This is a genomic window from Bifidobacterium pongonis, from assembly GCF_019331805.1.
GTDB classification, from domain to species: Bacteria; Actinomycetota; Actinomycetes; order Actinomycetales; family Bifidobacteriaceae; genus Bifidobacterium; species Bifidobacterium pongonis.
In genome coordinates, this window is the sequence record NZ_JAHBBE010000006.1 from 25,935 (window position 1) to 76,126 (window position 50,192).

At 59.5% G+C, this 50,192-nt stretch carries 31 protein-coding genes and 2 pseudogenes; 24 read left to right on the top strand and 9 right to left on the bottom strand.

Translation table 11 applies throughout. The annotated features are described in order from the left end of the window. Positions 1-1,214: 1,214 nt before the first annotated feature. From KIH75_RS10055 to KIH75_RS02740, 4 genes and pseudogenes are all read right to left on the bottom strand, one after another. Positions 1,215-2,252: pseudogene (locus KIH75_RS10055) on the bottom strand (DUF3027 domain-containing protein); the annotation flags it as partial. Between the two features lie 3 nt (positions 2,253-2,255). Further along, positions 2,256-2,645, bottom strand: coding sequence for a cold-shock protein (locus KIH75_RS02730; protein ID WP_033522540.1), 390 nt, complete (start codon positions 2,643-2,645; stop codon positions 2,256-2,258). A gap of 682 nt (positions 2,646-3,327) precedes the next feature. Then, positions 3,328-5,637, bottom strand: coding sequence for a sensor histidine kinase (locus tag KIH75_RS02735; protein ID WP_236027983.1), 2,310 nt, complete (start codon positions 5,635-5,637; stop codon positions 3,328-3,330). After that, a complete protein-coding gene (locus tag KIH75_RS02740; RefSeq protein ID WP_219055286.1) occupies positions 5,634-6,365 on the bottom strand; it encodes a response regulator transcription factor in 732 nt (243 codons plus the stop codon). Before KIH75_RS02740 ends, KIH75_RS02735 begins: the two co-directional genes overlap by 4 nt. Before the next feature lie 882 nt (positions 6,366-7,247). Between KIH75_RS02740 and KIH75_RS02745 the strand changes: the two genes are divergently transcribed. From KIH75_RS02745 to KIH75_RS02755, 3 genes are all read left to right on the top strand, one after another. After that, positions 7,248-9,614 carry a DUF7604 domain-containing protein gene (locus KIH75_RS02745; RefSeq protein ID WP_219055287.1) on the top strand — a complete coding sequence of 789 codons (2,367 nt, stop codon included), beginning with the start codon at positions 7,248-7,250 and terminating at the stop codon, positions 9,612-9,614. Between the two features lie 205 nt (positions 9,615-9,819). Then, positions 9,820-11,355 (top strand): SpaA isopeptide-forming pilin-related protein, encoded by a 1,536-nt coding sequence (locus KIH75_RS02750; protein WP_219055288.1) that lies wholly within the window; start codon positions 9,820-9,822, stop codon positions 11,353-11,355. 216 nt (positions 11,356-11,571) lie between these two features. Continuing rightward, positions 11,572-13,236 carry a SpaA isopeptide-forming pilin-related protein gene (locus tag KIH75_RS02755; protein ID WP_219055289.1) on the top strand — a complete coding sequence of 555 codons (1,665 nt, stop codon included), beginning with the start codon at positions 11,572-11,574 and terminating at the stop codon, positions 13,234-13,236. 676 nt (positions 13,237-13,912) lie between these two features. Here KIH75_RS02755 and KIH75_RS02760 read toward each other — a convergent pair. Then, positions 13,913-15,664 (bottom strand): TPM domain-containing protein, encoded by a 1,752-nt coding sequence (locus KIH75_RS02760; protein ID WP_219055290.1) that lies wholly within the window; start codon positions 15,662-15,664, stop codon positions 13,913-13,915. Between the two features lie 250 nt (positions 15,665-15,914). On the opposite strand from KIH75_RS02760, the gene KIH75_RS02765 reads away from it, so the two are divergent. Then, a complete protein-coding gene (locus tag KIH75_RS02765) occupies positions 15,915-16,205 on the top strand; it encodes a WXG100 family type VII secretion target (RefSeq protein WP_219055291.1) in 291 nt (96 codons plus the stop codon). A gap of 209 nt (positions 16,206-16,414) precedes the next feature. On the opposite strand, the gene groL is transcribed toward KIH75_RS02765, so the two are convergent. Further along, positions 16,415-18,040: a chaperonin GroEL gene (gene groL / locus KIH75_RS02770; protein ID WP_219055292.1), complete on the bottom strand. Its 1,626-nt coding sequence runs from the start codon at positions 18,038-18,040 to the stop codon at positions 16,415-16,417. Positions 18,041-18,363: 323 nt separating this feature from the next. After that, positions 18,364-19,044, bottom strand: a complete 681-nt coding sequence (locus KIH75_RS02775; protein ID WP_219055293.1) for a LytR C-terminal domain-containing protein — start codon at positions 19,042-19,044, stop codon at positions 18,364-18,366. A gap of 230 nt (positions 19,045-19,274) precedes the next feature. Here KIH75_RS02775 and KIH75_RS02780 point away from each other — a divergent pair, with 230 nt between their 5' ends. The 11 genes from KIH75_RS02780 (at position 19,275) to KIH75_RS02830 (ending at position 30,454) form a co-directional block, all read left to right on the top strand. Beyond that, the gene (locus tag KIH75_RS02780) at positions 19,275-19,973 is read left to right on the top strand and encodes a uracil-DNA glycosylase (RefSeq protein WP_219055294.1); all 699 of its coding nucleotides are present in this window, start codon (positions 19,275-19,277) and stop codon (positions 19,971-19,973) included. Between the two features lie 225 nt (positions 19,974-20,198). After that, positions 20,199-21,287 carry an AAA family ATPase gene (locus KIH75_RS02785; protein WP_219055295.1) on the top strand — a complete coding sequence of 363 codons (1,089 nt, stop codon included), beginning with the start codon at positions 20,199-20,201 and terminating at the stop codon, positions 21,285-21,287. Between the two features lie 152 nt (positions 21,288-21,439). Then, positions 21,440-22,330, top strand: a complete 891-nt coding sequence (locus KIH75_RS02790; RefSeq protein WP_219055314.1) for a DUF58 domain-containing protein — start codon at positions 21,440-21,442, stop codon at positions 22,328-22,330. Then, positions 22,327-22,920: a hypothetical protein gene (locus KIH75_RS02795; RefSeq protein WP_236027984.1), complete on the top strand. Its 594-nt coding sequence runs from the start codon at positions 22,327-22,329 to the stop codon at positions 22,918-22,920. The genes KIH75_RS02790 and KIH75_RS02795 overlap by 4 nt, the downstream gene beginning before the upstream one ends. Further along, the gene (locus tag KIH75_RS02800; protein ID WP_219055296.1) at positions 22,920-23,984 is read left to right on the top strand and encodes a vWA domain-containing protein; all 1,065 of its coding nucleotides are present in this window, start codon (positions 22,920-22,922) and stop codon (positions 23,982-23,984) included. The genes KIH75_RS02795 and KIH75_RS02800 overlap by 1 nt, the downstream gene beginning before the upstream one ends. After that, positions 23,981-25,087: a vWA domain-containing protein gene (locus tag KIH75_RS02805; protein ID WP_219055297.1), complete on the top strand. Its 1,107-nt coding sequence runs from the start codon at positions 23,981-23,983 to the stop codon at positions 25,085-25,087. The genes KIH75_RS02800 and KIH75_RS02805 overlap by 4 nt, the downstream gene beginning before the upstream one ends. Beyond that, positions 25,084-25,701 (top strand): DUF6466 family protein, encoded by a 618-nt coding sequence (locus KIH75_RS02810; RefSeq protein ID WP_219055298.1) that lies wholly within the window; start codon positions 25,084-25,086, stop codon positions 25,699-25,701. The genes KIH75_RS02805 and KIH75_RS02810 overlap by 4 nt, the downstream gene beginning before the upstream one ends. 317 nt (positions 25,702-26,018) lie before the next feature. Next, a complete protein-coding gene (locus KIH75_RS02815) occupies positions 26,019-26,354 on the top strand; it encodes a hypothetical protein (RefSeq protein WP_219055299.1) in 336 nt (111 codons plus the stop codon). Next, positions 26,351-27,994, top strand: a complete 1,644-nt coding sequence (locus tag KIH75_RS02820; protein WP_420829165.1) for a PGAP1-like alpha/beta domain-containing protein — start codon at positions 26,351-26,353, stop codon at positions 27,992-27,994. Before KIH75_RS02815 ends, KIH75_RS02820 begins: the two co-directional genes overlap by 4 nt. A 182-nt stretch (positions 27,995-28,176) precedes the next feature. After that, complete coding sequence (locus KIH75_RS02825) at positions 28,177-29,571, top strand: bifunctional phosphopantothenoylcysteine decarboxylase/phosphopantothenate synthase (protein ID WP_219055300.1); 1,395 nt, start codon at positions 28,177-28,179, stop codon at positions 29,569-29,571. Positions 29,572-29,686: 115 nt separating this feature from the next. After that, positions 29,687-30,454 carry a type III pantothenate kinase gene (locus KIH75_RS02830; protein ID WP_219055301.1) on the top strand — a complete coding sequence of 256 codons (768 nt, stop codon included), beginning with the start codon at positions 29,687-29,689 and terminating at the stop codon, positions 30,452-30,454. Positions 30,455-31,058: 604 nt separating this feature from the next. Here KIH75_RS02830 and KIH75_RS02835 read toward each other — a convergent pair. Then, entirely contained in the window at positions 31,059-32,414 is a 1,356-nt protein-coding gene (locus KIH75_RS02835; protein ID WP_219055317.1) for an ABC transporter substrate-binding protein, read from the bottom strand. A 414-nt stretch (positions 32,415-32,828) separates the two neighbouring features. On the opposite strand from KIH75_RS02835, the gene KIH75_RS02840 reads away from it, so the two are divergent. The 4 genes and pseudogenes from KIH75_RS02840 to KIH75_RS02855 all read left to right on the top strand — a co-directional run bounded on the left by KIH75_RS02840 (position 32,829) and on the right by KIH75_RS02855 (position 39,522). Further along, positions 32,829-34,727 carry a DUF4422 domain-containing protein gene (locus KIH75_RS02840; protein WP_219055302.1) on the top strand — a complete coding sequence of 633 codons (1,899 nt, stop codon included), beginning with the start codon at positions 32,829-32,831 and terminating at the stop codon, positions 34,725-34,727. A gap of 76 nt (positions 34,728-34,803) precedes the next feature. Then, positions 34,804-35,826 (top strand): dTDP-glucose 4,6-dehydratase, encoded by a 1,023-nt coding sequence (gene rfbB, locus KIH75_RS02845; protein WP_219055303.1) that lies wholly within the window; start codon positions 34,804-34,806, stop codon positions 35,824-35,826. 52 nt (positions 35,827-35,878) lie between these two features. Then, positions 35,879-36,836 (top strand): annotated as a pseudogene (locus KIH75_RS02850) (dTDP-4-dehydrorhamnose 3,5-epimerase family protein). Between the two features lie 217 nt (positions 36,837-37,053). Beyond that, positions 37,054-39,522, top strand: a complete 2,469-nt coding sequence (locus tag KIH75_RS02855) for an LTA synthase family protein (protein WP_219055304.1) — start codon at positions 37,054-37,056, stop codon at positions 39,520-39,522. 86 nt (positions 39,523-39,608) lie between these two features. Here KIH75_RS02855 and KIH75_RS02860 read toward each other — a convergent pair whose 3' ends face one another. After that, entirely contained in the window at positions 39,609-40,121 is a 513-nt protein-coding gene (locus KIH75_RS02860; protein WP_219055305.1) for a glycosyltransferase, read from the bottom strand. 174 nt (positions 40,122-40,295) lie between these two features. Between KIH75_RS02860 and KIH75_RS02865 the strand changes: the two genes are divergently transcribed. From KIH75_RS02865 to KIH75_RS10350, 5 genes are all read left to right on the top strand, one after another. Beyond that, the gene (locus KIH75_RS02865; RefSeq protein ID WP_219055306.1) at positions 40,296-41,129 is read left to right on the top strand and encodes an ABC transporter permease; all 834 of its coding nucleotides are present in this window, start codon (positions 40,296-40,298) and stop codon (positions 41,127-41,129) included. Between the two features lie 3 nt (positions 41,130-41,132). Further along, on the top strand, positions 41,133-42,422 hold the full coding sequence (locus tag KIH75_RS02870; protein ID WP_219055307.1) for an ABC transporter ATP-binding protein: 1,290 nt from the start codon (positions 41,133-41,135) through the stop codon (positions 42,420-42,422). A 216-nt stretch (positions 42,423-42,638) separates the two neighbouring features. Further along, positions 42,639-49,214, top strand: a complete 6,576-nt coding sequence (locus tag KIH75_RS02875; protein WP_219055308.1) for an InlB B-repeat-containing protein — start codon at positions 42,639-42,641, stop codon at positions 49,212-49,214. 51 nt (positions 49,215-49,265) lie between these two features. Beyond that, entirely contained in the window at positions 49,266-49,901 is a 636-nt protein-coding gene (locus tag KIH75_RS02880; protein ID WP_219055309.1) for a cell wall-binding repeat-containing protein, read from the top strand. A 44-nt stretch (positions 49,902-49,945) separates the two neighbouring features. Further along, positions 49,946-50,119: a cell wall-binding repeat-containing protein gene (locus KIH75_RS10350; RefSeq protein WP_420829166.1), complete on the top strand. Its 174-nt coding sequence runs from the start codon at positions 49,946-49,948 to the stop codon at positions 50,117-50,119. Positions 50,120-50,192: the final 73 nt, after the last annotated feature.

Genomic DNA, 50,192 nt, shown 5'->3' on the forward strand with positions numbered 1-50,192 from the left:
GTCCGATTCCGGTACGAGGATTCCGGGATGAGACAGCCCGGGTAATACCGGAAACAGACAAAATAAACCCATTTCTGTCCGATTCCGGTACGAGACATACGAAGCCTCCCCATCCCCCTCAACCGAAATCAGACAAATCCGGCCCGTTTTTGTCCGATTCCGGTACGAGGATTCCGGGATGAGACAGCCCGGGTAATACCGGAAACAGACAAAATAAACCCATTTCTGTCCGATTCCGGTACGAGACATACGAAGCCTCCCCATCCCCCTCAACCGAAACCAGACAAATCCGGCCCGTTTTTGTCCGATTCCGGTATGAGAGTTCCGGGGTGAGACAGCCCGGGTAATACCGGAAACAGACAAAACCGCGCTGGCAACAACGCATATGTTGTCACCAGCGCGGTTTGCGCGTCTCTCTAGCGTTACGCAGCTACGGCGTTACGCAATAGCGAACATCACACCTCGGCAGAGCCCTCCTGATCAGGCTCGGGATCAGCGGACGGTTCAGGCTCCGACTCCTCGGCGGGTTCGTCGGCAGGCTCCTCGGCAGGCTCTTCAGCGGCTTCCTCGGCGGGTTCCTCAACGGCTACTTCCACAATCGTCTCAGTGGCTTCCTCGATGAGTTCCAGCTGCTCGGCGCTCGGCACCGGGTCTAGGCTCGCCTCCGGCTCCGGCTCTAGATCGGCTTCCGGTTCGGCGGCTTCGCCAACAGGCTCGTCAACGGATTCGTCAACGGTCACCTCAGCCGACTCGTCAACAGACCCATCAGCGTTCTCGTCAACAGACACCTCAACCGTTTCGTCAACAGACACCTCATCAGTGCTGTCAACAGCCACGGCATCGGTTTCGCCCTCAGACGCACTATCTACAGGCTCGCCCTCAGTCTCACCGTCAACAGGCTCGTCAACACTGTTGTCGTCAACAGTGCCATCGGCCCTGTCATCAACTGCCTCATCAGTGCTGTCATCAGCACCGTCAACGAGGCTGTCATCAGACTCGTCATCGGCTTCGTCATCACCGGCAGCGGCAATGTCAACCACCGCTTCAAGCTCGGCAGTGGCGTCCACGCCGGAAGGCTGGGTCTCGTTCGCCTCATCGTCGCCATCATCCGGCTCGGTGTTGGCCAGAATGTCCTCTTCGGTGGCCTCATCGTTCTGCTCGTCATCGTCAAGCTGTTCGATGGCCTCGACCACGCCACGCTCGTCGCGCGGCTTCTGGGCGATCACGTCGATATGGAAATCGTCGTACGCGGGCTTCGACTGCACCCACAGATGGCTCGGCTCCGGCGGTTCGATCTCGGAATGCTCGCCGCAACCGTGATCGACCGACACCACACGGCCATCATCCGGGCTCCACTTGTTCGCGCACACGCCGAACATGAGATTCAGCTCGCCCTTCAGCGGCACGAAGAAACCACAAGTGGAGCACAGGTTACCGTCCGCGGTCTTGGTGGACAGCGCCTTCGGACCACGCGGCCCCTCATACCAACGCTTCGCCACCTGGGCACGCCCCTGCGGGGACAGCACATGGCGGCGGGACAGCGCGAATTCCTCGACGATTTCGTCGGTTTCGGCTGTTGCATCGGCCTCATTGCTGGCCTCACTGCTGGCCTCGGCAGTTGCGGCTTCCTCAGTGGCCTTGTCAACATTCGTTGACTCGTCGGTGCCCGCAGGCACGTCAACATTTGTTGCGTTCTCGGTGTTCTCGACGTTCTCGGCACTCTCGGCGTTCTCGGCGTTCGCCTCCGCATCGCCATCCGCCGATTCCCCGGCCTGTTCCGGCTTGTCAACGTTCGTTGACACGGCAGCATCGGCGGAACCCGCCTCCGCATCACCGGAAGCCTGCACGGGCTCGGTCCTACGGAACCCATCCTCAAGTCTGGGATCATCCGGATCAGTACCAATGGAATCGGTCGGAGCCAGATCGGTCGGCTCCAGACGATCCTTCCACGGAATCCACGCGGGCGGCATCAACGCATCATCAGTAGGCACCAGCGACGACTCATTCACCGTCCACGTACCCACCTCGGTGTCGTGATACAACGTCACCGACCACTGCCAGCCCTCATATCCGCGCACAGCCGCGGCAAGACGGAAATCCGTCACATTGTCGCCAAGCTCGATGGCGTCGACCACCTCACCCACCTGCTCGGGGGCGTCGGCCGCATCCATAGCCACGGCACGGGCGATATCACGCGGATCCGGCTGCTCGGACGGCGTCTGCGGATCAAGAACTTCATCGGTTCCGGTCATAAATCAGTCCTGTACGTCGAAATTGTCGGCCACCGCACGCAGCAACGTCGCCAGCTTCCGACTCTCGGAAGGAGAGGGGTAGTGGTGACGACGCAGCGTATTGCCTGCGGAATCCAACATCTTAATAAGGTCCTCGCAGATGGCGGCCATGTCATCGGGCTTCGGGCGGGTGGCCTTAACCAGAGACGGACCGGCTGCGATAAGTTTCACATCCATGGCTTGCGGCCCCCTACGGCCAGCAACCACGGCATACTCCACCTTGGCGTTCTTACGCAACGTGGTGGTTCCAGCGGGCAAAGCGGCCGCAGGGAGGAACACGTCCTCGCCTTTCTCACTGGCGATGAAGCCGTATCCCTTAGCGGCATCAAACCAACGAACTCGACCGGTGGGCATTGCGCACTCTCGCTTTCCTAATCCTAAAAAACATTAACCGACTTATTTTAGCGCAAGCTCCGTATGCCCGCCAGAGGCGCAGGTGCACGGTTAGTGAGGGAGTCTGGCGGAGCAAGCTGGAGTGGGCTTGGTGCGAGCCTGGCGCGAAGAGAGAAGCAGAAGTTGCGTGTGAAGCATATGAAGCCTCCCCTCCCACTCATACCCCTCATACCGAAATCAGACAAAATCGCCCCATTTCTGTCCGATTCCGGTATGAAGCAACCCCACATCCCTCATCCCCTCATACCGAAATCAGACAAAATCGGCCCATTTCTGTCCGATTCCGGTACGAGGATTCCGGGGTGAGATAACCCGGGTAATACCGAAATCAGACAAAATTAGCCTGTTTTTGTCCGATTCCGGTACGAGGATTCCGGGATGAGACAGCCCGGGTAATACCGAAATCAGACAAATTTGGCCCATATTTGTCCGATTCCGGTACGAGACATACGAAGCCTCCCCTCCCCCTCAACCGAAATCAGACAAAATCGCCCCATTTTTGTCCGATTCCGGTACGAAGGTCCCCACATCCCTCATCCCCTCATACCGAAATCAGACAAATTTAGCCTGATTCTGTCCGATTCCGGTATGAGGGTTCCGGGATGAGACAGCCCGGGTAATACCGGAATCAGACAAAATTGGCCTATTTTTGTCCGATTTCGGTATGAGACGCCCCGCTGGTGCCGCCCGCACCGGCATCGGCACCGGCACCGGCAGCACCGGCACCAGCCGCGCCAGCCGCCGCACCGGCCGCACCAGCCACGCCAGCCGCCGCACCAGCCGCACCAGCTGCCACCGGGTCTACCAGATGCGTCAACGGCAGCACGATGGTGAAGGTCAGGCCGCCTCCAGGCGTATCGGTGGCGCAGATGAAGCCCTGATGCGCCCGCACCACGGACTGCGCGATGGCAAGCCCCAGGCCGGTTCCGCCCTTGGCCCTCGCACGCGAAGGGTCCGCGGTGAAGAACCGTTCGAACAGCTGCGAGCGTGTCTCCGTGGGCACGCCCGGCCCGTGGTCTTCGAAGCGCAGCACCGCATACGCGGTTCCGGTGGACATGCTCTGCCCCACTTCCGCCGCGTCCAGGAACTGCCGCAGCGAGTCGTCGTTCGAAGGCAGCGTGGCCAAGTCGCGCTGGTTGATCGAGGCGAGCATGGTGCCCATCGACACGCGCACCGGCGAATCAGCCGGCGTATAACGATGCACGTTGCCCACGATGTTCGTCACCACCTGGCGCAGCCTTGAAGCGTCGCCGATCAGCGTGATCGGCTGCATTTGGCCTTCCACAACCTCCAGCGTGCACGGGTGTTCCCCATCCGCCGGTTTGAGCGTGACCGTGCCGCGTATCACTTCGCGTTCCGGGTCGAGCGCGTGCAGATCGTCGGTCGCGTCGGTTACGAGCGATGTGAGCGACACCTCCTGCGTCATGTCGATGCCACGCCCCTCGTCCAGTCGGGCGAGCGACAGCAGATCCTCCACCAGCACGGTCATGCGCTGGCTGGAACGTTCGATGTGCGCGATCGATTCGTCCGCGCGTTCCAACGCGCCCGGCATGTCACGCTGCATGGTGTACAGCTCCGCATAGCCGTGGATTGCGGCGAGCGGCGTGCGCAGTTCGTGGCTGGCGTCGGAGACGAAACGTTTCATCTTCTCGGTGGTCTGTTCCTGCTCGTGGAAGCTGCGTTCGATGCGTGCAAGCATGATGTTCAGCGACGAGGAAAGCGAACCGACTTCCGTGTTTTCGGGCGCGGGCGGCACACGTTGGCTCAGATCGCCGGCCGCGATCTGGGCGGCGGTTTTCTCGATGCGTTTCAGCGGGCGCAGCGTGCGGCGGATGATGAGTGCGGAAAGCGACCCGCCGAGCAGCACGATGGCGATGCCCACGGTAATGCAGTATTGGGTCAGCGTGTTGATGATGTCGATCTGGTCGGACAGTGACAGGCCGATGAACACCACGCCTTTCACGGTTTCGTTGCCTTTGCTGTCCGGCTCGACCCATTTGAATGCGGCCACGCGCCACGGCGCCCGTGCGGCTTGCAGCACGCCGCTGCCTACCGCAACATGCTTCCCGTTCGTTGTGGCATCCGTGCCGTCGCTTCCGCCTTCCAGGTCACCGTTCGGGTCGGTTCCCGTGCCGCCGTCCACGGAATTGTTCGCGACCGCGCGCAGTACGGCGTTCGTGGTGAACGGCTTGCCGTACATGTCGTCGGTCAGCTGGTCGTTGGTCGGCAGTTTCGGCATGGAAACGATTGACGCGCCGGTCATTCCGGCGATGGACGGCACCAGCGGAGTGCACACTTTGCCGGTGAATTCGCCGTTTTCGACGTAGCGCACTTGCAGGAAGTAGTTGTTGCCCATGCCGCCGGACTGGTTGTTCGCCCCGCGCAGCATGGTGGTGTTGCTCAGGATCAGCGAGCGCTGCGAGATGAGCTGGTTGTCGGTTTTCTGCAGCAGGTAACTGCTGACGAGTTGGCGGATCGCAGTGGAGATGCCGACCGTGCCGACGATGAGCACGACGAGCGTGCAGGCGACGAGTTTGGTGCTCAGCGAGAACCGGTCGAACCGGTTGAAGAAGATCTTGCTGATGGTTTGATGCTTGGCTTTGAACGCTGCGGTTTTCGCTGCGGTGCGCGCGGCGGCTTCGGCTTTCGCCTTGGCTTTGTTCGCGGCTTTTGCGGCCTTTGCGGCTTTTGCGGCGGCCTTGGCTGCGGCTTTTGCGGCTTTGTCGGTGGGCTTGCCGGGTTTGCCGGGTTGCGTGACGGGCTGCGTGACGGGCTGCGCAGACTGGGCATCTTGAGGCCGAGCACCCTGCGCATGGGCCTCAGATGCCGCATTGGCGGCGGTACCGGTCAGGGCACCACCGCCAATGGAAGTATCCGAAGTCACCGTCTCGCTTGGAGAGTCCGGAGCGTTCGGCACGCCCGGCATGTTCGGTTCCTGCTGAGGTGCTGTCATGAGCGTGGCTCTCGAATCATGTAGCCGATGCCACGCTTCGTTTCGATCAGCGGGGCGACCTTATGCTTTTCGCCGTTCTCGTCAGTCACCTCGATTCCGTCGACCTTCTTACGCAGGTACGAAATGTAGCTTTCCACGATCGCCGCGTCGCCGCCCCAGTCGTACTGCCACACGTGATCGAGGATCTGCGCCTTGCTCAGCACGCGGCCGGAATTATCCATCAGGTAGCGCAGCAGCTTGTATTCCGTGGGGCTCAGGTCGATGGTCTGACCGGCACGGGTGACGTCGTGCGAATCCTCGTTGATTTCAAGATCGCCTACGCGAATGATCGGATCCTCTTCGGTCTGTTCGCGCGTGCGGCGCAGAATGGCGCGGATGCGGGCTACGACCTCTTCGAGGCTGAAAGGCTTGGTGACGTAATCGTCGCCGCCGACCGTCAGGCCCATCACCTTGTCCTGCGTATCGTCGCGGGCGGTGAGGAACAGGACCGGGGCGTTGATGCCTTCCTGGCGGATACGGCGGGTCACGGTGAATCCGTCGATATCAGGGAGCATGACGTCGAGCACGATGAGATCGGGCTGGACCTTTTCGATAACTTCGATGGCTTCCGAACCGGAGGCTGCGGTAGAGACTTCGAAGTTCGCGAAATGCAAGGATGCCACCAGCAGTTCGCGGATGGACGGCTCGTCGTCAACAACAACAATCGATGCTTCAGTAGGCTTGCTCATAGCCTCCAGCATGACCCGCAACCCTGTAGGTTTCCTGAATGTCATCTGAATTTTCATGCATCCTTCGGAAAAACCAGAAGCTATCTCATACCGAAATCAGACAAAAACAGGCAAATTTTGTCCGATTCCGGATGAGAGGGATGAGGAAGATGAGAGGGATGAGGCTATCTCATACCGGAATCAGACAAAAACAGGCCAATTCTGTCCGATTCCGGTATGGGGTGGGTTGCGTTGCCGTGCGGTACGCGTTACTGCCGGGTGAGCCCGAGGCCGGACCTCATACCGGAATCGGACAAAAACAGGCCGATTTTGTCTGATTTCGGTATGAGGGGGGGGCGGGAGCGGTGGAGAAGCGGACGCAAGTTCTGGGGATTCCTTTACCGGAATCAGACAAAAATGGGGCGATTCTGTCTGATTTCGGTAATGGGGAGAGTTGATGACGGGGAGTGGTGGAGAAGCGGGCGCAGGTTCTGGGGATTCCTTTACCGGAATCAGACAAAAGCAGGCAAATTTTGTCTGATTTCGGATGAGGAGAACGGGAAAGCCCTATACACCTCATACCGAAATCAGACAGAAATGGGGCGATTTTGTCCGATTCCGGGAAACCGGGGGTTGTTTCGTACCGGAATCGGACAGAAATGGGGCGATTTTGTCTGATTTTGCGTTTCGCTGCCTTAACGGCACGGCTCACGCGCCCCACAACCCATCCACCCTATTTTCGGGGGATTGCCCCGTTATGCCACTACCCCTACATTAAAGGGCTTCGACGCAAACGCGATTTCATGACAAGCAGGAAGGAAAAGCATGAACGACATGCGCGAACGTCTTTCCGCGACTCGAACAATCTTTGCCAAACGACATTTGGCCGCATGTCTCGCTGTAATGGTCTTCCTTTCGGCGGGGAGCTTGGGCGCGGCCGCCGCCGCGGCATCCGAGTCTTCCAAGGAGACGAAGGATTACCGGCGAACCGACGCCTCCCTCTCGCTGGAACTCGCGCGGCATCACCGCATCCGCAGCAACGCCGACGGCACCTCCACGTTGAACCTCGACGTCATGGCACCCGCATACGGCAAGCAGGTGATGGATCTCACCATGGTGCTCGACGTATCCAGCGGCATGGCGGAGAACGGCAAACTCGACTATGTGAAGAAGGCGGCCAAGCTCGCCCTTGAACGCATGGATCGATACAACAAGCAGGTCGACTATGATCAACGACATCGTGCTGCGCTGGTCAAATACTCTGGCAACTACACCAAAGCCATAGGCAATACCACCTACAAGGAAGGCGGCCTTACCACCAATCACACGCAGCTCATCAGCAAACTAACCGACAAAGTCGGCCAACTGAAGCGGCTTGTCGATACGGTTCGGGCAGACGAATCTCGCCCGAACGACGGCCCCCGACAATCCCATGCAGGCATAGATTTCACTCGTCTGACGGCGCTCGATAGTCGCCGTCATGCAGTCCGCGGCCTGATTTTCGTTTCCAACGGCAACCCAGTGGATGCAAACGCAAATGGCGTTGATTTCAATGTGCATCACGCGAACAGGGCCAGCGAAATCGCACGACGGATCAAGGACTACCGGTTCCCCATCTATACCATCGGCTTGTTCCCCGGCGCCAGCGAAGACGGCGACGACAATACAAACATGTTCATGCAGTCGCTATCCAGCAATTACCCTATGGCTATGGAACCTTTCGAGGGATCATGGGAAACCGTTGACGGCAAGCGCGTCTGGAAGGTTACCCTGATTCCCGAAGCCCTGGGCGCCGGCGGCAACAGGCACGGCGGCTACTATCGCGCCGTTTCGGACAGCTCCCAGCTGCCGCAGATCTTCTCGGAGATCTGTTCGGAACTCTCCCGACCCATATACAAGGGTGCAACAATCGTTGACGAGCTTTCCGAATATGTGCGCCCGACCGGCATCACCTACGACAAGAACGTGGAATCCGACGGCTACTACAAAGTGACGTCGGGCGTGACGCTCAGCTACAGCGGCGATTCCGCCGAAGCACCCGTGCAAGGGCGCGACTACGACCTGTGGTTCAACCCGAACGGCCACGGCACGGTACGCGCGAAATTCGCGGGCGACTACAACCTCAAGGCACTGCAGACCTACACGATCTCCTTCAACATCGAACCGACGCAGCACGGGTACGACACGTATGCGGCGAACGCCCGCAAGAGGATGACCGGCCGCGACCTGTACGACGGCACCGTCGGCAGCGATGATTCCGACATGCCCGGCAACACCACCTCCGCAGGCAAGCCCGGCTTCCGCTGCAGCGACCAGGCCTACATGGATTACCGCGGGTACAGCGCCAACGAACGCGCAACGTTTGACAGCCGACCCGTCGTGCAGGTGGCGGCGTCCACGCTGACCATCGTGCAGAAGTGGAAAGACGGTCTCGTCCGCCCGGAATACCTGAAACTGGAAATCGTGCACGGCGACACGGTCATACCGGTGACGATGACCGAAGACGAACAAGGCGAATGGAAAACCAGCGTGGTCGTTGCGGCGGGCGAACAGCGCAGCTACCAGGTCCGCGCAGCGCAGGCAAGCCACGATTGGGACACCATCTACCGCCACCAGCTGGGTACGCAGTCCGAAGAGGACGGCGACACCGTGACCTTCCCCGCGTCAACAACGCATCAGGAAGCCACAGTGACCGCAACGAACCAGCCCATGGCCGTGTTGCCGAAAAGCGCCATTCCCGTCACCAGCGCGGTGCGCGGCAAGCACACCCCGCACGACTTCAGCTACACGATGACCGCCATCGGCCCCAACGCCGACAAGGTGTATTGGCCCGGCGGCAAGCGGTCAAGCAAGCTGACCCTCAGGAACGTCTCCGAGAACAATCCAGTGACTGAATCGTTCTGCGATGACATCAAGCTTCCCACCCCGAACAGCATCACCGAGCGCGAGACGTACACCTTCGCCATCAGCGAGGACGGGGCGGATCGCGCACCGCACGGCTGGATCTACGACGACACGACCCACAAGGTGACCGTGACGGTCGCATACGACAAGGAACAGGGGAAGTGGACCGCGACGCCCGACACCCAAGGCGTCAGATTCGACAACCACTACTTCGCGGTGGCCGCACTGCCGCTGACCGGCGGCAACGCCTACACCAAAATGCACCTCATCGGCATGACCGCGCTGGCGATCACAACGGTGGCCATGACCACGGTCTGCCTCATCTACAGATCGCGTATGCGCGCGTCGCGTGCACGTCATGCGTAGGCGCCGCACGCAGCACGGCTGCACGCTGCGCAACGCATAGGTGGCATCACGTAGATGCAACGCCGCGTGACGCGGCACCGCATATTCCGGCGCGTACACGCACCGCGCCGAACAACACAAGATTTGCCGGGCGTACCGGAACCGCTCATACCAACGCCCGGCGGAACAATAACCAACCAACCGACCAACAGGAAGAGAGATTCCTTTGAAGACGAAGAAACTGTTCGCCGGCTTCTCCGCCGCAGCGGCGTTGATGGGAAGCCTGGCCCTGGGTGCCGCAAGCGCCCAGGCGGACGAAACCGTCGTGACCGACAAGGCCACGTTCACGTTCACCGCCGACGACCCGAGCCAGCTGCGCAACCGCAAGCTCTCGGTCTACAAGATCGGCGACTACATCAAGTATGGCAAGGGCGACGGCGCCAGGTACGGCGTGCGTTCCACACCCGCGAACAAGCAGGCCGTGGACGCCGCGCTGGGCGAAACGCTCGGCTCCGAATACGGCAAGGACGGCGTCGACAACCTTGCGAACGCGCTGGTGGACGGCAGGCTCGACCAGACCACGGACCGCCCGTGGGCGGTCGGCACCACCCGTAAGCTCGCCAACGCGTTGAAGGGCCAGGCAGCGCAGATGACCGCGGCGGAAGCCCCCGACATGCAGCTTTCGGGCACCAGCGCCACCGGCACAATCGAACTGCCGGCCGGCATCTACCTGATCGTGGACAACACCGAAGCCACCGCAGCCGTCACCCAGTCCCTTGCGATGATCGCAGCCTCCGGCAAGATCTCCAACGGTGTGCTGACCGAACCTGAAGCAGGCCCGACGGTGAACTTCAAGAACACCAAGAACCTCCCCCACACCAAGACCGTCGACCAGAAGACCGCCTCCCTAGGCGACGTGCTCGACTACCACCTGATCGGCAAGGTCAGCAACCCGAAGCCGGAATCCTTCATGTTCACCGACCAGCCCGGGCGCGGCCTGACCGTCAAAACCGACAGCCTCACCGCCACCGTCGACGACAAGAAGGTCGACTTCGCCGACTACTTCACCGCGAACTTCAGCTCGCTGAAGAACGGCAACCTCGGCAACGACAAGGCGACCTTCACCGTCACCGCCAACCCGGACAAGCTGGACGAGCTCGCCGGCAAGAACGTCGTCGTCTCCTACAAGGCTCTGGTGAACCAGTACGCCAAGGGCAAGAGCAAGGTCGTCAACCGCGTGCTCAAGAACGACGGCGACACCAACGATCCGTTCTACGAGGTGACCACCCGTCTGCTCGGCTTCGAATTCAGGAAGGTCGACGCCGATGGACGTGGCATCGAAGGTGCGGAGTTCGAGATCTCCGTGGAAGGCGGCTACACCGGCCACCTGCCCACGCAGGAAGGCCCGAACACCACCGTCACCTCCGTCAAGGACGGCGTGGTGTCGTTCTCCGGCTTGGCGGCCGGCACCTACAAGGTCACCGAAACCAAGGTCGCCAGCAAGCAGTACTTGGACATCAAGCCCTCCTTCGTGGTCCACGTTGCGGAAGACGGCACCACGTTCACGACCGATGGCATGGATCCGTTCAACCTGGTGAACGAGAACAAGCGCACCGTGCTGAACGTGAAAAGCGTCGTCTCGCTGCCGTTGACCGGTGCCGCGGGAACCGCCCTGTTCACCGCGATCGCGCTGCTGCTGGGCGCCGCGGGCCTCGTGCTGGTGCTCAAGTCCCGTTCCGTCAAGAACACGATGACGGACTGACGGACTGACGCCGCCATGCGTCACTCGGCAAGTCCCCATACCGGATGCGGTACCGCGCATTCCCCGGTGTGGGGACTTGCCCATACTTTTGGGGCGCTGCGCTCGACTTTGACTTCGGCGCGATGCCGCCCTTGTCTTTCAGCGCATTCCCCGTTTCCAATACATCACCCATCACCGTTCCCGCAGGACGACCGGTTCGAAAGGAGTCACCTTATCTTGCGACGGATCATTATCCCCAGCCATCAGGCACCCTCACGGCAGGCGACCTCGCGGCACGCGACCTCGCAGCACGGCAAGCGGCTCCCGCAACCCGGCGGTCGGCTTCCGCAGCTGAGAGCGTCGTTCCGTAGCCCCAAGCTCGTCGGCATTCTTATCGCCCTGCTCATCGTCCCGCTTACCGGGCTCGTGATGGGTACTCCGGAAGCGCAGGCGACCGAGCTTATGGTCAAGAAAATCACCCGGCTCGCATTCCAGCTCGACCACGTCAGGCAGGGCCATGGCCGCTCGTTCAGGGTGTACAAAATCGGCGATTACATGATGAACAACGAAACCGGAAAACTGAAATACCGCATCCGCAGCACGCCGAAGAACAGGAAGCCCCTGGCCGAGGCGTTCGGCAAGGCCCTCGGCGACAAGTACAACCAGTACGGCGTCGACAATATGACCCAGGTTCTGGCCGACGGCGTGCTCGACCAATCCACGGACCGCCCTTGGGAGAACGGCACCTCCCGCAAGCTCGCCAACGAGCTGGACAAGGTCGCCGACCGGATGACGCCGTCTTTTTTCGTGATGCAGCCGGCGTCAGGCCGGTCGGACAAACAGTCGGACAAACAAACCTTCATTGAGCGTCGGCAAATCCAAGCTGGTCTGTATTTCATCCGCGATATCAGCGAATCCACCCCCGGAGCCACCCGAGCCATCTCGATGATCGTCGGAACCGGCACCGTCAAGAACGGCGAACTGGTCGACCCGCTCACCGAAGCGACGGTGTGCCTCAAAAACACCAAGAACGTTGTGAACACCGTGGAGGCCAAGCAGAAAAGCGCGGCGGTCGGCGACGACATCGATTACACGATGAAGGGCGCCATCGCCAATCCGAAACCCGATTTCTTCGATTTCACCGTCCAGCCCGGCAAGGGTCTGACGCTCAAACCCGACAGTTTCGACGCCAAAGTGGGCGGTAACGATGTCACGTTCGAGGATTATTTCACCGCCGATCTGAGCGCACTGAAGCATGGTACCGATGGCAACGATTCCGCCCGGTTCACCATTTCCGCACGCCCCGAAAAGCTGGACGAGATCAAAGGCAAGACCGTTGAGGTCGACTACCAGGCCACGGTGAACGAGGACGCCGACGGCCGGAACAAGGTGGTCAACAGGCTGCTGAAGAACGACGACACCGAAACCGAAGAGTTCCAGGACGTGGTGACCAAGCTGCTGGATATCAGCTTCTGGAAGGTCAACGCGCTGGGCGAGGGCATTCCGGGAGCGGTGTTCAAGCTCACCGGGAACGGTGAGGAGCAAGAGGCGACTGCCAAGGCGAACGGCAAGGTCACCTTCACCGGACTGAAGGCCGGAACCTACGAATGCACCGAAACGCGGGTCGGTGACGGCGGGTATCTCGACATCAAGGCGACGTTCCGCATCGAACTCGGCGAAGACGGCGCGGTTCGCTTGCGGTCGAATGTTCAGGGCGACCCCTTCGCGCTGGTGAACTGCGACAAGAACACCGTGATGAACGTCAAACGATTGACCCAGTTGCCGTTGAGCGGGGCGTTCGGCGCGGCGCTGTTCGTGCTCGCGGGGATTGCCCTGGGTGCGGGCGGCTTGGTGTTCGCGCGGAAATCGCAAGGGCTGCGGCGCGAAGTGAAGGTGCGGTGACGCGGGTGCGGGCGTGCGCGGTGCGGGCGTGCAGGGTGACTGCGTGCGCGGTGCGCGTTACTGCCGGGTGAGCCCGAGGCTGGACCTCATACCGGAATCGGACAAAAATGCCCCAATTTTGTCTGATTCCGGTATGAGGGGGCGGGAGCGATGGAGAAGCGGACGCAGGTTCCGGGGACCCCTTTACCGGAATCGGACAAAAATGGGCCGATTCTGTCTGATTTCGGTATGAGGGGGCGGGAGCGGTGGAAAAGCGGACGCAGGTTCCGGGGATCCCTTTACCGGAATCGGACAAAAATGCCCCAATTTTGTCTGATTTCGGTAAAAGGGATGGGAAAGCCCCGCACGCCTCATACCGGAATCGGACAAAAACAGGCCGATTCTGTCTGATTCCGGTATGAGGGGGATGAGAGGGATGGGGCTGTCTCATACCGGAATCGGACAAAAATGGGCTGATTTTGTCTGATTTCGGTATGAGGGGGCGGGAGCGGTGGAAAAGCGGACGCAGGTTCCGGAGATTCCTTTACCGAAATCAGACAAAAGCAGGCAAATTTTGTCTGATTTCGGTAAAACCGGGGGCAGCCTCATACCGGAATCGGACAGGAATGGGCTGATCTTGTCTGATTTTGCGTTTCGCTGCGATGCAAGGCGCGGGTCAATGCGATGGCACGGCGAATCAGGCGCTCTGCGAATCGTTCCGGGAATCGCCGTCGCTGCCGTCGCTGCCGTTATTGCCGTTGCTGCCGTCGAAACGACGGGTGCCGGGGATGAACGGCTTCGCGAACATCGCCTCGATGTCGTCGGAAACGGACTGGTCGACGGAACCGTCACCCGGCATGAACGAATCGCCCGCATGGAACCGCGGTTCGGATTCGTCAGTCTCCGCAGACTGCGCAGACTGTGCGTCCACGGACTCGTCGTCCTCATCCTCATCGCCCCGGCGCTTGCGCTTCTTGCGACCCTTCGCGGCGGTGTCGCCGTCGCCTTCGCCGCGTATGCCCGACTTCTTCTTGAACAAGCCGAACTTGGATCGCTTGTGCTTGGCTTCGGGTTCAGATTCCGGTTCAGGTTCAGGTGTGGTTTCCGGCTCAGACTCGGGTTCAGGCGTGGCCGCCGGTCTAGGTTCCGGTTCCTCAACAACCGCATTCGCAGGCTCCTGATCGGCCTCCGGGAACGTCATCTCAGGCTGCGTTTCGGACGGTTCCGCAAGCTCCTCAGCCGCTGCGGGGAACGCGATCTGTTCCTCACCCTGCGCCGCGTTGGAATCCGGCGACTCGCCTTCCGCGGTTTCGACGGAATCAGCGGAATCGTTGGAGTCAACGGAGTCAACGGGGTCAACGGAATCGGACGGCTCGGCGGAATCGGCGGACTGTTCGCCTTCGGGCATGAACCGACTCGGATCGTCGACCACCGTTTCGGTATCGGCCTTCGCGGCGGTTTCCGCAGCAAGCTCCGTGGCGGTTTCGACGGTATCCCCCGCGAACTCCGCAGCTCCGGCAACCGTCTCAGCAGCACCCGCAGCACCCGCAGCACCCGCGGCACCAGCGGCAGCACCGGCAGCGGCGTCGTTCCGCGCTTCGTCGGCCAAACCACCGGTTTCGGCAATCGTTCCGGTCAAGGTTTCAGCCGTATTCTCAACCGTATTCTCAGCCGTGTTCTCAACCGCCTGCTCAACCGCCTTCTTGTCTCTTCGGACCTTGCGCCCGTGACGATTGCCGTGCGCGGCACCGCCCTTGCGCTTCTCGCCGCGCTTACGATCCTTCCCCGCAGGCCTGCTGGCGGGCTCCCCGGCGTGACGCCTACGGTTCGCGCGGGTGCGCTTGCCGGCAGCCGCCCTCTCCTCATCCAGCTTGGCTTCCCTGCGCTTCTTGCGGTTGCGCAGCACGATCAGCACCGCGCCCACAATCAGCAGCAGCACCGCACAGACAAGGCCGATGATGCCGACGATGGTCAGTGAGGAAGACGTCGATGTCTTTTTCAGCAGAATGATTTCGTCCATCATGGCTATGGCCGCGCCGGACCAATCCTGGGCGCCGCTTTTCGCCAGTTTGTCGGTGGCGGCTTCGCTCAACGCCTCCACGCTTTTCTTGTTGCGCAGCCATTCGTCGGAATTCGAGGATGCGACCACCACCAGCTTGCCGTCGCCGGACGCCACGGCCAGCAGCACCGTGTTCGGCTTCGGGCTCAACGATTCGAGCACGCCGCTCGCCCACTCCACGGGCTTCACCTCGGTGCCGAAACTCTCCACATAGAGCAGGCGGACCGTGGCGCCGGTCTGCTCCTTCGTCTCCTTGATTTTGTCGGAAACCGAGGAAGCGTTCGAACCGAGCAGATTCTGCGGATCGGTGATGTTCTCCGTAAGGGTTCCCTCGCCTTCGGCGAACGCGCACGGAGTTATCCACAACGCGCACATCATCGCCAAAACCAAGCAAACAAGCCATTTCACCGCTTGCGACACACCGGTACGGGGGGTACGGGGGGTTCCGACCACAGCACCCGTTTTTTCGCCGTTCAACGCTTCGAATGTCATACACTCCACCTTACCGACCCGTTTGGCTACCGCCAAACAGCTGGCTCCGTTTTATGGGCGGGCGGCTGGCGGCTTGGCTACCGGGCCGGCGGTAATTGGCAGACCTTGCACGGTAGGGAACGGCAAGGCACTAGCAAAGGAGACAATGATGCCTCAGTATCAAGTGGATTCCGAACAGATCCAGTCGTCGAGCGCGGCGGTGCAAAGTTCGGTGAGTCAGATTCGGCAGGCGGTCGCGGGCATGTATGCGAACCTCAATACGTTGCAGGGCGTGTGGCGCGGATCGGCGGCGACGCAGTTCGGAGCGGTCGCGGCGCAATGGCGGAGCGCACAGCAGCAGATGGAGCTTTCGCTTGAAGCGATCCAGCGCGCGCTGACCCAGGCTTCGACGGTGTACGCCGAGGCGGAGACCGCGGCCTCGCGCCTGTTCGCGCAGTGATTCCGCGGGGTTTATGCCCACGGCAATCCTGATTTCAGCAACCTCTCCCCAGCCGAAAAGCCCCCTCACAGCGAAAAAGGTCTCTCCTGTGCAACACAGGAGAGACCTTGATCGAATTATGAGTCACGCACGGCTGGAACCGGCATCACAAGCCGCTCACGGCCAGCGCACTCACGCGCATTCACGCGCGAACCAAGTCAGCGCTTGGATCAGTAGCCCATGTCAGCGCCCTGAGCCGGAGCAGCTGCCGGCGGTTCCGGCTTGTTGGCCACAACGGCTTCGGTGGTGAGGAACAGGCCGGCGATGGAGGCGGCGTTCTGCAGAGCGGAACGAGTCACCTTGACCGGGTCGGTCACGCCAGCGGCCAGCAGGTCTTCGTACTCGTCGGTAGCGGCGTTGAAGCCCTGGCCGTCGGGCAGCTCGCGAACCTTGCTGAACACGACGTCACCGGACACACCGGAGTTCTCGGCGATCTGCTTGATCGGAGCTTCGATGGCGCGGAACACGATGGCGGCACCGGTTGCCTCTTCGCCGGTCAGGGAGGTCACAGCCTCATCCTTCTCGGCCTTGGCGGCAGCCTGAACCAGAGCCACACCACCACCGGGCAGCAGGCCTTCTTCGATGGCAGCCTTGGCGTTACGCACGGCATCCTCGATGCGGTGCTTGCGTTCCTTGGCCTCGACCTCGGTGGCAGCGCCAACCTTGATCACGGCAACGCCACCGGCCAGCTTGGCCAGGCGTTCCTGCAGCTTCTCGCGGTCATAATCGGAATCGGTGTTCTCGATTTCGGCGCGGATCTGGGCCACGCGGGCGGCGACATCCTCGGAGGAGCCGGCGCCGGACACGATGGTGGTCTCGTCCTTGGAGACGATGACCTTCTTGGCGGAACCGAGCACGGACATGTCGACGGAGTCGAGCTTCAGGCCCAGCTCTTCGGACACAACCTGAGCGCCGGTCAGGATGGCCATATCCTGCAGCATGGCCTTGCGGCGGTCGCCGAAGCCCGGAGCCTTGACGGCGCAGGACTTGAAGGTGCCACGGATGTTGTTCAGGATCAGGGTCGGCAGGGCTTCGCCGTCGACGTCTTCAGCGATGATCAGCAGCGGCTTGCCGGTCTTCATCACCATTTCGGCGATGTGGACGACGTCCTGCTGGGAGGACAGCTTGCTGGAGGTCAGCAGGATGTACGGATCTTCGAGCACGGCGGTCTGATCTTCGGCGTTGGTGACGAAGTACGGAGCGATGTAGCCCTTGTCGAAACGCATGCCTTCGGTGAAGTCCAGATCCAGGCCGAAGCGGTTGTTGTCTTCGACGGTCACGACGCCATCCTGGCCAACCTTGTCCAGAGCTTCGGCGATCTTCTCACCGACTTCCGGATCGGCGGCGGAGATCGTAGCGGTGGCAGCGATCTGATCCTTGGTCTCGACGTCCTTGGCGGCGGCGACCAGTTCCTTGACGATGACTTCGGTGGCCTTCTCGATGCCGCGACGCAGAGCGATCGGGTTGGAGCCGGCGACCACGTTCTTCAGGCCTTCGTGCACGAGGGACTGGGCCAGAACGGTTGCGGTGGTGGTGCCGTCGCCTGCGACGTCGTCGGTCTTCTTGGCGACTTCCTTGACCAGTTCGGCGCCGATGCGCTCGTACGGATCATCCAGGTCGATTTCCTTGGCGATGGAAACACCATCGTTGGTGATGGTCGGAGCGCCGTAGGTCTTGTCGAGCACGACGTTACGGCCCTTCGGGCCCAGCGTCACCTTGACGGTGTTGGCGAGCTTGTCGAGGCCCTGCAGCATTCCCTGACGAGCTTCCTCGTCATACGCAATGATCTTTGCCATGGTGTGTTTGTCCTCCAAATGGCTAAATATTCCAGTTTTCCACTGCATGGCACGATTCATGATGCCGGCCGTCAGCTGCCTGTTATCACTCTCGCACCTTGAGTGCTAACTGTGAGATTAGCACTCAAGGGGCGAGAGTGCCAACACGAAACCGCGATTGCGCTCTAGGCGAGACGGAGGTTGGGCATGGTTGTTCGTGGCAGTTGCCGCCACATGGCTACGCTGCGGAGGTGCTGGGCGTAGCAATCCGGCGATGATTCCGCCGTTTGGCTACGCCGAGGGAGATGCAAGCGTAGTAATTCGGCGACGGCGCCGCCCGAATCTCAGTTCAGCAATACGACTACGATCGCCGCGCCAAGACCGGTGGTCTGCTGCACATTGGAGATGCCCAGCGTGTTCGCCACATCTTGGGCGGTGGCTTGATCGGAATCGTTCTGATACCAGACGACCGTCGACGCGGGCAATGTGCCGTTCGGGTTCGCGGCGGCCACATTCGCGTAGCCGGCCTGGTTCAGTACGCCCTGCTTGGTGGCGGCGTATCCGCTGATGCCGGTGCCGTTGACCACACGCACGGACAGGGATCGGTTCACTTGAGCGGCCTGCTGTTCCTGTTCCTGCTGCTGCTTCTCCTGAGCGGCCTTCTCCTCGGCCGCCTTCTCTTCCGCAGCTTTCTCCTCGGCGGCCTTCTTCTCTTCCGCCGCCTTCTTTTCGGCGGCTTTCTTCTCCGCTGCCTTCTTCTTGGCGGTGGTGGTCGACGTCTTATTGGAGGTCTGGGAGGTGGAGCTGGCGGGCGACCACGGCCACTGCACCTTGCCGAATTCGCCGGAAAGCACGCCCCACGCGAGGAAACCGCACAGCGCGGCGACCACCACGACGATTACGAACGGCGTGTACCGGGCTACGGCCGAACGCCTGCCGCGATGCACTCCGGCGGGACCCTTCGGCGGGTTGTCGAACTCGTCCGCCGCGTAGGATTCAACGCCGTTTCCACCGGTATTCGTCATAGCCGTCTTTCCTTCCATTCACAACTAGAACCGAGTGTAACGGCACCGCCACCCACGCATCCATACCGCCCGGCACCGTGCACCGTATGTGCACGAAATCCGGCATTTCCCAAGAGACCGCAAAACAAACCGCAAAACAAACCGCAAAACAAAAGCCACAACCGCCCGCCGAATCCCACCGAACCGCGTATCAAACGCCACACAGACACCCTGCAGGTACAGTGAACACTATGACCGAAATCAAACCGTTGAGCGAATTAGTGGAAGCCGGATGGGCCAACGCCCTGGCCGACGTGGAACCGCAGGTGCACCGCATGGGGCAGTTCCTGCGTGAGGAGACCCGGGCCGGGCGGCCCTGGCTGCCGGCGAGCCGCAATATTCTGCGCGCGTTCACCATTCCGTTCGATTCGATCCGCGTACTGATCGTGGGCCAGGACCCCTACCCCACTCCCGGCCACCCGGTGGGCCTGAGCTTCTGCGTGGCGCCCGACGTGACCCCGCTGCCGCGCAGCTTGGTCAATATTTATAAGGAACTGACCGACGACCTGCACGTGCCGATGCCGAGCAACGGCGACTTGACGCCGTGGACCGACCGTGGCGTGCTGCTGCTGAACAGATGCCTGACCGTGGGCGTGGGTAGGCCGAACAGCCATCAGGGCAAGGGCTGGGAGGAAGTGACCGAGGCCGCGATCCGCGCGTTGAACGCCCGCACGGATGGCAACGGGAACCCCAAGCCGCTGGTCGCGATTCTGTGGGGGCGCAATGCGCAGAGCCTGGAACCGTTGCTGACGAACGCGTTCATCATCAAATCCCCGCACCCTTCGCCGCTGTCCGCTTCGCGCGGTTTCTTCGGATCGAAGCCGTTCTCGCGTGCGAATGAGGCGTTGCTGCACATGGGCGCCGAGCCGATCGACTGGCAGCTGCCGTGACGGTTGCGGGGCGGGCTGCGTGGCAGACTGCGTGACTGACTGGGATCGGTCGGCGGTTGTTCCGTCGGCTGAACGGTGATGGCAAGGCACGTGCCCGCCATCACCCACCGCACACCGTCACCCGCCGTCACCCACCACACCGTCACATCATCCTCACAACATCCCCATGCAATCGCCACCGCCTCGCCGCCCCTAGCGTCACCGCGCTTGGCTACCATGGGGCGCATGGCTATTTTCCCTCCGAATCCACAGATGCCCTCCCAGCCCGCTTCGAGGCCCGTTCCGCAACCCGCTTCGAGGCCCGCGTCTGCCGCAGCAAACACATTGGCCGCAGACGACGTCGCACGGGCGAAGGCTCTGGCGGATCGCATCCGCACCCGCTTCTCGCAAACCCTGATCGGCCAGGAGCATCTGCGCGAATCCCTTATTCTTACGCTGGTGGCCGGCGGTCACATCCTCATCGAATCCGTGCCCGGCCTGGCGAAAACCACCGCGGCGCAAACCCTCGCCACCTCGGTGTCCGGCACGTTCAAGCGCATCCAGTGCACGCCCGATCTCATGCCGTCCGACATCGTCGGCACGCAGGTCTTCAACTTCGCCACGCAGAAGTTCACCACGCAGGTCGGCCCGATCCACGCCAATTTCGTGCTGTTGGACGAAATCAACCGTTCCAACGCCAAAACCCAGTCGGCCATGCTTGAGGCCATGGCGGAAGGCGCCAGCACCATCGGCGGCGAGCGCATCGCCTTGCCGCAGCCGTTCATGGTGATCGCCACGCAGAACCCCATCGAGGAGGAGGGCACGTTCGCACTGCCGGAAGCTCAGATGGATCGTTTCATGATGAAGGCGATCATGAGCTATCCGACCGCCGACGAGGAGAAGCGTATGCTGGCGCTGCTCACCCGCCGTGGTTCCGACATGCTTGACCCGTTGCAGTTGCAGGGCGATCGTCTGTCCATTCGTGACGTGGAGTTCCTGCGTGCGGCTGCGAAGCGCGTGTACGTGTCCGACGCGATCATGCAGTATGCGGTCGATATCGCCGCGACGTCGCGTGGTGCCGGTTCCCAACCGGTGCAGGGTTTGGGCACGCTGGTGCGTTTGGGTGCGTCGCCGCGTGCGTCGATTGCGCTGGTGCGCATCGGTCAGGCGAACGCGCTGCTTAACGGCCGCGCCTATGTGATTCCGGAGGATGTGAAGTCCGTGGTCGCCGACGTGCTGCGTCACCGTCTGGTGTTGACGTTCGAGGCGCTGGCTGATGGCGTGACGGCCGATCAGGTGGTCGACCGTATCGTGCAGGCGGTTCCTGTTCCGTGATCGACGTGTTCGATTCGATGTTTACCGATCAGGACGAGCCCGGTTCGACCGCCGCGCCCGCATCCACAGCCGCTTTCGCAGCCACATCCGCAACATCCGCAGCATCCGGCATCGCAGCGTCCGCCGACCCGATTCGCGCCAAGATCGAGGCCATGGGCAACCGTTTGAGTCTGCCGACCGTGGCCAAGGCGCTGGGCGTGATCGAGGGCGAGCATTCGTCCCGTCGTTCCGGCGGTTCGGATGAGCTGATGGATGTTCGCGCGTATGAGTCCGGCGATGAGGCTCGCCTGATCGAGTGGAAGACCAGCGCCCGCCAGGGCCGCCCGATGGTGGTTCGGCGTGAGCGTCTGGTGACGTCGCGCGTCTGGCTGTTGCTTGATGTGGGCCGGGAGATGACGGCGTCGTGCGAGTCCGGCGAGTTGGCGTATCAGGTTGCGGCGAACGCGCTGCGCATGTTCGCGGCGTTGTCGTTGCGGCGTTCCGACGAGATTTCGCTGGTGTTCGGCGATGCGGCGAGTATTACGCGCGTGCCGTTCAACGGTGATTTCTGCCAGTTCGAACGCACGTTGGATAACGCGTTGAAGCGCAAGTGGGAACATACCCGCAATATCGACGCACTGCTCACGTACGCGCGCCGCATCAAGGATCGCAATGCGCTGATCGTGCTGGCGACCGACGAACATGCGTTGAACAAGGATCATCTCAAGGAGATCCATCGCATTACGCGCACGCATCCGTTGACGTTGATCGACGTGGCCACCGCGAATCCGTTCGCCGTCGGCAGGGATCAGCGGGTTACGGACGCGCTTACGCAGCGCAGATTGCCGGCGTTCCTGCGCGATAGGCGTGCCGCCGCCGAAGTGGATACGCATCGTGAGTATATGGCCGCCGCGTTGGAGCGCGAGCTGTCGCATATGGGAGGGCATATGATCCACGCTGGTTCCAGCGCGGCGATGTTCGATGATTTCGTTCGTCTGGTGTCTCGCGCGTTGGCGCGGGATACGCGCAATCTGGTGACGCCCGTGGCGGGTGATGCGCAATGAGCGCGGAAAACACCGTGAATCTGGCAGTGAACACGGCGGTGAACCAAGCCGCGAACCAGACCGCGAATCTGGCGGTGAATGTCGATAATCTGCAGCCGGTCGGCCAGATCGATCTCACCACGCCGCTCATCATCGCCGGCGTGCTCGGTATTCTGATCGCCATCGCGCTCATCGCGGGCGCGGTGATCCTCTCACGCCCGCGCCGCAACCGCGACAAGCCCCAGCCGCGCGGCGCGCACCTGAGCGACACCGCAAAAACCGCATGGCATGCGCGTATCGACAGCGTGATCGCCCGCTACCATGCCGGCGACATCGACCGCGAAACCGCGTTCATCGAACTGGCCGCGATCTGCCGCGACATCGCCTCCGCACACACCGGACGCGACCTGCACGCGCACACGCTCACCGACATCCGACGCGAACCGCGTAATCCCGCGACCCGAACCGGACTGGACACCCTGCGCATGACCATCGCGGCGCTCTACCCGCCCGAATTCGCCGACGCCGCAGTGGACATGAACGCCCGTAACGTGAGCGTCGACGACGCCGCAGGCTGGGCATCTACCCTGGTGGAAAGGTGGGGACGCTGATGCAGCTTTCCTGGCAAAGCCCCTGGGCCACGCTGGTCGGAGCATTGGTCGCTTTGGCGATCATCGTGCTGACCATAGCGTTCGCCCGCAAACACGACGCCGAAAACACCATGCGCGTGTTCTCCATGAGCGACGATCTGCGCACTGAACACGCCGCCAAACTCCTACGCCAATGGCGTGCACTGAACCGCGCGGCCGCCGCATTGATGGCCATCGCGCTCCTGCTCACCTTCGCGCTCCTCGCACGCCCGGCAACCGTCGACCAAGGCGAGGAACGTTCCGGCAACCGCGACATCGTACTCTGCCTCGACGTTTCCGGTTCGACCCTGCCCTACGACCGCGAAGTCATCAACACCTACCGCGACCTCGTCTCGCACTTCCAAGGCGAACGCATCGGCATGAGCATCTTCAACTCCACGTCACGCACCGTCTTCCCCCTCACCGACGATTACGATCTCGTCAGCCACCAGCTCGACCTGGCCAGCAAAGCGTTGAGCGGCGTGCAATCGCAGGACGACATCGACAAGATGAGCGAAGAGGACTACCAGCGCATCTCCGACTGGCTCGAAGGCACGCAGAACCGTAAGGACACCACGTCGCTGATCGGCGACGGCGTAGTCTCCTGCGCGGCAATGCTGCCCGGATTCACCTACGGTTCCGCGAACACCACGGGAAGCGCCGAACGCACCCGAGCCGCCTCCATCGTGCTCGCCACCGACAACGTCGTTTCCGGCAAGCCCGTATACACGCTCAAGCAGGCGCTCGACCTGACCAGCCAGGCGCACATCACCGTGGACGGCCTATTCTCCGGCCCCGTGGAAAGCGAAAAGGAAGACACCACAACGAATATGCGCGAACTGATCGAAGCGCATCACGGCACGTTCCTCACCCAATCCAGCGGCACCAGCGTGAACGAACTCGTGCGCGACATCAACACGCGCCGCACCAAAGACAGCGAAACCGCGTCCAAAGCCTCCATGGTGGACGACCCCGCATGGTGGGTGCTGGCATTGGCCGTGATCATAACCGCATGGCTGCTGATCGTCTGGAGGTTGAAGCGATGAGTTCTTTCACCTTCTCACCCCTGCTCGGATGGGCCGTCGGCGGCGTGATCGCACTGGTGATGCTGGCGCTCGCGATCGCGGAGGTCGTGCGCCACACCTTCGGCGCCCCGGGCGACGAAACCATGCTTTCCTGCGTGCGACGCATGCTGATCTGCCTGACTGTGGGCGCGATGGCGCTCGGCCCGAGCATGACGGTCACGACCACGAGCCGCGCGGTGAACAACACCGATGTGGTGATGGCCGTGGATGTGACCGGTTCGATGGCGGTCAAGGATGCGCGGTACGGCTCCGACGAGACGATGACGCGCTTGCAGGCGGCCAAGAAAGCCGTGGACGATCTGACGAAAACGTATGCGGATTCCAGTTTCGCCGCAGTGCGTTTCGGCGCTTCCGGAACGCTTGACGTGCCGCTCACGCCCGACGCGGCGGCGATCCGCAACTGGGCGGCGACGCTCGCGCCCGAAGCGACGAGTGTGTCTTCCGGCTCGTCGCTGGACGCGCCGCTCGACCAGCTCATCACCACGTTGAAGGACATTCGTTCCGCGCATCCCGACGATGCGATCGTGCTGTATTTGATCACGGACGGCGAGCAGACGTCGGCGCAGTCGCGGCGCACGTTCTCCACGCTGCGCCACTACCTGAACGACGCGTTCGTGGTGGGCGCGGGCTCCACCGAAGGCGGCAAGATTCCGCTGATCGAGGATGGGGTGTCGTCGGATGCGTCGTCCGATTCTTCTGCCGGTTCGTCTGCTGATTCGTCCGATTCCGCCGGTTCGTCTACCGGTTCGTCTGATTCGTCCAAATCCGCCGCGCAACAGTGGGTCACCGACCCCGATACCGGCCAGCCGGGCATTTCGAAAATGGACGAAACCACGTTGAAGAACCTGGCCGACGAGATGGGCGGTAGTGTGGTCGAACTGTCCGCGCAAACCACGATGACGAACGGGCGTTCCGCCGAAGCGTCGAAGAAGTGGAGCGTGGGCGTGAGCGCGAAGCAACGCACCCGCGCGAATCCGGTGGTGTGGCCGCTGGCCGCGGTTGCCGCCGTGCTGATCGCATGGGAGACGGGCGCGACCATCGCGATGTCGAGGAGGCTGCTATGAGCAACAACGGGCAACGGAACACGGGCGCCGCCCCGGCACCGACCGTGCGTGCGCGTGCATCGCTCGCCGTGCGCATCGTGATGATCGTGATCGCCGTAGCCGCGCTGGCGATCGCAGTGCTGGCCGGATTGAACGTGGCATCCTCCGCACGGTTCAATCAGGCGACATCCACGCTGAACGCGAACCTGAAACTGGCGTCGAAGGACGATGCCGATCTGGATGCGCTGCGGGCGAGTCAACAGCAGGCCGACGCGCAATTCGAGGATGCGGCGAAACTCGACGCCGTACTGCTTCCGCAGCTGCGCGAGGCGATCGAATCGAACGCGAAGGTCTCCGCCGAACTGACGAAACGCATCGAGCAGGAACTGGTCAGGCAGCGCGGCGGCAGCGGCGATGCCAACGATACGAACAACAACGGCACTTCCGGCGAACTGGAAGCGGGCGTTACCGATTCGAAGGACAACCGGAAGAACGAAGGCGGGCTGACGGACGAGCAGAAGAAGCAGGTGGAGGATCTGCTGAAAGCGAACCAGCAGTCCACCGACACGAATCCTTCGACCAATACGCAGACCGATAAGGGCAGCAGGAAACCGCAGACTTCCAAGCCTTGGTGATGCGTGAGCCGTGCGTGATTGGTGCGTGGTTCGTGCGTGGTTCGTGCGTGATTCGTGAGGCTTGCGCATGACTCGTGACCCCTGACCCGTGACCGATGACCGTGGCCCGGATGACGTATTTTTCGCCATCCGGGCCACGGTCGTTGTTAGGGGATCTGTTGTTATGGGACCGGAACCAAACCGCCAGCATTTGTGACCGCATTGGCACCCGAATTGGCACCCGCATTTGTGACCAAACCGTGATGAACGGCGAGGGTTCCGACCACATACCCCTGTTCGGCTGGACGCGGCACGCACACCGCCTGTTCAATGGGCTCATGGGTATCACATCACTTTCAGGAAACGGCACACAGCCGCTCTTCGCCGCAACGCAAGCGGCTTCCACGGGCACCGGTTGCCCGTGTCTCACGGTTACTGCGAACGGCCGCGAGCGCATCACCGCGCTCGCCGCCAACAGCGCTTCCGTGCATTCCGCCGTGCGGGAGGCTGTGGCTTCGGCGCATGGCATCGATTGGAGTGGCAGGGCGGCCGACCATTACCGGGATCGTCTGTTGACCGTGCGCACGTCGTTGGACGCGCATGACGGCGAGGCCAGATCGACCGCGCAGGTGGCGCAGGTTTCCCGAATCCCATGGGCGCAAGGAGGCACATGATGGGTTGGCAGGTTACGTCGTATGTGTATGGCGGGCATCAGTTGGCACCCGCTAGGCAGGAGGATTATCGCCGTGTGGCCACGGCGTTGGATGATGCCGGAGGGAAGCTGATCGCGCATGGCGTCGCGTGGCGTCAGGCGGCGATGGATCTTGCACGGGATCGTGCCAGCGTGCCGTTATGCCCGGTGTTATCGGGTTCGGGTTCGGGAGCGGGAACGGGAACGGGAGCCGGGCTGGGAGGCGGGGCTGGTTCGGGGACCGTGGCGACGGCGTTCCCCACGTCCACCACCATCACCGGCTGTGTCGCCGCGCCGTATGGCACGGGTGCGGCGGCAGGTGCGGGCACAACCCCCGCAACCGTTGTGCACAGCACGCTCCCCTATGAGCGGCTTATCGCGTTGTGTGGCGAGAACGCCCGGAATTGCGATGCCGATGGCGTCCAGTTGCGGCGTATGGCCGAACTGCTGGTTCGCGCGCACAGCCTGTACAGTGAGGCGGAGTGGAAAACCCGCGAGGCGTTCAACGAGGTGGGGCAGGCCATTACGAAGTCCGCGCCCCGTTATGCTTCGCTCGGTATGCTCGGTCTGATTCTTGGCGGGCTGGGCGCGAGCTGGATTGCCGAAGGCAAGCCGAAACCGTCCGCGGCCTCGCAGGTGACGGCACCATTGCAGGAAGCGTATCTTTCGGGTATCGGGGCGCTGATTTCGGGCACGACGTATTTCCAGGGCCTGTTCGCGAAGGATGAGGTGAATCAGGCGGCGGGTTCGATCAGCAAGTATTCCGGGCCGGTGAAGGATCTTGCGCAGGGCAATACGTTGACGGTTCGCAAGGTGCGTTCGACCGTGGATATGGTGGGGCCGAGCACGTCGGTGGCGGAATCGTTGGAGAATCTGCGCCGGCTTGGCGAGGACAAATACAAGCTGGGTTCCGGGTTGCGCTATGCCACGATCGCTGTACAGCGTTATGAGCGGGAGGATGGCACGAACGCCTGGCTGGTTACGATTCCGGGTACGGATGGTCATGCCGATTCGCCGTTCGGTTGGGAGCAGAACGTCGAGTTGATGAGCGATGACGCCGAACAGCGTAAGCGGGCGGATAGCGCACGCATGGTGGTTGAGGCGATGCGCAAGGCGGGTATCCGTTCCGATGAGCCGGTCGCGCTGATCGGCCATTCGCAGGGCGGTATTGTGGCCGCGCAGATCGCCGCTGACCAGTCGGACTCGTACAACATCTGCCATGTGGTGACGGCGGGCTCGCCTGTGGCGAATCATCCGATTCCGGAGAAAACGTGGGTGACCAGCATTGAGATCGAGGACGAGCTGGTGGCGGCTTTGGACGGTGCGCAGAACCCGGAGTCGGAGCATTGGCTGACCATTCGCGGCACGGTGACGCCGACCGCACCGCAGACTGTGGAGGATGGCGTCATCATTCCGCAGTCGAATCCGTATGCCGCGGCACCGGTCACGAACGCTTCGGAAGGGCAGGAGCTCAGCCATTGGCTGAAATACCATCAGGCCGCGTATCAGAACGCCAGCGATTTGGGGTCGCAGGCGGTCGAAAAGCATGAACGGCATTTCGCCGGCGTGATTTCGGGTAATCTGCGCGAAACCCTCTACTATGAGGGGCGCATGTCACGGTGAGTGCGCGGGGCTTGGCTTGGCGTGGGTATTCGGAAGAGGGTTCGGGAGCGGGTTCGGACGCGAGTCCGGATACAAGTTCGGGCACGAGTCCGAACGTGAAATCCGAGTGCGATCGCGGACGCCTCGGCCAGAATGCCCGGCATGGCACGCATTCGTGTGCAACGGTTTGTATACTGGCGGGCATGTCGCATATTCTTCTGGGAGTCACTGGATCGATCGCAGCGTTCAAGGCATGTCATCTGGCATCCGACTGGACCAAAGCCGGCCACGAGGTGCGCGTGATCGAGACTACTGCGGCGGAACAGTTCGTCACGCCGCTCACCTTCACGTCGTTGACGCACACGCAGACCCGCACCGCCATGTTCCCGCACGTCACGGCATCGGCCATTCAGGGTGATGTCGTCAGCAATCCCGCCAATCCGGCGTCCATCAACCACATCGCCGACGCGGCGTGGGCGGACGCGCTGGTCGTCGCACCGGCGAGCGCCGACATCATCGCCCGCATCGCCGCGGGCCTGGCCGACGACACCCTCACGTCCACGATTCTCGCCTACAGCGGCACCGTCAAAGTGCTGTGCCCCGCGATGAACGTGCACATGTTCGAGAATCCCGCCACGCAGCGTAATCTCGACACCTGCCGTGCGCTCGGTTGGACGATCGTGGAACCGGGTTCGGGCAATCTTGCTTGCGGCGATACCGGTAAGGGACGTATGGAGGAACCGGCTGCGATCGAACAGGCCGTGGCACGTCTGCTGGACGAAGCGCTGCCGCAGTCGACTGCACCCGCAGATACCGCCGCCAACGCCAGTGCCGCCACCGCCGCCGACGCAGCCGCAACCGCGAGCGCAACCCCAGCCGCCACTCCCCTGCCGTTGCAGGGCCTGCATGTGCTCATCACCGCCGGTCCGACGCAGGAACCGTTGGATCCGGTGCGCTTCCTCACCAATCATTCCACCGGCAAGATGGGCTATGGTTTCGCGCATGAGGCTGCGGCGCTCGGCGCGACCGTCACGTTGGTCAGCGGCCCGGTCAACCTGCCCGAACCGTCGGAACCGGGTATCGAAACCGTGCACGTCACCACCGCGCAGCAGATGTTCGAAGCCGTGCAGCAGTCGTATGAGGCGGCGGACATCGTGGTGATGACGGCGGCCGTGGCCGATTTCCGCGTCAGCGAGGTCGCGGGCGAGAAGATCAAGAAGGCCGGGCGAACCAGCATTCAGATCGAGCTCGTCTCCAACCCGGATATTCTCGCCTGGGTCGGCGCCCACAAGCGCACCGACGGTTCGCAAGTGCTGTGCGGGTTCGCCATGGAAACGCAGAATCTCATCGAGAATGCGGCGAAGAAGCTGGCGAGCAAGAACTGCGACATGCTGGTCGCCAACAATCTGCGCGAGGCCGGAGCCGGATTCGGCACGGATACGAACGTCGTGACCGTACTCACGCCGGGCGCGAGTGGCGGCGACAGCGCGGGCACGCCGAACACAGACGCGCCGAACATCGAAAAGTGGCAGAAAATGGACAAAACCGACCTGGCCCGTCGTCTGCTGCTGCGTCTCGCCGGTATACGCAAGGCCTGACCGGAATCGCAAGCCCAGTCGCAGCACAACAGCACAACTACACAGCCCAACCGCAATACAGCAACACCAACGTCAATACCCAACCACCAACCAACCCGAGGGAGCATCACGCATCATGCTGATGGCAGTAGACATCGGAAACACCAACATCGTCATCGGCTTTCTGGAGGGCGAGCGCATCGTCGGCTCCTACCGCATCACCACGAAAGCCCTGCACACGTCGGACGAATACACGGTGATGATCTCGCAGTTCCTGCAGATCAGCGGCTACACGCGGCATGATGTGGAGGATGTGATCGTGTGCTCGGTGGTGCCGAAGGTCATGCATTCCTTCCGCGCTTCGATTATCAAATTCCTTGGTTTCGAACCGATGGTCGTGGGTCCGGGCATCAAAACCGGCATCAACATCCATATGGATGATCCCAGGACCATGGGCGCCGACTGCCTGACCGATTGCGTCGGCGCGTACTACACGTATGGAGGCCCGGTGCTGGTGGCCGATTTCGGCACGGCGACCACGTTCAATTACGTCGACGGCAAGGGCACGATCCGCGCCGGGTACATCACGACCGGCATCCGCACCGGCGCCGAAGCCCTGTGGGGCCAGACCGCGCAGCTGCCCGAAGTGGAGATCGTGCGCCCGAAGTCGATTCTCGCCACGAACACGCGCACCGCCATGCAGGCCGGCCTGTACTACACCTTCCTCGGCGGCATCGAACGCACGATCCGGCAGTTCCGCGAGGAGATCGACGAGCCGTTCAAAGTGGTCACGACCGGCGGTCTGGGGCGTATTTTCAAGGATGATACGGATGAGATCGACGTGTACGATCCGGATCTGATCTTCAAAGGCATGGCCCTGATCTACAAGCGCAACGCGCGCTAAGCAACACCCCCATACCAAAATCAGACAAAATCGGCCCATTTCTGTCCGATTCCGGTACGAGGACCGCCCACGCCTGCCCCAGCAGTACCCCGGCAACGCAACCCACCACATACCAAAATCAGACAAAATCGGCCCATTTCTGTCCGATTCCGGTACGAGGTCCGGCCTCGGGCTCACCCGGCAGTAGCGCACGGCAACGCAGCAACACACCGCACGACAATGCGCAACACACCCCCATACCAAAATCAGACAAAATCGGCCCATTTCTGTCCGATTCCGGTACGAGGTCCGCCCACGCCTGCCCCAGCAATAACGGCAACGCAACCCACCCCATACCAAAATCAGACAAAATCAGCCCATTTCTGTCCGATTCCGGTACGAGGACCGCCCACGGTTACCCCAGCAGTACCCCGGCAACGCAACCCGCCCCATACCGAAATCAGACAAAATCGGCCTGTTTTTGTCCGATTCCGGTATGAGGGTTGCCTACGGTTGCCCCAGCAGTACCCCGGCAGCAGCAACCAGCAGTACCCCGGCAGCGGCAACCCGGCAGCGGCAACCCGGCAGCGGCAACTCAGCGCAACCCACCGCAACCCAGCGCAACTCACTGCACGGTGAAGCCCTGGTTCGTGCCGTACTCCTTGATGTCCTTCTCCCACAAGGCGATGCCCTGCTTCAGCGTCACCTTGTCTTCGGGCTTGTCGAACGGCTTCAAAGGCTTGCCATTATCATCCAGCAGGCCTTCCTTCACCGCCTCCTGCCGCTTCTTGTACGACTGCCACGAGTTCGCCCAACGGTACGCCGTGCCCACGGTCGAGCTGAAATCGCTGCGCGCATACACTTCGAACGGCAGATACTGGTAGCCGGTGGATACGTTCTTCGCCGCTTCGGAAAGCACGCGGTTGAACTGCTGCCCGCCGAAGTACGGGATATCGAGGCCGCGCGAATCCTTGATGGTGGTGCGCGAAAGGAAGCTGGAACTGGTCAGCGTGGGCAGGTCGGCGGGGAATGCGCCGCCGTCCACACGGGTGCTGATGCCTTCGGAATTATGCGCCGCGAATTCGACGAAACGGTACGCGGCGTCCGGTTTGCGCGTGGATTGCAGTACGCACAGCGCCGAACCGCCGTTTTCGGACGTGACCCGTTTGCCGTCCACGGTCGGCATTTGCGCCACGCGCCACAAGCCCGCGCTTCCGGGAATGTCGGATTGCAGCAGCGACGTCATCCACGCTCCGGAGAACACTGACGCGATCGTGCCCCTGCCGAGCCCGCGCTTCCAACCGTCCGACCATGTGGCGTTCCGGGTGTCGATGAGCCCTTCGTTGATCATTTTCTGCCAGAACGCGGTGAAGGTTTTCACGCCTTTGTCACCGCTGAGGTTGACGGTCACGTTCTTGCCGTCCTTGCTGGTGGTGAACGGTTTGCCGCCTGCGAGCCAGATCATGGCGTCGTAGAAGCTGGCGTCGCCCGAATCGGCGGTGATGTACGCGCCGGTGGCTTTGAGTTTCTTGGCGGCTTCGTAATAGTCGTCCCAGGTTTTGATTTTGGTGGCGTCCACGCCCGCGTCGTCGAACACGGTTTTGTTGTAGAAGAACGCCATCGGGCCGGAATCCATGGGCAGGCCGTAGACTTTGTCGGCCAGGTGCACGGACGCCCAGGTGCCCGGCGAGTAGAAGCTGCCGAAGTCGGAGCCGACGCGGTCCGTCAGGTCAAGCAGCTGGCTGGATACCGCGTACTGGCGCAGCGCGTAGTATTCGATCTGCGCCACGTCCGGCATGTTGTAGCCGTCTTGGATGGCGGTGTTCAGGTTGTCGTACCCGGAGATGCTGGTCAGGTCGACCGCGATGTCCGGATTCTCGGCTTCGAAGCGCTGCACGACCGTCGACATGCTGGGTTCCCAGCTCCATACGGAGATGTGCGTGCGCGTATCGGCCGACTGCCCGCATGCGGCGAGGCTCATGACCGTGGCGAGGCTGGCGACGGCGGCGATGGCGCGGGTGGCATACCGGGCACGGTGGGCGCGATAGTTGCGGGCACAGTTGCGGCGGCTGCAGATACGGCTGCAAATACGCGCAAAACGGCTGGAACGACCGGAACGACCAGAATCACCGGAATCACCGGAATCACCGCTCACTGCGCGGCCGCCTACTGCGTGAAACATCTCGTGAAACACCTTGCGGAACGTGTGGGGCTTACGGGACTTGCGGGACATGTGCATGATTATCAGTGTAGCGACAGGCTGCGGCGTGGGGCGGGCGGGTAGACCATGTGGAGATTCGTCAGGATGACACCAGTATCCCGATGAACAATCCCCGTTCGCGCTAATCTAGTGGCAGTTCATCTGTCATCGCCTCGCAAGGACGGGAGTATCACGTTGTCTTTTGAGAAAACAGCGCATCCATCACGTATCAAGATCTTCGTCTCCGCTCACAAGCCAGCGACGTTCCCCGATTGCGCCAGCATCCTGCCCATCCAAGTCGGCGCGGCGAACGTTCAGGCCGCCGGCAAACCACTGTTTGAAGACACTTTGCACGACAATGTCGGCGACAACATCTCCCAGAAGAACCCCATGTACTGCGAGCTCACCGCCCAGTACTGGGCTTGGAAGAACGCCGATGCCGACTATTACGGTTTCTGCCACTACCGTCGTTACTTCGATTTCTCCGACACCCCCCACCAGCAGAACAGCTACGGTGAAATCATGGATGCCGCCATCACTCCGGAAGCCATCGCCGAGTACGGCATCGACGACGACAGCATCGCCAAGGCTGTGGAAGGCTGGGATGTCATCACCACGCCTATGAACAACGTCCGCGAATTCGATGGGTTCACCAGCCTCAAGGACCATTGGAACGCTGACCCGCATCTGCAGCTCAAGGATCTGCGCCACATGTATGACGTACTGTGCGCAATGCACCCCGAATATCAGGTGGATGCAGACGCCGTGCTCAACGGCACACGAGCTGCTTTCTGCAACATGTTCATCATGAGGAAAGCGATTTTCCAGGAGTATTGCGAGTGGCTGTTCCCGATTCTCGACGAGTTCACCGCCCATTGGGATCACTCCGCCGCGGACGTGCAGACGCTGCGCACCCCCGGCCATCTTTCCGAGCGCCTGCTCAACATCTTCCTCGCGCATAAGCAGCGCACCGGCGCAAACTGGAAGATCAAGAGGTTGCAATGCGTGCACTTCACGAATCCTGAGCCGTTCACACCGTTGCAACCGCTGAACACCAACCCGCGTTTCACCGTGCCTGTGCTGTTCGCCGCAGATGACAACTACGTTCCGATGCTCACCACCACCATCTATTCCCTGCTGAAGAACGCTTCATCCGAACGCCACTACGACATCATCGTGCTGGAGCGCAACATCACCAACGAGAACAAGCACAGCATCATCGACTTCCTCTCGCAGTTCGAGAACGCGACGATTCGATTCTTTGACGTCAGTAGGGCCATCAGCGGTTTCAACCTCACGACCAGCAACGCGCATATCAGCATCGAGACCTACTACCGCTTCATCATTCAGGAGGCGCTCCCCTTCTACAAGAAGGTGCTGTATCTGGATTGCGATCTGGTCGTCAACGGTGATATCGCCGAACTGTACGACACGGATTTGGGAAACACCACCATCGGCGCCGTACCCGACATCGACTTCATCGGCAATCTGAACATGAAGAACGGCGAGCGCATGGACTACGTCAACCGCCAGCTGCATATGGACAAGCCCTACGGGTATTTCCAGGCCGGCGTACTGCTGATGAATCTGGAGCGTATGCGTGAAACGCACACCGTTCACGAATGGCTTGAGATCGCGCAAAAGCCCGGATTCATCTACAACGATCAGGACATTCTGAACATGGAATGCGAGGGTTCCGTCACCTATCTGCCGTACGAGTGGAACGTGATGCATGATTGCGGCGGACGCGTGCACGGCGTCTTCGACTTCGCCCCCGCAAACGTATTCCACAAGTACATGGAGTCCCGCAAAGCGCCGAAGATCGTGCACTATGCGGGGTACGACAAACCATGGAAGAATCCCTGGTGTGATTTCGCTCCTCTGTATTGGGATTATGCGAGCGAAACGCCGTTCTCCCTGCAAATGATGGCACTGCTCTCCGGCGTTGAGAAGCCCAAGCCCGCCCAGCATCATGAACGTGCCATCGCCGAGGATAGTCCGATCAGGAAATACGCGGACGTTCTTGCTCCGGTTGGCTCCAAGCAGCGCGAAATCATGAAAGTGGTCGCACGCAAAATTCAGGGCAAACGCTGAATTCTCTCCTTTTTTTGGGGGGGCTGACGCCGCTAACACCAAAGCAAAAGCCCGCATTAGTCTAAAGGTGATGGCTATGTCTGAAGAACTTTTCACTCCCAAGAACATCATCGTGACCGGTGGCTGCGGCTTCATCGGTTCGAACTTCGTGCACTACGTGGTGAACAACCACCCGGACGTGCACGTGACCGTGTTGGATGCGCTGACCTACGCGGGCAACATCGAGAACATCGCGGGTCTGCCGGAGGATCGCGTCGAGTTCGTGCACGGCAACATCTGCGACGCGGAGCTGCTCGACAGGATCGTGCCGGGCCACGACGCGATCGTGCATTACGCGGCCGAGTCGCACAACGACAACAGCATCGCGAACCCCGAGCCGTTCCTGAAGACGAACGTGGAGGGCACGTTCCGCCTGCTGGAGGCCGTGCGCAAGTACGGCATCCGCTACCATCACGTGAGCACCGACGAGGTGTACGGCGACCTGGCGCTGGACGATCCGGCGAAGTTCACCGAGTCCACCCCGTACCATCCGTCCAGCCCGTACTCGTCCACCAAGGCCGCCAGCGACATGCTGGTGCGCGCGTGGACCCGCACCTACGGTTTGAGGACCACGATCTCCAACTGCTCCAACAACTACGGCCCGTACCAGCACGTGGAGAAGTTCATCCCGCGCCAGATCACCAACATCCTCGAGGGCATCCGCCCGAAGCTGTACGGCAAGGGCGAGAACGTGCGCGACTGGATCCACACCGAGGACCACTCCAGCGGCGTGTGGACCATCCTGACCAAGGGCAGGATCGGCGAGACCTACCTGATCGGCGCGAACGGCGAGAGGAACAACATCACCGTGCTGCGCATGATCCTCGAGATGATGGGCCAGGACGAGGACGCGTTCGACTGGGTCAGGGACCGTCCGGGCCACGACCGCCGCTACGCCATCGACTCCACCAAGCTGCGGACCGAGCTCGGCTGGAAGCCGACGCACACCGACTTCGAGTCCGGCCTGAGGCAGACCATCGAGTGGTACACCGAGAACCGCGCCTGGTGGGAGCCGGCCAAGGCCGCCACCGAGGCCAAGTACAAGCAGCAGGGCCAGTGAGCCGGCCGCCCGCGCGCGGGCCGGAACGTCTGTCTATCAAGGAATGGGACACATGGATTTTGAGAAGGAACTGAAGGTCGAGAGGACGAACATCCCCGGCCTGATCGTGTTCGACCTGCCGGTGCACGGCGACAACCGCGGCTGGTTCAAGGAGAACTGGCAGCGCGCGAAGATGACCGCGCTGGGCCTGCCCGACTTCGGCCCGGTGCAGAACAACATCTCGTTCAACGCGAAGAAGGGCGTGACCCGCGGCATCCACGCCGAGCCGTGGGACAAGTACATCAGCATCGCGACCGGCGCCGTGTTCGGCGCGTGGGTCGACCTGCGCCCGGGCGAAAGCTTCGGCCAGGTGTACACCACCCGCCTCGACCCGTCCAAGGCGATCTACGTGCCGCGCGGCGTGGGCAACAGCTTCCAGGCGCTCGAGGACGGCACCGCCTACACGTACCTCGTCAACGCGCACTGGAGCCTGGAACAGAAGAAGACGTACACGTTCGTGAACCTCGCCGACCCGGAGCTGAACATCGCCGTGGCGAACGCGCCGCACCATTACATCCTGCGTTCCAGCTGGGTGATCGGTGAGGGACACAACTTCGTCAAGACCATGATGGCCCTGTCCGGCCGCGTCGCGGACGCGCAGGACGGCCTGAACGAGGTCACCGTGGTGGACGACCAGTACGGCCGCCTGACCTTCACCCGCGACATGGCCGAGGCGATCTTCCACCTGCTCGCCTCCGGCGCACCGTTCGGCACGTACGACCTGACAGGTTCGGGCGCGGTGAGAAGCTGGGGCGGACATCGCCCGCGAGGTGTTCGAGCAGACCAACGGCAACGGGGACAGGGTGCGCCCGATCTCGACCGCGGAGTACTTCGCGAACGCGAAGGGCCCGGTCAGCCCGCATCCGACGCATTCCGCCCTGTCGCTCGCCAAGATCGAGAACGCCGGGTACCACGCGTCGGACTGGGAGGGAACCCTCAAGGCATACGTCGCCAAGGAACTTGGCAAGTAAAACGTGGAGCCGCTGGAAACCCGCGCGTGGTTTTCCAGCGGCTCCATGAACGATAAGGCGCTTCGAGATTCACCCGGATTAGTTTATATGCGGTCTGTGTGGATACCCGCTAAGAACGGCCGTATGTCCATATGTAGACATTAGTGTTGTTGGTCAGCTAGTTGTCAATCATCCCCCCGAAGGTGGGGAACAGAGCCATAAGGTGAGGGAAACGACCATGTCTGATGATGTTCAAGTGACAAGTGCAGAGGCAGATTCCGAAGTCACGCAAGCATCCTCGGATTCCAAATCCGTCCAAAACGATAACTCGTACGATACGGACAAACAGCGCTCGTTCTCTCAGGATTCTCAAATAGGGGAAGGTCATCGAGGCGAAACCGACGAAACGTCTGAAAGCAGGCTCGATGAGCCCGGTACCGGTGAGCCGGACGATGATGTTGAAAGCACTGAAGAAATCAGCGATACCGACAACAGCAGCGACGAGCAGTCAGTAAAAAGCGCTACGAATGCAAAACCTACCGAAGCCGAAGTCAAGCATCCTGTTCGAACGACCATCAGCGCCGTGCGCGATGTCTGGCGCACTTTCACCAATCTTAAGGCCATTCGGTTCACCATCGACTTCTTCCGCAATCCCAACTCCCCCTGGCATAAGCGCCCACGCTGTCCGTACACGCTGTACGCGCTGGTATTCGTGATTCTCACCGTTTTCGAAGTCATCTTCATCCAATGGGGTATGTACTCCGAAACCACCTATGCCGAGGGACAAGAAGTCGACGAAACCACGAAAATCCTAGGCAGCGTCGCCGGCCAGACCACGCAATTCGTCGCGCAGATGTGGCTTGAACACAAGAACCTATTCTTGCTCAACTGTCTCATTCTGGGTGCCATCTACCTCACACTCATTCTCGTGCTAAACAGGTTCTGGATTGCCACCGCCATTTTCGGCACGGTGATGACCACCTACGCTGTGGCGAACAACATCAAGGTGCAGACGCGAAATGAGCCGCTGCTTCCTTCTGATCTTAACTTCATCACCGGCGGCAATACTGGCGAGTTGACATCATTCATTCCGACATCCAGTCAACCTCTGGTTCATCAGGCAATCGCCGGCGTCATCTGGCTGGTAGTCGTCTGCATCGTTCTGCAAATCCTTGATAGGCGCAACTGCTTCATCTATTGCTCATGGCGGCACCCGTTTGCCAGCGCCAAGAACATCATCGGCACGCTTACCCGCATCGCCGCGGCATGCGCCAGCGTGGCGGTGGTCGTTTCGTTCACGTGGGGATTCGGCAACGCCGGATACTGGTCCACGAATTTCGCGGAGAAACTGGGCGATGAACCACAGATGTGGAACGGTCTCGCAGACTCCACAAATAACGGCCCTGCCGTGAATTTCGTCCGTTTGGCGCACACGAAGATCATGGATAAGCCCGAAGGTTATTCGCGTGAAGCCATGGAGAAAATCGCCACGAAGTATTCCAAGCAGGCGAAGAACATCAATCAGACGCGCAGCGCGAACATGACCGACAATACGGTCATCATGATCCTGTCCGAAACCTTCTCCGATCCGACACGAGTACCGGGCGTGAGCTTCTCGGAAGATCCGATGCCGAACATTCGCCAGTTGAAGACCTGGACCACCTCCGGCCTGATGCTTTCGCCTGGCTATGGTGGCGGTACGGCGAACATCGAATATCAGGCGTTGACGGGGCTTTCCATGGCGAATTACAGTTCCGCGCTGTCCATTGCCTACCAGCAGCTCGTTCCCTCGCTCAAGTGGACTCCGTCGCTGAATCAGGCATGGAACGCGGCCAACGGCGAGGACGCTTCCGTGGCGCTGCACGCCTACAACCGCAACATGTATTTCCGCGACATCAACTACAAGAAGTTCGCCTTCTCGAAGTTCTATGCCACGAATGGCGTCCCCCAGCTGAAGGACCTTCAGCAAATCGATTCCGCATGGTACGCCTCGGACGAATCCTTCTACAAGAATGTCCTCGAACAGGTTTCATCGTCGGACAAGAACAAGTTCTATCAGGTCGTCACCATGCAGAACCATATGCCGTACGAGGATCTCTACACGAACAACCAGTTCAAGGATGCGGACACGTCGCAGAATCTGTCGGACACCGAACACCAGAACATCGAGACCTACACGAAAGGTCTGAATTACACCGATCAGTCCACTCTCGATTTCCTGAACAAGTTGAATGAGATGGACCGGCCCATCACCGTCATCTTCTACGGCGACCATCTGCCCGGCATCTATTCAACCGCGTACTCAGACTCGAACAATGTGCTTGGCCTGCATGAGACTGACTATTTCATCTGGTCGAACAATGCCTCGAAGTCCGCGGGAACCAAGCTCGATGATGCTTCCAGCGCATACACGTCGTCGAACTATTTCTCCGCCCAGCTTGCTTCGCATCTTGATGCAAAGGTCAGCCCGTATCTAGCGTTCCTTACCGAGATGCACCAGGCCATTCCGGCGCTTTCCGTCCCCTCGTCGGCAGGCGGTAATTCCGAAGACCCGGTGTATCTCGATGCCAACGGCAATCGTGTCAGCAAGAAGGATCTTCCCAAGACGGCCAAGGCGATGCTGCATGAGTATCAGCTCATCCAGTACGACATGAGTGCGGGGAAGAATTATCTCAAGAGCACCGGTTTCGTCGACTTCCCGAAGTGAGTGCGTGAAACCGCAGACTGTAGGAAATACCGGGTGCGAAAACCGGACTGCGTGAACGATAATGCGGGACGACGGCGGATTGCCGCTTATCGCCCCGCATTTTCAATAGGGCACCGAGCGCAGCGAATAGCAGATCGGCGAAGGTCATGGCGATTCGGCTGACCAGCACGACGGCGAGGATGCCTCCGGAAGTCAGTGCGCTGGTGAAGAATACGTAGGCCACGGCCAGCACGAAGCTGGATACGGCGATCTGTCAAGGGAGTGCCGTGAACGCCTCGGTCAACGAAGCCCAGTTCTTTACTATTACCCACAACAGTCCCGCGAGCACGATTGCGAGGAAGAACCATCGGAGAATGGGGGGTAAGAATCTTCTTCAGCTTGTTCATAACACCTTGGTGCTGCTTGCGGGACTGCTTGCTGTCAATGATCCATTGGGCGAGATCGCGGGTGATCTCATCGCTGGTGAATCGTTCAGCTGCGGTTCTGGCATCACGCTGCTTTTGCGCCAGATAATCCGGGTCTGATGTCAGCGCTTCTATGGCGGTGGCGAGCGCTTGTGGGTCGCCGGGCTTTACGAATACCACGCCATCGCCCAGCATACGTCGTTGCGGGGCGGTGTCGCTGGTAATGACGGCGCAGCCCTCTATTTATTCCCCTTTGTTGTTTTCCAATACTGCTACGCCATCTCACCCTTTGTCTAGGATTAGAAAGAATGTTGAAGATGAGTCAGCCATACGGCCCATCGAAACGCTGACTAGTAGGATAGGACGTTTGTGAAGAACTTTTTTGACGGTATAAAGAAGCGATACCACTATGCGATGGTGGTATTCAAGGAACTGGTAAAAACCGATTTCCAGCTACGGTATCAGGGATCCTTCCTGGGCATGGTATGGTCCGTACTGAAACCGTTGATGCTATTCGCCGTAATGTACGTGGTGTTCGTGAAGTTCCTGAAGTTCTCCGACGGCACTCCGACATTCCCCATTTCGTTGCTGTGCGGCACCTGCCTGTGGAGCTTCTTCTCCGAGTCCACCAGCATGGGTATGCAGTCCATCGTCGGACGCGGCGACTTGCTTCGTAAAGTTCACTTCCCGAACTACATCATCGTCGCTTCCACCACCATGGGTTCCATGATTTCTCTCGGTATCAATCTGCTGGTGGTTATCTTGTTCGGTTTCTTCGCCCACGCCCATTACACTTGGCGCGTGCTGTTGGTTCCCTTCAGTATTCTGCAGTTGTACTGCCTCGGCTTGGGCGTAGCATTGCTGCTCGCTTCTCTGTTCGTCTATTTTCGTGACGTGGCGCATATCTGGGAAGTCGTGCTGCAAGCAATGTTCTATGCGACACCTATCATCTACCCCATTTCCATGGTCGCCAATAACCCGGAGTTCTCCTGGGCTGCCAAGCTCCTGATGCTGAACCCCTCCACTCAGGCGATTATGGATATCCGCCACAATCTGCTTTCCCCCGAATACGTACCGACCGTGTGGTCCATGGTCGACAACAAGCTGCTCTGCCTGCTGCCATATGTGCTGTCTGCTCTCATTCTGTGGCTGGGCATTCACGTGTTCCGCAAGTACAGTTCCAAGTTCGCGGAGGTGCTCTAATTCATGACTGAGGTTGCAATGACTGAAGAGAAGAACGTCGACGAGCGCCCCGTAGTGCTCAAGGTTGATCATGTAGCCAAGATGTTCCGACTGCCCACCGAGCAGGCCACCGGTCTGAAGATGGCCTTCCTGAACTGGACGAAGGGCATCAAAGGCTATACCGAGCAGCATGTGCTGCGCGACATCAATTTCGAGGTGCGTCAGGGTGACTTCTTCGGCATTGTCGGGCGTAACGGTTCCGGCAAGTCCACACTGTTGAAGATCATCTCGCAGATCTACACCCCGGAGCAGGGGTCCGTGACGGTTAAAGGCAAACTGGTGCCGTTCATTGAGCTCGGCGTCGGTTTCAATCCGGAACTGACTGGCCGTGAGAATGTGTACTTGAATGGCGCTCTGCTTGGATTCACTCGTACGCAGATTGACGCGATGTATGATGACATCGTGGAGTTCGCCGAGCTTGAGGACTTCATGGATCAGAAGCTCAAGAACTACTCGTCTGGCATGCAGGTACGTCTTGCTTTCTCCGTGGCCATCAAAGCGCAGGGAGACATTCTGGTGCTCGATGAGGTGCTTGCCGTCGGAGACGAGGCATTCCAGCGTAAATGCGACAACTTCTTCGCAGAAATCAAGAAAGATCCGACCAAGACCGTCATCCTTGTCACCCATTCCATGGACGCGGTGAAGAAATACTGCAACAAGGCCATTCTCATCAAGGATGGCGAGATCATCGCAAGTGGCGACAAGAACGATGTCGCCGATCGCTATACCTTGGAGAACCTTAAGGTGGAGCGAAGGAACGCGGAAAAGGAAAAAAACGAGGAAGAGGAAGGCGAATACCCGCTTGGTCTCAGCGAGCGCGTTCCCACATTCCGCATTCTGCCGGTTTCCGAACAGATGCTCACTTGCAAGGATACATTCGAATTCGACGTCGAATATGATCTGCGCGACAGCAAGGACATCGAGTTCTACATCCCCATGTCGGTATTGGACGTCAAGCGCGGCGGCGTTCCGTATGATTGTGGCGTCTCATTCAAGGTCAACAAGACAGGCCATAACAAGGTGCATTTCGCTTTGCCTTTGCATCTCTTCAATGACGGTGACTTCAAAATCATCGCCACCATGCGCATTATTCCTGATACCAGCAATCTGAAGAATTTCGAGCAACTCGCGTTCACCAGCGATGAGAATTCATGCTACTTCTCAGTGCGCAATCCAGGAACGGTGAATTTCGCCGGTCTTCTCAATGACTCCGCTATGCGAATCGACAAGCTCAGCGTGAGCTCCTGCGATTGATTATTGCTGAGTAGGCCTTCAATGGGGGAAAGCGATTACTGCTTACCCCCATTTTTTATGTGTGCGGCGATACAATTAAAGCCACTTGCGGGAACATTCCCGCACCAAGATGAGAAGAATTACCGAGGAGAGACGTCTATGTCGTCAAGTCTATTGGCAGCATCAAAGAAGATGTGGGCCGTATTCTGCACATTGTCCATGTGCATCGCAGTGGGCATGACTACGAATCATATCGCCATGGCAGATAGCGCGACGCAAAATAGCAATATTATTGCTTCATTGAAGTATATGAGCGAGCTCAACAAACTACGCCAATCCAGACGTACCGCCTTGACTGCGCAACAAATCATTGAAGCGCAGAATGCCGACAACAGTGCAAACATGCGTTCAGGCCAGGTTGCGGAAGATGCGGCTGACGGCTCTCCTGTTCCCGAACTTAACGTGAACTGGGATTTGATGAGTTGGGCTCAGAAGCGCGCCGATGCCTTGGCCGAACGAGCCTCTGTGAATCACAGTCAACCAATTAGCCATGACGACATGTATGTAGGCGCACCATCATGGACTTCGAAATATAATCTTGGAGAGAGTCCAAACTATCAAAACGGAACATATTGGTTTGGCCCTGAAGCCTTGTTCATCGGATACCCTGAAACGGGACAAAGCAATCATAATCCAATTCAATCTTGGTATAGCGAACTATCCGCTCCTGCCGGCAGCAGCAGGCAAGGGTACGGACATTACCTCACCGAAGTGAGCAATCTGGCGGATACCGCCGGCATGGCGTCGGCGCAGGTGACTAGCGGCCGTTGGGAAGGCGCAACCATCGTCGTTCTGGAAATCGGATACACCGGTAATCACAGCGACAGGGGCACTACACAATCCGTAAGCGATGCCCTCAAGCAATATGTCGGTTCTACATACACAGTGAAATACCATGCAAATGGCGGCAATGGATCCATGGACGATCAGAAATTCGATATGGATTCAACCATCCCATTGTATGGGAATAGGTTCACTCGCACGGGATATCAGTTCAGCGGATGGAACACGAAAAAAGATGGTTCGGGAACGCAGTACTCCGACTACAATCCCATCTATAACATCGCGAACGCCGGTGAAGTGGTTGACCTATATGCGCAATGGACGCCAAATACCTATACCGTGTATTTCTACTCTGGCGGCACTGGCTCAGGTGGAGGTAGCAGTCGGAGCTTCACCTATGATCAGGCGCAAAATCTGCCAAATCCAGCAGATGTGGGAATAAGCAGCATCAATGGAACTTTCACATCTTGGAACACCGAATATGATGGCTCGGGAACTTCATATCAAGCGGGACAATCGGTAAAGAACCTCACCGCAGACGAGTATGGAAGCATATATTTATACGCACAGTGGAAAACCACTCATACCGTGCATTTCCGAGCGTATAACGCAACACCTGAATATTTCGATGATCAGCGGGTCGCTGATGGCGATTCCGCTACCAAGCCAACCGATCCAGTTCGTCCGGGATTCATATTCAGGGGATGGGCCACAGGCAATAGTGATGACTCGCCATTGTACGATTTCAGCGCTCCGGTAACAGAGGATGTCTGGCTATATGCATTATGGGATTCGTATCCTTACACCATTCGTTATGACGCCAATGGCGGCACAGGAACCATGCCTGACCAAAAAGTTGCATCCGACCCAAGCGTCAATACCGCTACGCTGAAATCGAACGAATTCAATTACAACGGCAGGGTGTTCACAGGTTGGAACACCAAACGAGACGGCACTGGTACAGCTTATAAGGAAAACACGTCTTACGCGGAATTGAACATCACTGCCGCGAACCAAATAATCACCTTGTATGCGCAATGGACTACCGCCAAAGTGAAAACCATTGATGCTGTTACGGTGAAATGCAATTATTCCGCATGCTATCCGGTCCTTCCCAACGAGGTAAAAATCCATTTGAGCGACGGCAGCACTGTCGTGGAAAACGTGGATTGGAATAAGGATCAACTCGACGCAATCATCGACAAAGGCCAATCCGGCCTTCATCTAAGCGATGTGTTTTATATCGATAGCACAAGCATCGTTGGCTTCCCGAATCAGAGGATTCGCGCGAAAATAGTGGCTTCTGACACCACTGCCCCGTCTCTTCAGGGGTTGGACACCGTCGCTGCCAGAATAAACGACACATCGTTCGATACCATGTATGGCATAAACGCCATTGACAATAACGATGGCGACGTGACACGAAATATCAAGGTCTCCGGCAACTTCGATATTTCGAAAACAGGTGATTATCAACTCACCTACACGGTGAAGGACGCAGCCGGCAATGAGGCAACGGGAAACCGTACTATCCATGTGACGGATGATAATATCGCAACGATAACGTTCAACCCCAACGGCGGTATCGGATCCATGTCGCCACAGACGGTCACCACGGATGGCTCTTACCAGATTTTCCGGTCTACCAAGTTCACCCGAGTCCATTACAATCTGGAATCGTGGAACACCAAGGCCGATGGTTCCGGCAAGCGGTACAACGCATATGGCGATTGGCTCGAAAATTCCGATGTTCCCTCGAATGGAAAAATCACACTGTATGCGCAGTGGGAACATGCGACCTACACTGTGATGTTTTATCCCAATCTTCCAAATGACTCAGGCATCGGAATCGTCAACTCGCAAAACATCAAATACGACGAGTATGAAAAACTTGCGGGCAACACCTGCATGGATCTTGGATACACGTTCATCGGTTGGAATACCAAGAAAGATGGATCCGGCACCAGCTATTCCGATGAGCAACAGGTGAAAAACATTTACGACAAGTACGGCTACAGCATCACCTTATATGCGCAGTGGAAGGCAAACAAGTACACAGTGCAATTCAACGCCAACGGCGGTACCGGCACCATGCCCTCGCAGACGTTGACATATGACAAGAACGAGAGACTGAACCGCTCGACATTCAAGGCGCCGGCCGGCAAAATGATCACGGGCTGGAACACCAAGGCCGACGGCACCGGCACGGGGTATGATTACTGCGCTCCGGTGAAGAATCTGCTGACAAGCGGTACCATAACTCTATATGCGTGGTATAGCCCAATACGCTACAGCTCCATCTCTGTACAGACCCCACCGAAAAAAGCCTCGTATAAGACAGGCGAAACGCTCGATACGACAGGACTTGTGGTATCTGCGATACAGAACAATGGCGATACTGTGCAACTACCAAGGAGCGAGTACACGCTTTCTCAGCCGAACATGAATTCCAACGGCACCAAGCGCGTTACCTTGACATTGAAGTCCAATACGGCAAAGACAACGTGGTTCGACATCACTGTCGGCTCAGCTGCGCCGACAGTGGAGGAAAGCCATTCGATAGCGGATTCCGATGAAACAGTTACCAATTACGTCGTCAGCCTCAAAGAAGGCACGGCAACCGACGTGCTGGACAAGGCCGTCACCGGAGCCGAAGCGTTGCATGCCTACAAGCTGATGTCATATCCAGAAATCGGTGTGTTCTTTGTACAAGCACATACCAAGACATTCGCTTCCAACTTCGCGCGCTGGGCCGCAGCAAATGGCATTGCTGTGGACACGGTGGCATATACACGCGATAAACTCCGCGAAGAGGAAATTCGCTATGGGAATACCACATCTTCCGACATCGCGACAACCACAAAATGGAAGTCGGGAAACGCGATCCGCAAACCACAGAAAGACTCTTCGGATCCGAACACCAACATTTATGATGCATGGGGCATTACCGCCATTGGTGCAGATAAGGCGCAGCGGACCAATGTCGCGTATAAGCCGACTCTGACCGGCGTAATCGATTCCGGCATCGAGGATGATAATCCCGATCTGCAGGGGCAGGTGAGCAGCACCTATTCCGTTGATTGCACGGTGAATGGAATCCCGCAGCAGGGAACCGACTCCTCGACGGGACGTCCTGTATGGTGGCCTACCGCGGGTGACTACGACGACATGCACGGCACTCACGTTTCAGGCACCATCGCAGCATCCCACAATGGCAGCGGCGTCGATGGCGTAAACCCGAATACGACATTGGCAGCCATACGTGTGCTTAAGCACGACCGCACCTACCTCGAACAGGAGGTCTGCGGATACGTATGGGCGGCCAAGGTGGGAATGGATGTCACCAATGCCAGCATCGGCAGCCTGTCACCCGATTATCCAGGTAAGTATGCAGTTGACAAGGCGCATGACACCGTTTTGCAACGAGCCGTGAACTACGCAGCCAAAAACAACGTAGTCAACGTTGCCTCAGCAATGAATGCAGGTCTCGACCTTGATAATCTGCACGAGGACACATCCTTGGATCGGATGCGCAGGCAAATCGAAAAGCGCCAGCCGCGTGAGGTCATCGGGCAAGCCATCGATGCCAGCAACAACGAAAATACGTTCAACCCGCTGACCGGCTTGGCGAATCAGCAAAGCCAGGGTCTTGGAGGTTCGGGGCTTTCTCTTGCTAGTAACAAGGGATACATCGTTCCGGCTATGCTTGACGGAGTGCTTGCCGTATCCGCAGTGCAAAAACGGGGCACATACTCCGTGGCCCCATTGAGCCGTGCCGATTATTCGAATTACGGCAGCAGCTCTATCGATGTGGCGGCTCCTGGAAGCAATGTCTATTCAACATATGGAACCAACTATGCGTATATGAGCGGCACTTCCATGGCATCTCCCCATGTAGCAGGTGTGGCATCACTGCTCAAGTCGGTGCATCCAAATTATTCCGCTTCGCAGATTACGCAGTTGCTTAAAAAGCATGCCAAGGAACTGTACGGCAACTTGGAAGCGCCAACAGAGGGATTGGAATACCGCGGCGCTGGTCTTGTCAACGCTTATGCGTCAATGACGGAGGATCAAGAGAAACCCGCTGTTTCCGCACAGTATTCAGCCGATGGCGGATCCAGTTGGCATAACCTGGCCAACGCCATCATTTCAGGCAAGGCAACCATCCGTATGACGGCAACCGGTCCTGTATCAAGCGCATCAGTGAACGTCGCAGGGCAAAATCGTTCTGCCCGAGGTAACGACAGCTACAACGGCAATGCATCAATAACCGTTGACGTCGATTTCTCCACGTTAACTGCTGTTGAAGCGCATTCGATGACAATCAAGGCCTATGGCTTGAATTACGACGTATCGAACGACGACGTAAGCAAAACCATTCAGTTCCAGGCAGGACATACCGCATATGCCACGGTGGCGTTCGACTCAAACGGCGGATCCACGGTCACTTCCCAATCGGTGAGGTACGGTTCCAAGGCCACGCAGCCGACGAACCCGACCCGCACCGGCTATACGTTTCAGGGCTGGTACACAGCCAAGAACGGCGGCACGAAGTACGATTTCAGCCAGACAGTGACGAGTGGCATCACCCTGTACGCTCACTGGTCGGTGAACTCGTACATACTCACTTTCGACGGCAACAGCGGTGAGACTTCCGAATCGTCCAGGACAGTGCAGTACGGCAGCCAGTACGGCGGTCTGCCCACAGCCACGCGCACTGGCTACATATTCCAAGGCTGGTACACAGCCAAGGATAACGGAAGCCAGGTCAGCTCGTCCACAACCATGGGGGCAGCGAATACGACTGTGTACGCGCACTGGACCATCAGGACCTACACGGTGACGTTCGATTCGAACGGCGGTTCCTCCGTAGCCGCACAGAAGGTGAAATACGGTTCGCGAGTCACCGAACCCGCGAATCCGGCCCGCATGGGGTACACGTTCCAGGGCTGGTACACGGCCAAGAACAGCGGCACGAAGTATGACTTCAACCAAACCGTAACAAGCGATGTGACCCTCCACGCGCATTGGGCGAAGGAACCCGCCGCATTGAGACGCTTGGCCGGTGCGACCCGCTACGACACCATGGAGGAGATCGTCGGTACCGGTGGATGGAAGTCCGGGGGCACTGTGATCGTCGCTTCGGGCGGCAACTATCCCGATGCCTTGGCAGCTTCCGGCTTGGCCGGCATGTTGGATGCTCCCATCGTGCTGACTGATGGGAAAACGCTGTCCTTCCAGGCATTCACGCGTCTAACCGATCTCGCCCCGTCCAGGATCATCGTCGCTGGCGGCCGTGCGGCCGTGTCGGACGGCGTGATGGACGAGTTGGAAGACATCTGCCCCCATGTGGAACGGGTGGCCGGCGCGACGCGCGTGGACACGTCCCTGAGCCTGTATCGGAAGGGATCTGGCTGGGGCTCCACTGCCATACTGGCTACGGCCAGCAACTTCGCCGACGCGCTGAGTATCAGCTCCTACGCCTACGCGGCGAAGGCTCCCGTGTTCCTAGTCGATTCGAACGCTCTAACCAACAGCCAGCAAATCGCACTCTCGACTGGACAGTTCTCTCGGATCGTCGTAGTCGGCGGCATCAACGCCGTGTCCGAACGAGTGGCGACGAAAGCCCAATCCATAACCGGGGCGCAGCTGACGCGCTTGTCTGGCGCGACCCGTTACGAGACGAGCGAGCGGATCGCCAGGTGGACGACGGGGCACGGCCTGGGTATGAACGGCGTCGTGTACGCGACCGGCGCGAACTTCCCCGACGCCCTGGCGGCCGGCCCTCTCGCCGGCAAGGCCAAGGCGGCGACCCTCCTGGTCGAGGACGCCCACAGCCCCGCGGTCCCGTTCTCCGCGGAGTACAGGGGCAAGGTCGACAACGCGTACGTGGTCGGCGGCGCCAACGCCGTCAGCCAAGCCACAGCAAACGCCATAGCCGACAGCCTCGGACTCAAACACGCACAATGATGGCATAGCCGACATTGTTGGAGAGGGTTGTCTGACAAGGGTTTCTAATCCTTGTCAGACAACCCTCTCCAACAATATGCAACAACGAAAGGAAACAGAAGAAATGAAACGCAGAATCATGACCGCATTGATATCTGCGGCAGTCGTTTTATCCTGTGGTTTAGCAGGCCCCGCCGCACAGGCAGAGGAACAATTGCTGCATGTGCATTAGGTGTTCCCATTCTCTTTACCGCAAAGAAGGGACTTTCTCCGCAAGCTCTGCAACAAGTCAAAAAGATTCAGCCTAGTAAGATCATCATCGTCGGCGGCTCAAATGCTGTATCCGCTAATGCAGAACGCTCTCTAAAGTCCAATTGCGACAATGTACTGCGAGTGTACGGTGCAACTCGTGTAGAAACGGCTCTGGCCCTGTACCGAAGTGACTCCAAATTTGATTTCATGTGGAGCAATACAGCCATCGTTACCACAGCAGACAACTACGCCGACGCCTTGTCCATGTCGGCCTACACGTATCGGAGCAGTTCCCCCATCTTCCTAGTATCCAATAATGCAGATAATGCCAAGCAGATTGCCGCACTCAAGGACAGTATTTCAGCCATATCGTCATTGCAGGCGGAGCTCAAGCTGTCAATAGACAAATCGAACAGCAAATCGCCGACACCACTGGAATTACCCCGATTCGTCTGAGCGGCGAAACACGATACGACACCAGTATTGCCATCGCGAAATGGCTGACCCAATATACTGCGCTTGGTGTCGACGGAGCGGTTTTCGCCACTGGGCAAAACTATCCTGATGTCCTCGTTGCCAGGCCGCTTGCAGGTGCACAAGATAGTCTGTTGATTCTCGTCGGTAGTGCCCGAAAAGTTGCGCACTTTGGATCATGGCCGTCCATGGCGCGATGATCAGTTCGCTTCCACGAGGTTGTCATCGAGCCGGGACATGTCCAGGTAGCGGCGGTTCGACCATTCGTTCGCG

What these genes read in the sequence shown, in the direction of transcription:
- KIH75_RS02765 (WP_219055291.1), top strand. Translation starts at nt 15,915, where the DNA reads ATGCCTCAGTATCAAGTGGATTCCGAACAGATCCAGTCGTCGAGCGCG.
- KIH75_RS02875 (WP_219055308.1), top strand. Translation starts at nt 42,639, where the DNA reads ATGACTACGAATCATATCGCCATGGCAGATAGCGCGACGCAAAATAGC.
- KIH75_RS02855 (WP_219055304.1), top strand. Translation starts at nt 37,054, where the DNA reads ATGTCTGATGATGTTCAAGTGACAAGTGCAGAGGCAGATTCCGAAGTC.
- KIH75_RS02810 (WP_219055298.1), top strand. Translation starts at nt 25,084, where the DNA reads ATGAGCAACAACGGGCAACGGAACACGGGCGCCGCCCCGGCACCGACC.
- KIH75_RS02825 (WP_219055300.1), top strand. Translation starts at nt 28,177, where the DNA reads ATGTCGCATATTCTTCTGGGAGTCACTGGATCGATCGCAGCGTTCAAG.
- KIH75_RS02730 (WP_033522540.1), bottom strand. Translation starts at nt 2,645, where the DNA reads ATGCCCACCGGTCGAGTTCGTTGGTTTGATGCCGCTAAGGGATACGGC.
- KIH75_RS02780 (WP_219055294.1), top strand. Translation starts at nt 19,275, where the DNA reads ATGACCGAAATCAAACCGTTGAGCGAATTAGTGGAAGCCGGATGGGCC.
- KIH75_RS02830 (WP_219055301.1), top strand. Translation starts at nt 29,687, where the DNA reads ATGCTGATGGCAGTAGACATCGGAAACACCAACATCGTCATCGGCTTT.
- KIH75_RS02820 (WP_420829165.1), top strand. Translation starts at nt 26,351, where the DNA reads ATGATGGGTTGGCAGGTTACGTCGTATGTGTATGGCGGGCATCAGTTG.
- KIH75_RS02790 (WP_219055314.1), top strand. Translation starts at nt 21,440, where the DNA reads ATGGGCAACCGTTTGAGTCTGCCGACCGTGGCCAAGGCGCTGGGCGTG.
- KIH75_RS02835 (WP_219055317.1), bottom strand. Translation starts at nt 32,414, where the DNA reads ATGAGCCTCGCCGCATGCGGGCAGTCGGCCGATACGCGCACGCACATC.
- KIH75_RS02870 (WP_219055307.1), top strand. Translation starts at nt 41,133, where the DNA reads ATGACTGAGGTTGCAATGACTGAAGAGAAGAACGTCGACGAGCGCCCC.
- groL (WP_219055292.1), bottom strand. Translation starts at nt 18,040, where the DNA reads ATGGCAAAGATCATTGCGTATGACGAGGAAGCTCGTCAGGGAATGCTG.
- KIH75_RS02805 (WP_219055297.1), top strand. Translation starts at nt 23,981, where the DNA reads ATGAGTTCTTTCACCTTCTCACCCCTGCTCGGATGGGCCGTCGGCGGC.
- KIH75_RS02775 (WP_219055293.1), bottom strand. Translation starts at nt 19,044, where the DNA reads ATGACGAATACCGGTGGAAACGGCGTTGAATCCTACGCGGCGGACGAG.
- rfbB (WP_219055303.1), top strand. Translation starts at nt 34,804, where the DNA reads ATGTCTGAAGAACTTTTCACTCCCAAGAACATCATCGTGACCGGTGGC.
- KIH75_RS02785 (WP_219055295.1), top strand. Translation starts at nt 20,199, where the DNA reads ATGGCTATTTTCCCTCCGAATCCACAGATGCCCTCCCAGCCCGCTTCG.
- KIH75_RS02735 (WP_236027983.1), bottom strand. Translation starts at nt 5,637, where the DNA reads ATGACAGCACCTCAGCAGGAACCGAACATGCCGGGCGTGCCGAACGCT.
- KIH75_RS02740 (WP_219055286.1), bottom strand. Translation starts at nt 6,365, where the DNA reads ATGAGCAAGCCTACTGAAGCATCGATTGTTGTTGTTGACGACGAGCCG.
- KIH75_RS02800 (WP_219055296.1), top strand. Translation starts at nt 22,920, where the DNA reads ATGCAGCTTTCCTGGCAAAGCCCCTGGGCCACGCTGGTCGGAGCATTG.
- KIH75_RS02815 (WP_219055299.1), top strand. Translation starts at nt 26,019, where the DNA reads ATGGGTATCACATCACTTTCAGGAAACGGCACACAGCCGCTCTTCGCC.
- KIH75_RS02745 (WP_219055287.1), top strand. Translation starts at nt 7,248, where the DNA reads ATGGTCTTCCTTTCGGCGGGGAGCTTGGGCGCGGCCGCCGCCGCGGCA.
- KIH75_RS02795 (WP_236027984.1), top strand. Translation starts at nt 22,327, where the DNA reads ATGAGCGCGGAAAACACCGTGAATCTGGCAGTGAACACGGCGGTGAAC.
- KIH75_RS02860 (WP_219055305.1), bottom strand. Translation starts at nt 40,121, where the DNA reads ATGCTGGGCGATGGCGTGGTATTCGTAAAGCCCGGCGACCCACAAGCG.